The sequence below is a fragment of the Pseudomonas sp. Os17 genome (genome assembly GCF_001547895.1).
Classification (GTDB): domain Bacteria; phylum Pseudomonadota; class Gammaproteobacteria; order Pseudomonadales; family Pseudomonadaceae; genus Aquipseudomonas.
In genome coordinates this window covers 1-54,888 of the sequence record NZ_AP014627.1, presented here as the reverse complement: position 1 = coordinate 54,888, position 54,888 = coordinate 1, and the positions used below count along the sequence as shown (strand labels likewise).

At 63.9% G+C, this 54,888-nt stretch carries 59 protein-coding genes (1 of these 59 only partly in view); 25 read left to right on the top strand and 34 right to left on the bottom strand.

Going from position 1 to position 54,888, the window contains the following annotated elements; all coding sequences use genetic code 11:
- The 3 genes in view from POS17_RS00295 to POS17_RS00285 are tightly spaced (at most 12 nt apart) and all read right to left on the bottom strand, a layout consistent with a single transcriptional unit that may run on beyond the window.
- Positions 1-283: the 5' portion of a c-type cytochrome gene (locus tag POS17_RS00295; RefSeq protein WP_060836859.1), read on the bottom strand. 1,022 nt of this gene lie to the left of the window's left edge; 283 of the gene's 1,305 nt are visible here — the first part of the coding sequence; it begins with the start codon at positions 281-283; the stop codon falls past the left edge of the window.
- Positions 284-295: 12 nt separating this feature from the next.
- Positions 296-2,080: a GMC family oxidoreductase gene (locus POS17_RS00290; protein ID WP_060836858.1), complete on the bottom strand. Its 1,785-nt coding sequence runs from the start codon at positions 2,078-2,080 to the stop codon at positions 296-298.
- Positions 2,081-2,082: 2 nt separating this feature from the next.
- Positions 2,083-2,835: a gluconate 2-dehydrogenase subunit 3 family protein gene (locus tag POS17_RS00285; protein WP_060836857.1), complete on the bottom strand. Its 753-nt coding sequence runs from the start codon at positions 2,833-2,835 to the stop codon at positions 2,083-2,085.
- 290 nt (positions 2,836-3,125) lie between these two features.
- Here POS17_RS00285 and POS17_RS00280 point away from each other — a divergent pair, with 290 nt between their 5' ends.
- Positions 3,126-3,785, top strand: a complete 660-nt coding sequence (locus POS17_RS00280; RefSeq protein WP_060836856.1) for a phosphatase domain-containing protein — start codon at positions 3,126-3,128, stop codon at positions 3,783-3,785.
- A 121-nt stretch (positions 3,786-3,906) separates the two neighbouring features.
- Here POS17_RS00280 and POS17_RS00275 read toward each other — a convergent pair whose 3' ends face one another.
- Entirely contained in the window at positions 3,907-4,185 is a 279-nt protein-coding gene (locus POS17_RS00275; RefSeq protein ID WP_060836855.1) for a YheV family putative zinc ribbon protein, read from the bottom strand.
- A complete protein-coding gene (prlC, locus tag POS17_RS00270) occupies positions 4,182-6,260 on the bottom strand; it encodes an oligopeptidase A (RefSeq protein ID WP_173655878.1) in 2,079 nt (692 codons plus the stop codon). The genes POS17_RS00275 and prlC overlap by 4 nt, the downstream gene beginning before the upstream one ends.
- An 87-nt stretch (positions 6,261-6,347) precedes the next feature.
- Here prlC and POS17_RS00265 point away from each other — a divergent pair, with 87 nt between their 5' ends.
- Together POS17_RS00265 and POS17_RS00260 are read left to right on the top strand one after the other, a co-directional pair.
- The gene (locus tag POS17_RS00265) at positions 6,348-6,893 is read left to right on the top strand and encodes a gamma carbonic anhydrase family protein (protein WP_060836854.1); all 546 of its coding nucleotides are present in this window, start codon (positions 6,348-6,350) and stop codon (positions 6,891-6,893) included.
- Between the two features lie 27 nt (positions 6,894-6,920).
- Positions 6,921-7,577 (top strand): HAD family hydrolase, encoded by a 657-nt coding sequence (locus tag POS17_RS00260; RefSeq protein ID WP_060836853.1) that lies wholly within the window; start codon positions 6,921-6,923, stop codon positions 7,575-7,577.
- Positions 7,578-7,705: 128 nt separating this feature from the next.
- Here POS17_RS00260 and POS17_RS00255 read toward each other — a convergent pair whose 3' ends face one another.
- The gene (locus POS17_RS00255) at positions 7,706-8,794 is read right to left on the bottom strand and encodes an aminopeptidase (RefSeq protein WP_060836852.1); all 1,089 of its coding nucleotides are present in this window, start codon (positions 8,792-8,794) and stop codon (positions 7,706-7,708) included.
- A gap of 164 nt (positions 8,795-8,958) precedes the next feature.
- On the opposite strand from POS17_RS00255, the gene POS17_RS00250 reads away from it, so the two are divergent.
- The gene (locus POS17_RS00250) at positions 8,959-9,378 is read left to right on the top strand and encodes a PA0061/PA0062 family lipoprotein (protein ID WP_060836851.1); all 420 of its coding nucleotides are present in this window, start codon (positions 8,959-8,961) and stop codon (positions 9,376-9,378) included.
- Positions 9,379-9,384: 6 nt separating this feature from the next.
- Here the strand turns inward: POS17_RS00250 and POS17_RS00245 are convergent, their stop codons facing one another.
- Positions 9,385-9,618 (bottom strand): DUF1161 domain-containing protein, encoded by a 234-nt coding sequence (locus POS17_RS00245; protein ID WP_060836850.1) that lies wholly within the window; start codon positions 9,616-9,618, stop codon positions 9,385-9,387.
- Between the two features lie 151 nt (positions 9,619-9,769).
- Positions 9,770-10,201, bottom strand: a complete 432-nt coding sequence (locus POS17_RS00240) for an OsmC family protein (protein ID WP_060836849.1) — start codon at positions 10,199-10,201, stop codon at positions 9,770-9,772.
- Positions 10,202-10,442: 241 nt separating this feature from the next.
- Between POS17_RS00240 and POS17_RS00235 the strand changes: the two genes are divergently transcribed.
- Positions 10,443-11,444: an LLM class flavin-dependent oxidoreductase gene (locus POS17_RS00235; RefSeq protein WP_060836848.1), complete on the top strand. Its 1,002-nt coding sequence runs from the start codon at positions 10,443-10,445 to the stop codon at positions 11,442-11,444.
- A gap of 62 nt (positions 11,445-11,506) precedes the next feature.
- Here the strand turns inward: POS17_RS00235 and POS17_RS00230 are convergent, their stop codons facing one another.
- Entirely contained in the window at positions 11,507-11,731 is a 225-nt protein-coding gene (locus tag POS17_RS00230) for a DUF1161 domain-containing protein (protein WP_060836847.1), read from the bottom strand.
- Between the two features lie 134 nt (positions 11,732-11,865).
- Positions 11,866-12,081: a dodecin gene (locus POS17_RS00225; RefSeq protein WP_016965134.1), complete on the bottom strand. Its 216-nt coding sequence runs from the start codon at positions 12,079-12,081 to the stop codon at positions 11,866-11,868.
- A 157-nt stretch (positions 12,082-12,238) separates the two neighbouring features.
- On the opposite strand from POS17_RS00225, the gene POS17_RS00220 reads away from it, so the two are divergent.
- Complete coding sequence (locus POS17_RS00220) at positions 12,239-12,565, top strand: DUF883 family protein (protein WP_016965135.1); 327 nt, start codon at positions 12,239-12,241, stop codon at positions 12,563-12,565.
- Here the strand turns inward: POS17_RS00220 and POS17_RS00215 are convergent.
- Entirely contained in the window at positions 12,562-13,455 is an 894-nt protein-coding gene (locus POS17_RS00215; RefSeq protein WP_060836846.1) for a LysR family transcriptional regulator, read from the bottom strand. The genes POS17_RS00220 and POS17_RS00215 overlap by 4 nt on opposite strands.
- Before the next feature lie 130 nt (positions 13,456-13,585).
- On the opposite strand from POS17_RS00215, the gene trpB reads away from it, so the two are divergent.
- The 3 genes from trpB to POS17_RS00200 all read left to right on the top strand — a co-directional run bounded on the left by trpB (position 13,586) and on the right by POS17_RS00200 (position 16,196).
- Complete coding sequence (gene trpB, locus POS17_RS00210) at positions 13,586-14,806, top strand: tryptophan synthase subunit beta (RefSeq protein WP_060836845.1); 1,221 nt, start codon at positions 13,586-13,588, stop codon at positions 14,804-14,806.
- On the top strand, positions 14,806-15,618 hold the full coding sequence (trpA, locus tag POS17_RS00205; RefSeq protein WP_060836844.1) for a tryptophan synthase subunit alpha: 813 nt from the start codon (positions 14,806-14,808) through the stop codon (positions 15,616-15,618). The genes trpB and trpA overlap by 1 nt, the downstream gene beginning before the upstream one ends.
- Before the next feature lie 122 nt (positions 15,619-15,740).
- Positions 15,741-16,196 (top strand): anti-virulence regulator CigR family protein, encoded by a 456-nt coding sequence (locus tag POS17_RS00200; protein ID WP_060836843.1) that lies wholly within the window; start codon positions 15,741-15,743, stop codon positions 16,194-16,196.
- A gap of 57 nt (positions 16,197-16,253) precedes the next feature.
- Here POS17_RS00200 and POS17_RS00195 read toward each other — a convergent pair whose 3' ends face one another.
- Positions 16,254-16,580, bottom strand: a complete 327-nt coding sequence (locus POS17_RS00195; protein ID WP_060836842.1) for a DOPA 4,5-dioxygenase family protein — start codon at positions 16,578-16,580, stop codon at positions 16,254-16,256.
- A 104-nt stretch (positions 16,581-16,684) separates the two neighbouring features.
- Positions 16,685-17,683, bottom strand: coding sequence for a LysR family transcriptional regulator (locus POS17_RS00190; protein ID WP_060836841.1), 999 nt, complete (start codon positions 17,681-17,683; stop codon positions 16,685-16,687).
- Between the two features lie 228 nt (positions 17,684-17,911).
- On the opposite strand from POS17_RS00190, the gene ubiA reads away from it, so the two are divergent.
- Entirely contained in the window at positions 17,912-18,820 is a 909-nt protein-coding gene (ubiA, locus tag POS17_RS00185; protein WP_060836840.1) for a 4-hydroxybenzoate octaprenyltransferase, read from the top strand.
- A 53-nt stretch (positions 18,821-18,873) separates the two neighbouring features.
- Positions 18,874-19,335 carry a DoxX family protein gene (locus tag POS17_RS00180; RefSeq protein WP_060836839.1) on the top strand — a complete coding sequence of 154 codons (462 nt, stop codon included), beginning with the start codon at positions 18,874-18,876 and terminating at the stop codon, positions 19,333-19,335.
- Here POS17_RS00180 and POS17_RS00175 read toward each other — a convergent pair.
- Positions 19,301-20,251, bottom strand: a complete 951-nt coding sequence (locus tag POS17_RS00175; RefSeq protein WP_060836838.1) for a choline sulfate utilization transcriptional regulator — start codon at positions 20,249-20,251, stop codon at positions 19,301-19,303. The two genes, POS17_RS00180 and POS17_RS00175, sit on opposite strands and share 35 nt — an antisense overlap.
- A gap of 114 nt (positions 20,252-20,365) precedes the next feature.
- Here POS17_RS00175 and betC point away from each other — a divergent pair, with 114 nt between their 5' ends.
- From betC to POS17_RS00160, 3 genes are all read left to right on the top strand, one after another.
- Positions 20,366-21,880: a choline-sulfatase gene (gene betC, locus POS17_RS00170; protein WP_060836837.1), complete on the top strand. Its 1,515-nt coding sequence runs from the start codon at positions 20,366-20,368 to the stop codon at positions 21,878-21,880.
- 15 nt (positions 21,881-21,895) lie between these two features.
- Entirely contained in the window at positions 21,896-22,813 is a 918-nt protein-coding gene (gene choX, locus POS17_RS00165) for a choline ABC transporter substrate-binding protein (protein WP_060836836.1), read from the top strand.
- Positions 22,814-22,921: 108 nt separating this feature from the next.
- Entirely contained in the window at positions 22,922-24,490 is a 1,569-nt protein-coding gene (locus tag POS17_RS00160) for a SulP family inorganic anion transporter (protein WP_060836835.1), read from the top strand.
- Between the two features lie 123 nt (positions 24,491-24,613).
- Here POS17_RS00160 and aroE read toward each other — a convergent pair whose 3' ends face one another.
- The gene (gene aroE / locus POS17_RS00155; protein WP_060836834.1) at positions 24,614-25,435 is read right to left on the bottom strand and encodes a shikimate dehydrogenase; all 822 of its coding nucleotides are present in this window, start codon (positions 25,433-25,435) and stop codon (positions 24,614-24,616) included.
- 95 nt (positions 25,436-25,530) lie between these two features.
- Entirely contained in the window at positions 25,531-26,448 is a 918-nt protein-coding gene (hemF, locus tag POS17_RS00150) for an oxygen-dependent coproporphyrinogen oxidase (protein ID WP_060836833.1), read from the bottom strand.
- A gap of 167 nt (positions 26,449-26,615) precedes the next feature.
- On the opposite strand from hemF, the gene POS17_RS00145 reads away from it, so the two are divergent.
- Complete coding sequence (locus tag POS17_RS00145; protein WP_060836832.1) at positions 26,616-27,593, top strand: NADPH:quinone reductase; 978 nt, start codon at positions 26,616-26,618, stop codon at positions 27,591-27,593.
- 67 nt (positions 27,594-27,660) lie between these two features.
- Here the strand turns inward: POS17_RS00145 and POS17_RS00140 are convergent, their stop codons facing one another.
- Together POS17_RS00140 and dprA are read right to left on the bottom strand one after the other, a co-directional pair.
- The gene (locus POS17_RS00140) at positions 27,661-28,218 is read right to left on the bottom strand and encodes an L-threonylcarbamoyladenylate synthase (protein ID WP_060836831.1); all 558 of its coding nucleotides are present in this window, start codon (positions 28,216-28,218) and stop codon (positions 27,661-27,663) included.
- A gap of 94 nt (positions 28,219-28,312) precedes the next feature.
- Positions 28,313-29,425 carry a DNA-processing protein DprA gene (dprA, locus tag POS17_RS00135; RefSeq protein ID WP_060836830.1) on the bottom strand — a complete coding sequence of 371 codons (1,113 nt, stop codon included), beginning with the start codon at positions 29,423-29,425 and terminating at the stop codon, positions 28,313-28,315.
- 400 nt (positions 29,426-29,825) lie between these two features.
- Between dprA and def the strand changes: the two genes are divergently transcribed.
- The 5 genes from def (at position 29,826) to POS17_RS00110 (ending at position 34,469) form a co-directional block, all read left to right on the top strand.
- Positions 29,826-30,332: a peptide deformylase gene (gene def / locus POS17_RS00130; protein ID WP_011058411.1), complete on the top strand. Its 507-nt coding sequence runs from the start codon at positions 29,826-29,828 to the stop codon at positions 30,330-30,332.
- Between the two features lie 69 nt (positions 30,333-30,401).
- Entirely contained in the window at positions 30,402-31,361 is a 960-nt protein-coding gene (gene fmt / locus POS17_RS00125) for a methionyl-tRNA formyltransferase (protein ID WP_060836829.1), read from the top strand.
- Positions 31,358-32,683 (top strand): 16S rRNA (cytosine(967)-C(5))-methyltransferase RsmB, encoded by a 1,326-nt coding sequence (gene rsmB, locus POS17_RS00120; RefSeq protein ID WP_060836828.1) that lies wholly within the window; start codon positions 31,358-31,360, stop codon positions 32,681-32,683. The genes fmt and rsmB overlap by 4 nt, the downstream gene beginning before the upstream one ends.
- A gap of 22 nt (positions 32,684-32,705) precedes the next feature.
- Complete coding sequence (gene trkA, locus POS17_RS00115; RefSeq protein ID WP_060836827.1) at positions 32,706-34,079, top strand: Trk system potassium transporter TrkA; 1,374 nt, start codon at positions 32,706-32,708, stop codon at positions 34,077-34,079.
- A gap of 72 nt (positions 34,080-34,151) precedes the next feature.
- The gene (locus tag POS17_RS00110; protein ID WP_060836826.1) at positions 34,152-34,469 is read left to right on the top strand and encodes a tetratricopeptide repeat protein; all 318 of its coding nucleotides are present in this window, start codon (positions 34,152-34,154) and stop codon (positions 34,467-34,469) included.
- Positions 34,470-34,621: 152 nt separating this feature from the next.
- Here POS17_RS00110 and POS17_RS00105 read toward each other — a convergent pair whose 3' ends face one another.
- From POS17_RS00105 to tag, 3 genes are all read right to left on the bottom strand, one after another.
- The gene (locus POS17_RS00105; protein ID WP_060836825.1) at positions 34,622-34,861 is read right to left on the bottom strand and encodes a PilZ domain-containing protein; all 240 of its coding nucleotides are present in this window, start codon (positions 34,859-34,861) and stop codon (positions 34,622-34,624) included.
- Between the two features lie 72 nt (positions 34,862-34,933).
- Positions 34,934-35,821, bottom strand: a complete 888-nt coding sequence (locus tag POS17_RS00100; RefSeq protein ID WP_060836824.1) for a lysophospholipid acyltransferase — start codon at positions 35,819-35,821, stop codon at positions 34,934-34,936.
- Positions 35,822-35,865: 44 nt separating this feature from the next.
- Positions 35,866-36,429: a DNA-3-methyladenine glycosylase I gene (tag, locus tag POS17_RS00095; RefSeq protein ID WP_060836823.1), complete on the bottom strand. Its 564-nt coding sequence runs from the start codon at positions 36,427-36,429 to the stop codon at positions 35,866-35,868.
- Positions 36,430-36,510: 81 nt separating this feature from the next.
- Between tag and glyQ the strand changes: the two genes are divergently transcribed.
- The 4 genes from glyQ to POS17_RS00075 all read left to right on the top strand — a co-directional run bounded on the left by glyQ (position 36,511) and on the right by POS17_RS00075 (position 40,919).
- Positions 36,511-37,464, top strand: coding sequence for a glycine--tRNA ligase subunit alpha (gene glyQ / locus POS17_RS00090; RefSeq protein ID WP_003177094.1), 954 nt, complete (start codon positions 36,511-36,513; stop codon positions 37,462-37,464).
- Positions 37,461-39,515 (top strand): glycine--tRNA ligase subunit beta, encoded by a 2,055-nt coding sequence (gene glyS, locus POS17_RS00085; RefSeq protein ID WP_060836822.1) that lies wholly within the window; start codon positions 37,461-37,463, stop codon positions 39,513-39,515. Before glyQ ends, glyS begins: the two co-directional genes overlap by 4 nt.
- Positions 39,516-39,532: 17 nt before the next feature.
- Positions 39,533-40,066 (top strand): D-glycero-beta-D-manno-heptose 1,7-bisphosphate 7-phosphatase, encoded by a 534-nt coding sequence (gene gmhB / locus POS17_RS00080; RefSeq protein WP_060836821.1) that lies wholly within the window; start codon positions 39,533-39,535, stop codon positions 40,064-40,066.
- 82 nt (positions 40,067-40,148) lie between these two features.
- Positions 40,149-40,919 (top strand): lysophospholipid acyltransferase family protein, encoded by a 771-nt coding sequence (locus POS17_RS00075; RefSeq protein WP_060836820.1) that lies wholly within the window; start codon positions 40,149-40,151, stop codon positions 40,917-40,919.
- Positions 40,920-41,099: 180 nt separating this feature from the next.
- Here POS17_RS00075 and POS17_RS00070 read toward each other — a convergent pair whose 3' ends face one another.
- From POS17_RS00070 to POS17_RS00060, 3 genes are all read right to left on the bottom strand, one after another.
- Positions 41,100-43,418 (bottom strand): CHASE2 domain-containing protein, encoded by a 2,319-nt coding sequence (locus POS17_RS00070; RefSeq protein ID WP_060836819.1) that lies wholly within the window; start codon positions 43,416-43,418, stop codon positions 41,100-41,102.
- An 18-nt stretch (positions 43,419-43,436) separates the two neighbouring features.
- Complete coding sequence (locus POS17_RS00065) at positions 43,437-44,435, bottom strand: FecR family protein (RefSeq protein WP_060836818.1); 999 nt, start codon at positions 44,433-44,435, stop codon at positions 43,437-43,439.
- 399 nt (positions 44,436-44,834) lie between these two features.
- The gene (locus tag POS17_RS00060; protein ID WP_060836817.1) at positions 44,835-45,122 is read right to left on the bottom strand and encodes a hypothetical protein; all 288 of its coding nucleotides are present in this window, start codon (positions 45,120-45,122) and stop codon (positions 44,835-44,837) included.
- Between the two features lie 233 nt (positions 45,123-45,355).
- On the opposite strand from POS17_RS00060, the gene POS17_RS00055 reads away from it, so the two are divergent.
- Positions 45,356-46,084: a response regulator transcription factor gene (locus tag POS17_RS00055; protein ID WP_060836816.1), complete on the top strand. Its 729-nt coding sequence runs from the start codon at positions 45,356-45,358 to the stop codon at positions 46,082-46,084.
- A gap of 27 nt (positions 46,085-46,111) precedes the next feature.
- Here POS17_RS00055 and POS17_RS00050 read toward each other — a convergent pair whose 3' ends face one another.
- From POS17_RS00050 to dnaA, 10 genes are all read right to left on the bottom strand, one after another.
- A complete protein-coding gene (locus POS17_RS00050) occupies positions 46,112-46,432 on the bottom strand; it encodes an immunity protein Imm33 domain-containing protein (protein WP_173655877.1) in 321 nt (106 codons plus the stop codon).
- The gene (locus tag POS17_RS00045; protein ID WP_060836814.1) at positions 46,429-46,914 is read right to left on the bottom strand and encodes a DUF4265 domain-containing protein; all 486 of its coding nucleotides are present in this window, start codon (positions 46,912-46,914) and stop codon (positions 46,429-46,431) included. The genes POS17_RS00050 and POS17_RS00045 overlap by 4 nt, the downstream gene beginning before the upstream one ends.
- 56 nt (positions 46,915-46,970) lie before the next feature.
- Entirely contained in the window at positions 46,971-47,162 is a 192-nt protein-coding gene (locus POS17_RS00040) for a hypothetical protein (protein WP_060836813.1), read from the bottom strand.
- On the bottom strand, positions 47,159-47,671 hold the full coding sequence (locus POS17_RS00035; protein ID WP_060836812.1) for a DUF4265 domain-containing protein: 513 nt from the start codon (positions 47,669-47,671) through the stop codon (positions 47,159-47,161). The genes POS17_RS00040 and POS17_RS00035 overlap by 4 nt, the downstream gene beginning before the upstream one ends.
- A 6-nt stretch (positions 47,672-47,677) precedes the next feature.
- Complete coding sequence (locus POS17_RS00030) at positions 47,678-48,013, bottom strand: hypothetical protein (protein WP_148654937.1); 336 nt, start codon at positions 48,011-48,013, stop codon at positions 47,678-47,680.
- 22 nt (positions 48,014-48,035) lie between these two features.
- On the bottom strand, positions 48,036-48,440 hold the full coding sequence (locus POS17_RS00025) for an Imm1 family immunity protein (RefSeq protein WP_060836810.1): 405 nt from the start codon (positions 48,438-48,440) through the stop codon (positions 48,036-48,038).
- A 121-nt stretch (positions 48,441-48,561) separates the two neighbouring features.
- Positions 48,562-50,979, bottom strand: coding sequence for a DNA topoisomerase (ATP-hydrolyzing) subunit B (gene gyrB / locus POS17_RS00020; protein ID WP_060836809.1), 2,418 nt, complete (start codon positions 50,977-50,979; stop codon positions 48,562-48,564).
- A 4-nt stretch (positions 50,980-50,983) separates the two neighbouring features.
- The gene (gene recF, locus POS17_RS00015; RefSeq protein ID WP_060836808.1) at positions 50,984-52,087 is read right to left on the bottom strand and encodes a DNA replication/repair protein RecF; all 1,104 of its coding nucleotides are present in this window, start codon (positions 52,085-52,087) and stop codon (positions 50,984-50,986) included.
- 20 nt (positions 52,088-52,107) lie between these two features.
- Positions 52,108-53,211: a DNA polymerase III subunit beta gene (gene dnaN / locus POS17_RS00010; protein ID WP_009046209.1), complete on the bottom strand. Its 1,104-nt coding sequence runs from the start codon at positions 53,209-53,211 to the stop codon at positions 52,108-52,110.
- 38 nt (positions 53,212-53,249) lie between these two features.
- Positions 53,250-54,788 carry a chromosomal replication initiator protein DnaA gene (gene dnaA, locus POS17_RS00005; RefSeq protein ID WP_060836807.1) on the bottom strand — a complete coding sequence of 513 codons (1,539 nt, stop codon included), beginning with the start codon at positions 54,786-54,788 and terminating at the stop codon, positions 53,250-53,252.
- Positions 54,789-54,888 lie beyond the last annotated feature (100 nt).

Sequence of the window (54,888 nt, the reverse complement as noted above, 5' to 3'; positions counted from 1 at the left end):
TGGCCACGCCATGGCGCACGGCCTGGTCGAAGTCCTCGAAGCTGTAGTCGCCGATGCCGGTCTTGTCCGGGGTGATGTTGGTGGAATAGATCACGCCGATGGGGGTTTCCATCGGTAGCCCGCCGGCGAACGGTTTGCCGTCCTTGGCGGTGTGGCAGGCCACGCAGTCTCCGGCGCGGGCCAGGTATTCGCCCTGTTGCACCAGGGCCTGCTGATCCGCTTCGGCGGCGCCGACCGAGGCGCTGCCCAGCAGGGCCAGGGTGGCGATAACGAGTGCTTTCATGGTCATCGCTCCTTATGCCTGCACCAGCGGGCCGGGGTTCTTCAGGTACTGCTCGCGGATCGCCCGGGCCGACCAGTAGGTCAGCGCCGCCACCAGGCCGGTGGGGTTGTAGCCCAGGCCCTGGGGGAAGGCCGAAGCCCCGGGAACGAAGACGTTGTGCACGTCCCAGCTCTGCAAGTAGCGGTTCAGGGCGCTGGTCTTGGGATCGGTGCCCATGATCGCGCCACCGTTCAGGTGGGTGGTCTGGTAGGACGCGGTGTTGAAGCGCTCACCCACCTGCTTGCCCAGCCGGGCAATGGCCTTGGGGTTCATCGCCTCGGCGATCTTGCCCATCTTCTCGACCATGAAACGGTTCATCTTGATGTCGTTTTCCTGCCAGTCGAAGGTCATCCGCAGCAGCGGCAAGCCGTAGGCATCGCGGTACACCGGGTCCAGATCCAGGTAGTTGCCACGGTAGGACTGATGCGCGCCGTGGGCGTCCATCGACACCTGGTGGGTGTAGTAGTCGGCGGTGGCTTTCTTCCAGGCACTGCCCCAGGCCGGAGTGCCCGGCGGGTTCGAGGTGCCGGCAATCGGCCGGCTGCCGGCCTGGTTGACCCACATCGGCGAGCCGCCGACGAAGCCGTGCGGGCCGTGGTCGAAGTTGTCGGCGTTGAAGTCGTCCACCGCCACGCCGTTGCCGCCGGCGCCGATGAAGTTGTTGGTGTGCACGTCCTTGTCGAAGTAGGCCTTGATGGTGGCCATGTTCTGGTAGGCGAAGTTCCTGCCCACCACGCCTTCGCCGCTGATCGGGTCGTAGGGCTTGCCGATGCCCGACAGCAGCATCAGCCGCACGTTGTGCAACTGGAAGGCGCCGAGGATCACCAGGTCCGCCGGCTGCTCGATCTCCCGGCCCTGGCCGTCGACATAGGTGACGCCGGTGGCGCGGGTCTTGCTGCTGTCGAGGTTGACCTTGAGCACGTGGGAATTGGGGCGCAACTCGAAATTCGGCAGCGGCTTGAGGGCCGGCAGAATGTTCACGTTGGGCGAGGCCTTGGAATACATGTAGCAGACGTAGCCGCTGCAGAAACCGCAGAAGTTGCACGGCCCCATCTGCGCACCATAGGGGTTGGTGTAGGGTCCCGAGGTATTGGCCGACGGCAGGTTGTAGGGTTTGTAGCCCACCTCACTGGCGGCTTTCTGAAACAGCTGTGCGGAATAGGTGTTCTTCTGCGACTCCAGCGGGAAGTGGTCCGAGCGATCCGGGGCATAGGGATTGCCGCCCTTGCCTTCGCCCACCCGCTGGCCCTTCACGGTCCAGGCCTGGCCGGAGGTGCCGAAGACCTTTTCCGCGAAGTCGAAGAACGGCTCCAGCTCTTCATAGCTGACACCGAAGTCCTGGATGGTCATGTCCTTGGGGATGAAGCTCTTGCCGTAGCGCTCTTCGTAGTGACTGCGCATGCGCAGTTCGATGGGGTCGACCCGAAAGTGCACCCCGGACCAGTGCAGGCCGGCACCGCCCACGCCGTTGCCCGGCAGAAAGGCGCCCAGTTGCCGGTTGGGCAGGGCCACCTCGTTGACGCTGTGGCGAATGGTCACCGTCTCCTTGGAAATGTCCTGGAAGAGTTTCTTGCGCACGCTGTAGGTGAGCTCGTCGATCACCTGGGGATAGCTGCCGTCAGGGTAGGTGTCCTGCATCGGCCCGCGCTCCAGCGCCAGCACGTTGAGCCCGGCCTCGGTCAGCTCCTTGGCCATGATCGCGCCGGTCCAGCCGAAACCGACGATCACCGCGTCGACCTTCTTCATCACTGTGGTCATGTTCAAGCCCTCTCGCCGCGAATCGATACTGCCGGGAAGGGGTACTGTTCGTTGCGTTCCACCCAGTCCATGAAATCGGCGCGTGCGCCGGGAAAGCCGATCAGGGTCCAGCCCACCAGGCCTTTATTGCCGCCATGGATCGGGTCGCTGAAGAAGCCTTCCTTGGTGTTCTGCAACAGCAGATTGAAGAAAAGCTTGGCCGGGACCGCCTCGAACTGCGGGGTTCCGGCTTCCAGCTGCTTGAGCAAAGCGTCTCGGGTAGCGCTGTCTTGCGCGGCAAAAACTTGACCCTTGAGGTCTTTGCACCATGCATCCACGGCGGCAATGCCCAGGCGATAGATGTCCTTGGGCACCAGCTTGCTCTGCCAGCCCATCTCCGGCGCGGCGTCGGCCTTGAACGGGCCTTGCATGTACCACAGGGCACCGGCGGCGTAGGGGGTGTTCATTTGCCGGTCGATGTACTCCGGCACCCCGGCTTCCAGGGCACCCGGGCCCATGTCGTCGGCGGGAATCAGGCGTTCCACTGCGGCCTTGATGAAGGCCCACTCTTCGGCGCTGAAGTAGCTCGGTTCATAGCTCGGGCTGCCCGTGGGCAGCTTGCCCGGCGCCGCCGGCCTGGCTGGGGCCACCGCTTCGGGAGCCGCCGCCAGCATGGAACTGCCCAGGCCGGTACTGGCGACAGTGACCACGGGGATCAGGGTCAGGGATTTACGCAAGAACTCACGCCGCGGGTTGTCTCGATCTTGATCGGACATCGGTGCACCTCATCAGGCATTGATGGATTGGTCAGCCGCGTCATGGCGCGACTTTATGTTTGGGCAACGCAAAAAGCCGGGCCAGGCCCGGTGGATGAACACATCAGCAAACTTTGGTTACAAATGGTAGCAGGCTAAGCATCTGGATGAATCGTTTCAGGCGAAAAAGATCGCAGGCAGCCGGATATGGCCCATCCGCTTCACATTTCTTTGACGGCCGGCTCACAGGGCTTTGACCGAGCGTGGCGGACACTGGATGACATTCAATGCCCTCATTCAGTGACCCTCACATGTCCAGAACCCGATTCATTGCTGCACTTTGTCTGTCGCTGCTGGCACTGATCGCCGGGCCACAGGCCCGGGCCGCCGATACTTCCGCCAATCGCCCGGAGCAATGGGCGCAGCCGGTGGAGAAGCAATACAACCTGTATCAGATGTCGCCGACCCTGTACCGCAGCGCCCTGCCGGACAAGGGCGCGGTGCCCCTGCTGGAAAAACTCAAGGTCGGGACCGTGATCAACTTCCTTCCGGAGTCCGACTCCAGCTGGCTGTCGAGTCCGGGCATCAATCAGGTGCAGTTGCCCTACCGCACCAACCATGTGGATGACGCCGACGTGCTCAAGGCCCTGCGCGCCATCCAGAGCGCCGAAGCCCAGGGCCCGGTGCTGATGCACTGCAAACATGGCTCGGACCGCACCGGCCTGATGTCGGCCATGTACCGGGTGGTGGTCCAGGGTTGGAGCAAAGAGGAAGCCCTGAATGAAATGACTCAAGGCGGATTTGGCGACAGTTCCCACTTCAAGGACGGCATTCGCTACATGATGCAGGCCGATGTCGACAAGTTGCGCACCGCGCTGGCCAATGGCGACTGCAGCACCAGCGTGTTCGCCACCTGTTCGGTGAAGAGCTGGTTCGAGACGGTGGGCGCGACCAAGCCGCTGAGCCACTAAGCACCGCCCCCTCTGTAGGAACGAGCTTGCTCGCGAAAGCGCAGGTGGTGAGGGAAGGGGGTGGCGAATTGCTTCGCCGGCAAGCCGGCTCCTGCGAGGGAGCCGGCTTTTTCTTGCCTGGTCAGTCGGTTTTTTTCTTCAACTTGGGGTTGGGGAAAAACTGCACCGATTGCACCTTGGTATCGGCGGCCTTGGGGGCCGCGTGGTTGACCCGGGTTCCCAGTTCCTTGGGCACCGACAGCCCCTGGGCGTTGAGGGTGTCGGCATAGCCACAGGCCACGCACTCGCGATGGGGCACGTCGTCCTCGCTCCACATCATCAGCTTGTCCTGCTCACTGCACGCCGGGCACACCGCCCCGGCGATAAAGCGTTTCTTGGTCTTCACGGGTGCGTCACTCATGCTGCCGCGTCCTCGCTGAGGCCGCTATGGCGCAAGAGTGCGTCAATCGACGGCGCCCGTCCGCGGAAGTCGACGAACAGCACCATCGGCTCCTGGGAACCGCCACGGGCCAGGATCGCCTCGCGAAAGGCGCGCCCGGTGGCCGGGTTGAGCACACCCTCTTCCTCGAACCTGGAGAAGGCATCGGCCGACAGCACTTCCGCCCATTTGTAGCTGTAGTAACCCGCTGCGTAACCACCGGCGAAGATGTGGGCGAAGCTGTTGGGGAAGCGGTTGTAGGCCGGCGGACGCATCACCGAGACTTCGTCACGCACGGTTTCCAGCACTTGCAGCACGCTGCGGCCGTCGCCGTGGGTGGCATGCAGTTCGAAGTCGAACAGCGAGAATTCCAGCTGGCGCACCATCATCAGCCCGGACTGGAAGTTCTTCGCCGCCAGCATCTTCTGCAGCAGGTCCTGGGGCAGCGGCTCGCCGGTTTCATAGTGACCGGAGATCAGCGCCAGGCCTTCGGGCTCCCAGCACCAGTTCTCCATGAACTGGCTCGGCAGTTCCACCGCGTCCCAGGCCACGCCATTGATGCCGGAAACCCCGGCATGCTCGACCCGGGTCAGCAGGTGGTGCAGACCATGGCCGAATTCGTGGAACAGGGTGGTGACTTCGTCGTGGGTCAGGAGTGCAGGCTTGCCGCTGTCGGCCGGGGTGAAGTTGCACACCAGGTTGGCCACCGGGCTCTGCAATACGCCGCCCACGGTGCGGCGACGGTCACGGGCGCCGTCCATCCAGGCACCGCCGCGCTTGTTGGAGCGGGCGTAGAGGTCGAAGAAGAAGCGACCGACGTGCTGGCCGTTTTCCTTGATCTCGAACAGGCGCACGTCCGGGTGCCAGCTGTCGAAACCTTGCTGCTCGGCGATCTCGATGCCGTATAGGCGCTGGACGATGGCGAACAGGCCGCCAAGGACCTTGTCGATGGGGAAGTAGGCGCGCAGGGCTTCCTGGGACACGCTGTAACGCTGCTCGCGCAGCTTCTCGCCATAGAAACCGCTGTCCCAGCTTTGCAGGTCGGGGCAACCCTGTTCGGCGGCATAGGCCCGCAGCTGCTCCAGGTCCTGAGCGGCAAAGGGTTTGCTGCGCTTGGCCAGGTCCCGCAGGAAGCTCAGCACCTGATCGCTGGACTCGGCCATCTTGGTGGCCAGGCTGAGTTCGGAAAAGCTGGCAAAGCCCAGGAGCTTGGCCAATTCCTGACGCAGGTCGAGGATCTCTTCCATCACCGGGCCGTTGTCGTGCTGACCGGCGTTAGGGCCTTGGTCCGACGCCCGGGTGCAGTAGGCGGCATAGACCTCTTCACGCAGGGCCCGGTCCTGGGCGTAGGTCATCACCGCGTAGTAGCTGGGGAATTCCAGGGTGATCAGCCAGCCGTCCAGGCCCTTGGCCTGGGCCGCGGCGGCCATCTGCGCCTTGGCCGAATCGGTCAGGCCGGCCAGGGCCGCTTCGTCGGTAATGTGCTTGGTCCAGGCCTGGGTGGCGTCCAGCAACTGGTTGGAGAAACGGCTGGCCAGCTCGGACAGCTTGCTCTGCACCTGCGCGTAGCGCTGCTGCTGCTCCGGCGGCAGGTCGATGCCCGACAGGCGGAAGTCCCGCAGGGAATGCTCGAGGATGGTCTTCTGCGCCACGTCGAAACCGGCGGCTTCGGGGCTCTTGGCCAGGGCGTCGAAAGCCTGGAACAGCTCGCGGTTCTGGCCCATTTCCGTGGAGTAGGCGCTCAAGGCCGGCAGGCAGGCCTCGTAGGCTTCACGCAGTTCGGCGCTGTTGCACACCGCGTTGAGGTGGCTGACCGGGCTCCAGGCCGCGCTCAGGCGATCATTGAGCTCGTCCATGGCCAATACCAGCCCGGCCCAGGTGGGCTGGGTGGCTTGGGTCTTGAGGATTTCAGCGATGGCGGCGCGGTTGTCAGCCAGGATCTGTTCGATGGCCGGTTGCACATGCTCGGCGCGGATCGCCGAGAACGGCGGCAGGTCGTAGGGCTGCAGAAGAGGGTTGTTCACACTCACGGTGGGCACCTTGGCTGGAAGAAACATGCAGGGAAACGTAGCACCATCTTAATTACAATGAGCGGCCACCGCAGCTATAGCCCCCATTAATAAATCTCAGAGAGGCATTCGCACTTGGCCATTCGCAGCTATCAGAACCACACCCCGAGCCTGGGCGAACGGGCCTTTGTCGACCACTCGGCAGTGGTCATCGGCGATGTGGAAATCGGCGCCGACAGCTCGGTCTGGCCACTGACGGTGATCCGCGGCGACATGCACCGCATCCGCATCGGCGCGCGCACCAGCGTGCAGGACGCCAGCGTGCTGCACATCACTCACGCCGGCCCCTTCAACCCCGACGGCTTCCCGCTGCTGATCGGCGACGACGTGACCATCGCCCACAAAGTCATGCTCCACGGCTGCAGCATCGGCAGCCGGGTACTGATCGGCATGGGCAGCATCGTCATGGACGGCGCGGTGGTGGAAGACGAGGTGATCGTCGGCGCCGGCAGCCTGGTGCCACCGGGCAAGCGCCTGGAAAGCGGCTTTCTCTACGTCGGCAGCCCGGTGAAGCAGGCGCGCCCGCTGACCGACAAGGAACGGGCGTTCTTCACCTACAGCGCCGCCAACTACGTGAAACTCAAGGACCTGCACCTGTCCGAAGGCTACGACCGGCCCTGATCCGCTACTGACTGCCGAGGAACCGCCATGCATTACCAAACCGTCCTGTTCGACCTCGACGGCACCCTGACCGACCCGCGCGAAGGCATTACCCGCTCGATCCAGTTCGCCCTGGGCCAGTTGGGTATCGACGAACCGGACCTGACCCGCCTGGAGCATTTCATCGGCCCGCCGCTGTTGCAGGCCTTCATGCAGTTCTACGGTTTCGACGAGGCCCGGGCCTGGGAGGCGGTGAACTTCTATCGCGAACGCTTCAAGGTCACCGGCCTGTACGAGAACCGCGTCTTCGACGACGTCACGCCGCTGCTGGAAACCCTCGGCGGGCAAGGGCGCCAGCTGTACATCGCGACCTCCAAGCCCTGGGTCTTCGCCCGGGAAATCGCCCGCCACTTCGACTTCGCCCGCCACTTCAAGGTGATCTACGGCAGCGAACTGGACGGCACCCGCACCGACAAGGTGGAACTGATCGCCCACGTGCTGGAACAGGAACAGCTGGACCCGGCCACGACCCTGATGGTCGGCGACCGCAAGCACGACCTGATCGGTGCCAAGCGCAACGGCCTGGACGCGGCGGCGGTGGGCTATGGCTTTGGCAGCCGCGAGGAGTTGAGCGCCGAGGCGCCGGCCTATCACTTCGAGACGCTGGCCGAGCTGCATCAGGCGTTTTTGCGCTCCCAGGGTTAATGCCGATCAGTTAAGGACAGCGCTGTAAGAGCTTGCTTCCGCTGGCGCGCGCAGCGGTCCTAGAAATGGGACTGCTCCGCAGTCCAGCGGGAGCAAGCTCCCTCGCCACAGGGTATTCGCCCTGGTTCCTACGAAGCGGGTGCCGTGTCTTGCAGCCGCACTAAAGCGGCCTTGCGCTGCTCGGCCGGCAAGTGCCCCAGCGTTTCCACGGCGCGAAAGAAAGCCGGCCAATCCCCGTTCACCTGCTTGAACAGCGCGGCAAACGCCGGAACCCACTGGTCGTACAGGCCGAAAGGCAGCAAGCGGGCGTTGTTCAGCGGCTGGTCGATCCAGGCGTCATAGCGCTTGGAACCGGCCCACTGACTGTCACGCATCTGCCGGTAATCCCGGCGCAACGTCTCGAAGGCCTGCGCCTTGCGCTGGCGCATCTGCTCGGCGGGCAAGGGCAGGGCATACAGGCGCTCCAGGCGCTGGCGGGTGTCCAGCAACAGTTGGATGAACTGATCGCGCTGACGCACGTCGGTATTGTCCTGGGGCGCCAGCCCGCGATAGGCCCGCCATTGCCGGGTGCCTTCCTGCTCGACGAAGGTGGCGAAGGATTCGTTGAACTGGGTGTCGTCCTTCACATAGACGCGCTGATGCGCCAGCTCATGGAAGATCAGGGTCGCCAGGCGTTCATCGCCCCAGTGCATCATCGAGCTGATGATCGGGTCATCGAACCAGCCCAGGGTCGAATAGGCCTCCACCCCGCCAATCGCCACGTCCATGCCCTGTTGCCGCTGCAGCGCCGCCTCGCCGCGAGCCGCGCCCTGGCTGTAATAGCCGCGATAGGCCACGCAACCGGCAATGGGAAAGCAGTGAGTCTGCGGGCTCAGGGAGAACTCCGGCGTAGCGAACACATTCCACACCACATAGGGCCGGCCGATGTCGACATACAGCCGGTAGCTGCGGTTGTCCGGCAGGTGCAGGTGCCGGCTGGCAAAGTCCCGGGCCTGTTGCGACTGGGCCAGGTGGGCCCGCAGGGTCGGGTCACGGGCGGGATCTGCCAACACCTCGGCCACCGGGGTGCGCGCCCGCAACAGTTGCAACTGGCCGCTGGCCAGTTGGCCGTAGTAACCCAGGCTGCTGCAGCCGCTGAGCAGGCCAAGCACCAGGATCGGCAGCAGGAGACGCGAAACGGCATCACGTATCCGATGGCATGAAGGCGGCCTGTTCAATGTGCATCATCCACAGAAAATCTGCCGGCAAGACTATCTCGCCAGCCCGACGCTGCGCCAGGCACCCGTGACGCCAGCGCAAAGGCCCGCAACACGAGCAGAGGGCTGCCAAGGTCGCTGATCAGCGTTATGCTCGAATTCCCCACGCTCAATCGGCCACTGTCATGCGCCACTTACTGCTCGCCCTCAGCCTCGCCGCCCTCGGCGCCTGCTCCAGCCCCTTGCCCAACGTCGATCCCCAGCAGGCCTGGATCGACCTGGCCACGCCGACTCCGGGTGGCAAGCTGGTCATGGCCGAGCGCCTGGACAACCAGCGCCTGAGGGACGGTCGCTACTTCCAGGTCAGCCCCGGCAGCCACGAATTGATGGTGCGCTTCGATTTCGAAGTGTTCAGCGGCGGCATGGGCATGAACAACGACCCCCAGGAGCGCCTGTGCTACCTGAGCCTGCGCTACGACCATTTCCAGGCCGGCCAGCGCTATCGCCTGGAGGCGCGCAACCTGGCCTTCACCCCCAGCGCCCGGCTGTACAACGCCCAGGGCGAGATCGTGGCCGAGGAGCGGATGATCAACTGCGTGCCCTGACGCGGCTCAGCGATCGTTCTTCTGGTAGATGATCTTCTTGGTGCCGTTCTCACAGCTGCCGACCACCATGTTGTTGTCGTGGACTTCGTCGTTGGTGACGATTTCCAAGGTGTAGGAAGGCACGCCCTGAGCCTGGATCTTGGCTTCGATCTCGGCCTTGAGTTCATCACAAGGCTTGGGGGCGGCGAGGGCCGATGTGGCCAGCGCGCAACTTGCAACCGCCAAGGCAAAACGTTTCATGATCTAAAGCTCCCTTGCTGCGGCGCGCACGAGGGTGCACTGAAGCCGCCGTCGCGTATTCGACCACAGGTGCTTGTGCGTCGCACAGACGCCTTTGCCGGCAAGCCGGTTCCCGCAGACCGCTGCAGGAGCCGACTTGCCAGCAAAACCATCAGCCCAGCAGCGTCGCGTCCAGGCTGATCTTGGCATTGAGCACCTTGGACACCGGACACCCTTCCTTGGCCTTGTTGCTCAGTTCAGTGAACTGCTGCTGGCTGGCGCCGGGGATCTTCGCCTTGAGGATCAGGTGCACCGCTGTGATGGCGAAGCCGCCGTCGACCTGATCCAGGGTCACTTCGGCCTGGGTGTCGATGCTGTCCGCCTTGAGCCCGGCCTCGCCGAGAATCATCGAAAAGGCCATGGAGAAGCACCCCGCATGGGCGGCACCGATCAACTCCTCCGGATTGGTGCCCTTGCCGCCCTCGAAACGGGCCTTGAAGCCGTAGGGCGCCTCGCGCAATACCCCGGTTTCGGTCGAGATCGAGCCGATGCCGGTTTTCAGATCACCTTCCCAATGCGCCGAGGCTTTCTTTTTGATACTCATCTCTTTCTCCTCAAGAACCGATGCGAAAGCTCGCACCACGCTGGTTTCTGTTGCCTAAGGGTTCTGAGGATAGATCTGACGGCAAAGTTCAGCCGGTGTGCAGCGGCGCTCTTTACCCGACAAATTCACTCTGACTATTGAATCTCGGGTATATGCCCACATTGCATAGATCTGACTTACAGATTTCGGCAGGTTTTGGCTCATGACAAAGGCCTGCGCACCCTCAAGGAGAAGCAGGCTTATGAAACCGCTGTCCGCTGTTAAATTCTCGACCCTCGACCTGGTGCCCGTGCGTGAAGACGGCAGCCCGGCGCAGTCTCTGCGCAACTCCCTGGACCTGGCGCAACACGTGGAAAAGCTCGGCTACACGCGCTTCTGGGTCGCCGAGCACCACAACATGGACGGTATCGCCAGCTCCGCCACCTCGGTACTGATCGGCTATCTGGCCGGTGGCACCTCGACCATTCGCGTCGGCTCCGGCGGGGTGATGCTGCCCAACCATGCGCCGCTGGTGATCGCCGAACAGTTCGGCACCCTGGAAAGCCTGTACCCGGGACGCATCGACCTCGGCCTGGGCCGGGCGCCGGGTTCCGACCAGATGACCGCCCGGGCCCTGCGTCGGGAGCGCTCCGGCAGCGCCGACGACTTCCCCGAGGACGTGGCGGAACTGATGTCCTATCTCGGCCCACGGACCCCGGAACAACGGGTGATCGCGATGCCGGGCAGCGGGACCAACGTCCCGGTGTGGCTGCTGGGCTCCAGCCTGTTCAGTGCGCAATTGGCCGGGGAACGGGGTTTGCCCTACGCCTTCGCCTCGCATTTCGCACCGCGCTACCTGCATGAGGCGATTCGCGTCTATCGCAATCACTTCGAGCCTTCGGCAGTGCTCGACAAGCCCTATGTGATGCTGGGGGTGCCGCTGGTGGCGGCCGATAGCGATGAACAGGCCGACTACCTGGCGACCTCGGTGTACCAGCGGATCCTGGCGCTGATGCGCGGCCAGAGCCTGGTACAGCGCAAGCCGGTGACCAGCATGGACGGCCTGTGGCTGCCCCACGAGAAGGAAGCGGTGTCGAGTTTCCTCGGCCTGGCGATGATCGGCAGCCCGGCGAAAATCCGCGCCAAGCTCGAAGTCCTGATCGAACAGACCGGCGCCGATGAGCTGATCTTCACCTGCGATCTGTACGAGCACGCCGATCGGCTGCACTCCTACGAGCTGCTGTCACAGGTGATGCAAGGCTAAATTGACAGGCATAAAAAAGCCGACGCCCAGGCGTCGGCTTTTTATCGAACATCTACAGGGGTTCAACCGCGCTTGTAGACAATCTCCTTGGAACCCGCTTCGCAGGTGCCAACCACTTTGCCATCCGCCGCCGCGCCTTTGTCGACCACTTCCAGCGAATAATGCTTGGCGCCCTTGGCGTCGATCTTCGCGGCGATCTCGCTTTTCAGCTCCTCGCACGGCTTGCCGGCGGCAAGGGCTGTTCCCGCAAGACTCAACAAAGCAGCTGCTAATACTAGTTTTTTCATCGGTCGCATTCCCTGGTCGGATCAAAAGAGGCGGCGTTGACGCCAGCCTGACAGAGGCTCAAGACAGTTGTAGCGCTTTGCCATTTCCTATGGCACTCGGCCAGCGCACAAGTTCCAGAGCCTAGCTCAAGCTTTTAACTATTGGCAATCCGGAAGCCGACCTTGAGGGTGACCTGAAAATGCGCGGCCTTGCCGTCCTTGATATGGCCCCGGGTTTCGGTCACTTCGAACCACTCCAGGTGCTTGATGCTTTTATGCGCCTCGGCCAGCGCGTTATTGATTGCCTCTTCGATGCTGTTCGGCGACGAACCCACCAGTTCGACTTTCTTGTAGGTGTGATGATCAGTCATGGCGCTCTCCTTTTTTGCTGTGAAATACAGCCTAGCAGTGATTTTTCTTATTACTTGGGGCGCCATTGCTCACGGCTAGTTCAGATTTTCTGCACTTTCCGAACAGGCCGCAGTCGGAACCTACAGAGTCCGTTCACTACCCTGCAGGAGAGCCGACATGGCCAACACCTCGTTACGCAAAGCCTCACTGGAAAGTATGGAAGCCGAGATCGAAAGCCTGCTCAAATCCCTGGAAAGCCTCAAGGACGATGCGACCGACGAATCGCGCAAGACCCTCAAGGCCCTCAAGAGCAACGCCGAGAATGCCCTCAAGCATTCCCGCAGCCTGATCAGCGATGCCTATGAAGAAGTCAAAGTGAAAACCCGGGAAACCGGTATCGCCACCCGCGACTACGCCCAGGAACACCCGTGGGCGACCGCCGGTGTCGCGGTCGGGGCCATCGGCCTGCTGGCCGCCTACCTGCTGTGCAAGCGCGGCAACTAAACCGGCTGGCGCAGTTCGTTTTTCAACCACTGCGCCAACTGTCGGGCGCGCCCATCCGCGGCGCGCTTGGGTAACCACAGTGCCAGTTGCCCCGGGGTGTCGGAAAACCCCCACGGGGCAACCAGCCTGCCCGCCAGCAAGTCCTCGGCCACCAACGGCTCCGGCGCGATTGCCACGCCCAGCCCGGCCACCGCCGCTTCCAGCAAGTAATACAGATGCTCGAACCCCTGCCCGTACTTCAGCGCCTCGGCGGCGATGCCGTTATGTCGAGCCCAGCTGGGCCAGGCCTGGGGACGCGACGTGGTGTGCAGCAGCGACTCCGCGCCAAGGGCCGTGGCCGGCGCCGTGCGCAACCGCGAGTAACCGGCATAGCGCGGGCTGAGCACCGGCCCGATGCGCTCGCAGGCCAGCTCATAGACCTGCATGTCCGCCGGCCACGGCGGCTCGGCAAACACCAGCAGGGCATCCAGCCCCGGGCGCCGGGGGTCCAGGTCCCCTTCACCGGCGGAGAGGTGCAGGCGCAGGTCCGGCAGGTCGGCATTCAGGCGCCCCAGACGCGGAATCAGCCAGCGCGCCAGCAGGCTGCCGGAGCAACCCAGGACGAACGGCGCGTCGGCGCTGCCCCGGGTCAGCTCGCCGCAGACGTCCCGCAGCCGCTCGAAGGCCTCGCTGCTGGCATCGCGCAGCCGAACCCCGGCATCTGTGAGTTTAATGCCACGTCCATCCTTGACGAACAGGCTCAGGCCCAGGTGTTCCTCCAGCACTTTCAACTGCCGGCTCACCGCGCCATGGGTGACATGCAGTTGTTCGGCAGCCTGGCTGACGCTGTTAAGCCGGGCGGTGGCTTCGAAGGCCCGCAGGGCATTCAGGGGGGGCAGGTCACGGCTCATGGGATAGGTGAGTTTTCCTGACAGGTTGCGGCGATCTTATCGGTTTTCAGCCTTCGGTGTCAGGGGTAGAGTGAGCCCCATTGTCTTTCCACGAATTTGTCTTTCCCCACCCTTGCCCGGGAGCGCTGCAATGACTCAGTCCCAATTGCGTAATGGTCCAGACGACAACGGCCTGTTCGGCGCGTTCGGCGGCCGTTACGTGGCCGAAACCCTGATGCCGCTGATCCTCGACCTGGCCCGCGAATACGAAAAGGCCAAGGAAGACCCCGAGTTCCTCAAGGAGCTGGCCTACTTCCAGCGCGACTACGTCGGCCGCCCAAGCCCGCTGTACTTCGCCGAACGCCTGACCGAACACTGCGGCGGCGCCAAGATCTACCTCAAGCGCGAAGAGCTGAACCACACCGGCGCGCACAAGATCAACAACTGCATCGGCCAGATCCTCCTGGCCCGGCGCATGGGCAAGAAACGCATCATCGCCGAGACCGGCGCCGGCATGCACGGCGTGGCCACCGCCACCGTGGCCGCGCGCTTTGGCCTGGAATGCGTGATCTACATGGGCACCACCGACATCGAGCGCCAGCAGGCCAACGTGTTCCGCATGAAGCTGCTGGGCGCCGAAGTGATCCCGGTCGTGGCCGGCACCGGCACCCTGAAAGACGCCATGAACGAAGCCCTGCGCGACTGGGTGACCAACGTCGACAGCACCTTCTACCTGATCGGCACCGTGGCCGGTCCGCACCCGTACCCGGCCATGGTCCGCGACTTCCAGGCGGTGATCGGCAAGGAAACCCGCGAACAGCTGCAAGCCCAGGAAGGCCGCCTGCCGGACAGCCTGGTGGCGTGCATCGGCGGCGGCTCCAACGCCATGGGCCTGTTCCACCCGTTCCTCGACGATAAAAGCGTGCAGATCATCGGCGTAGAAGCCGCCGGCTACGGCATCGAGACCGGCAAGCATGCCGCCAGCCTCAACGGCGGCGTACCGGGCGTGCTCCACGGCAACCGCACCTTCCTGCTGCAGGACGACGATGGCCAGATCATCGACGCCCACTCGATTTCCGCCGGCCTCGACTACCCCGGCATCGGCCCGGAACACGCCTGGTTGCACGATATCGGCCGCGTCGAATACACCTCGGTGACCGACGACGAAGCCCTGGCCGCGTTCCACCAGTGCTGCCGCCTGGAAGGCATCATCCCGGCCCTGGAAAGCGCCCACGCCCTGGCCGAAGTGTTCAAGCGCGCGCCGACCCTGCCCAAGGATCACCTGATGGTGGTCAACCTCTCGGGGCGTGGCGACAAAGACATGCAGACCGTCATGCACCACATGCAACAGTCCCAGCAGGAGAAACACTGATGAGCCGCCTGCAAACCCGCTTTGCCGAGCTGAAGCAACAGAACCGCGCGGCCCTGGTGACCTTCGTCACCGCCGGCGACCCCAATTACGACACCTCCCTGGCGATCCTCAAGGGCCTGCCCGCGGCGGGCGCCGACGTGATCGAACTGGGCATGCCCTTCACCGACCCGATGGCCGACGGCCCGGCGATCCAGCTGGCCAACATCCGCGCCCTGGGCGCCAAGCAAAACCTGGCGAAAACCCTGCAGATGGTCCGCGAGTTCCGCGCAGGCAACAGCGACACCCCGCTGGTGCTGATGGGCTACTTCAACCCGATCCACCACTACGGCGTGCCGCGCTTCATTGCCGACGCCAAGGCCGCCGGGGTCGACGGCCTGATCGTGGTGGACATGCCGCCGGAACATAACAGCGAGCTGTGCGACCCGGCCCAGGCCGCCGGCATCGACTTCATCCGCCTCACCACCCCGACCACCGACGATGCACGCCTGCCCAAGGTCCTCGACGGCAGTTCCGGCTTTGTCTACTACGTCTCGGTGGCCGGCGTGACCGGTGCCGGCGCCGCCACCCTGGAACACGTGGAAGAAGCCGTGGCCCGCCTGCGCCGCCACACCGAGCTGCCGATCAGCATCGGTTTCGGCATCCGTACCCCGGAGCAAGCGGCCGCCATCGCCCGTCTGGCGGACGGCGTGGTGGTGGGCTCGGCGCTGATCGACCACATCGCCCATGCCGAGTCTTCCGAGCAAGCGGTGGACGGTGTCCTGAGCCTGTGCGCGGCCCTGGCCGAAGGCGTACGTAAGGCCCGGGTCAGCTGAGGGTAAAGTTCCTGATACAGAGGAATTAGCGCCTCTGGACGCACACTAAACAGACAAGACCGAGGGTTTCAGAACCGCTGTTCTGAAACCCTTTTTGTTGTTTGTGCTGCGAGGAATGCCTGATGAAAATGCCCAAACGTCTGATTGCCGGAGCCGTGGTGCTGCTGCTCGGCGCCAGCCCGTTGCTGCACGTGATGGCCGACGAACGCGGCGACCATGGCCATGGCGATGATCGTGGAGGACCACCGCCGGGCCATTGGGACAATCGAGGCAACGAACACCGCGGTCTGGACAACGACCGGCGCGGTGGCCCACCGCGGGACTTCGGCCCGGTACGCCAGACCATCCACGACAATCGCGGCTACTTCGTGCGGGGCGCCCCTCCACCTCCCGGCATCCGCCTGGTGCGCGGCCAACCCTTGCCCCGCGGTTACTACGGCGAACGCCTGGATGGGCGCGCCCTGTCACGCCTGCCGGTCTACCCGGGCTATGAATGGCGACGCATGGGCGGCGATATCTTCCTGATGGCCGTGGGCACCGGCATCGTCTACGAGATCCTCGACGGCGTGCTCTACTGATCGTTTTTCAACCAGCCGACTCCCCCGCGGGAGCCGGCTGCCAGGCCAGGCGCCCCCTCAGAACCCTGTCAGATCCAGCGGCCGCATGGCCCCCATCCAGATCGCATGATCGGTGTGATCCCGCAGATCGTCCCCGGTGTCCGGGTGCAGGAACACCACCAGCCCCTGACGGTTGAGGGCCAGCCACGGCACCACCTGGGCAAACACCTCTGGCGCGAACGCCAGCTGGCAGCTCCAGTCCGGGTGCGGTCCAACCGGCCGCTGGTGCACCCGGCCCATTTTCAGCTCGAACAACTGCGCCGCCTGTTCGCACAAGGCCCGGGCGCGCTCCAGGGTGCTGGCGTCAAAGTAGACATGGGCGTGATAGCCCTTGATCCGTTGCATGCAAAGCCTCGCGATAAAGACGAGCCCTCAAGGCTCGCCACAGATGCAGAACACCCGCTGTGAAGAAAACACCGGCCCCATGAAAACACCGAAAGCCGACCGGCTCAAAGCGCTTGCGCCAGCGTCGCCGCCACCTCCAGCAGTTGCTGGCGCAGCCAGAGATGGGCCGGGTCGGCACTGTTGCGCCCGTGCCAGATCGCCAGCAGCGATGAGGGCTCGACCGCCAGCGGCAGCGCCCGCCGGCACAGCCCAAAACGCTGCTCGAAGGCCCGGGCCAAGGGTTCCGGCACAATCGCCACCAGGCGCGACTGCTCCAGCAACTGCGGCAGCACCAGGGCATGGGGCAGGGTGACCTTGTACTGGGGACGCCGGCCAATCGCCGCCAGTGCCTGCTCCAGGCGCTGGCGATCGAACATCTCCGACTGCCGGGCAATGCCGCGCTCGAGAATGTAGCCGTTGACCGCGCCTTCCTCCTGCCCGCCCACCGACAGCGTGATCAACGGCTGGTCCGCCAGGGCCTCAAGCGTCAGTACAGGCAGGTCGAGCAAGGGATGCTCGGGGCACATCAGCAACTCATCCTGCTGCCGCCAGAGACAGGCGCTGTGCACCCGCTGCGGCAACTCGGCAAACACCCCGACGGCCAGATCGATACGTCCGACATCGATCTGCTCGGCCAGGTCCAGGCGGGTCGCCGGACGCACCACCAGATCCACCCCCGGCGCCACCTGGGCCAGGCGCCGCAGCAAGGGCGCCAACAGCACCGAACTCAGGTAGTCGTTGGCCGCCAGGGTGAAGGTACGCGTCGCGCGGGCGGGGTCGAATGGCTCCACGCCGACCGTGTGTTGAATGGTCAGCAGCGCCTCGCGCAACGGGCCGGCAATCGCCTCGGCCCGGGCCGACGGCTGCATGCCCTTGGCCGTGCGAATGAACAGCTCGTCCTGCAAGGACTCGCGCAGCCGGGTCAGGGCATGGCTGACCGCCGACTGGCTCAGATGCAGGCGCTTGCTGGCCAGCAGGATGCTGCGGTCCTCATAGACCGCATCGAAAACCCGCAGCAGGTTGAGGTCGATACGTGGAACGCGGGGCACTTCATCACGGAGCATATTGCAGATCCTGCAGGAGGCTATTGCGGATTGTTCCCTTGCCGCAACGGGCGGGGGCGGGCAACTTTAGCGCATCCGACCAGCAAGCAGATGGCACTGAAAATCAACCCGTGCGATCACGGCAGCGGCTTGCCCGACGTTCGGTGACCGCCACCGGCCTGAGTGTTTTTTGAACACTTGAAAGCGCTGGGTCGTGATCAACACCGTGCTCACATTCAGGGACCGAAGATGCCCGCCAGCCCCGACCTCAATGACATCCGCGCCCATGACTGGGTCGCGACCCGCCTGCCGCGATCCTGGCAGGCCTACGCCCGCCTGATGCGCCTGGACCGGCCCATCGGCACCTGGCTGACCCTGCTGCCGGCCCTGGCCGCGCTGATCCTCTGCGCCGGGCGCATTCCCCCGGTCGGCACCGTGCTGGTGTTCGCCCTCGGCGCCCTGCTGATGCGCAGTGCCGGCTGCTGCATCAACGACATCCTCGATCGCGGCTTCGACGCCCGGGTCAACCGCACCCGCCAGCGGCCCCTGGCCCAGGGTTCGCTGAGCCTCGCCCAAGCCCTGGCCTGCCTGACCGTGACGTTGCTGCTGGCCGCCGGGTTGCTGCCGCTTCTGCAACCGGCGACGGTGCTGCTGGCCCTGTGCTGCGTGCCCCTGACCCTGGTCTACCCGCTGTTCAAGCGCTTCACCCACTGGCCCCAGGCGTTTCTCGGCGCGGTGTTCAACTGGGGCGTGCTCATGGCCAGCGTGGAAACCACCGGCAGCCTGCAACCCAGTGCACTGGCGCTGTGGCTGGGCTGCCTGTTCTGGCAGTTGGGCTACGACACCCTCTATGCCTACAGCGACCGTGAGGACGACCTGAACATGGGCCTGCGCTCCACCGCCACGCTGTTCGCCGAACGGGGCAGGACCTGGATCGCCGGGTTCTACGCCATGACCCTGCTGTGCTGGTGCGGCGCGGGCCTGCTGGCCGGTGCCAACCCGGGCTTTTTCATCCTGCTGCTGCCAATCGCCCTGGCCCTGGCCTACCAGCTCAGCCTGTTCAGTCCGGACCACCCGGAGCCCTGCAACCACCTGTTTCGCAGCAACGTCCACATCGGCGTGCTGTTACTGGTCGGCGCCTCGGTGGCCATCGTTTGACCGCCGGACACTCAGCAATCCGCAACCTTCCCAACCACACAAGGACTTGTCATATGCCTGCACTCCCAATCAGATCGCCGCTCCAGGCACCGGAACAATGGGCCGCCCTGTTCCTGCGCCTGGCCCTGGGCGCCATGTACGTCGCCCACGCCCTGTTCAAGATCCTGGTCCTGGGCTGGCCGGGCACCCTCAAGCTGTTCGGCGCCACCGGCATGCCCGAGTGGCTGACCTACCCGGCGGTGTGCGCCGAGCTGGTGGGGGGCTTGCTGCTGATCCTCGGGGTAGGCGTGCGCTGGATCGCCCTGGGGCTGATGCCGATGCTGCTGGGGGCGATCGTCTTCGTCCACGGCGCCCACGGCTGGATCTACACCAGCCCGGGGGGCGGCTGGGAATACCTGGCCTTCCTCGCGGTGGTGTCGCTGGCGCTGGTGTGCCTGGGCAACGGCGCACTGTCCCTGTGGAGCCTGTTCAAGGTGCCGTCTACAGGGCAATGGACGGCAACGCCAGCCCCCTGAGGGACTGGGCACTGCCGGCCTGCTCGGCCATCAGCCAGTCGACGAAGCGCTGGATCAACGGTCCGCGACGCTTGCGCGGCGGCAGCACCACGTAATAGCCGTAGGCGGACAGCGCACTCTGGGCGATCGGCCGGCACAACAGCCCCTGTGCCAGCAGATCGTCCACCAGATGACGCCAGCCGATGGCCACGCCCTGGCCGCCGATGGCCGCCTGGATCAGCAGGGTGTAATTGTCGAAACGCAATTGCCCCGGGGGCGGGGCGCCGGCCAGGCCCAGTTCGCGGAACACCCCGCTCCAGTCGAACCAGTGACTGGCGTTTTCCCCCCGCAGGTGCAGCAGCGGCATCTCCAGCAGGGCCTGGGCGGGCAGGGGCGCCAGGCGCTCCTTGAGCAGCAGCGGGCTGCACACCGGAAACACTTCCTCGCTGAACAGCCAGTGGCTTTCGCCATGCTTGAAACGTCCGTCGCCGAACAGCACCGCCACATCGATATCGCTGCGCAACATGCTGTGGCTGCGCTCGCTGGTCACCAGGCTGACGTCCACCTGGGGGTTGGCCTGATGGAAACGATGCAGGCGCGGCATCAGCCAGTAGGCGGCGAAGGCGAAATCCGTGGCCACCTGCAACACCTCATGCTGATGCTGCTGGGCCAGGGCCGTGAGGCCGGCGTCGATGCTCTGCAGGCCGGCCTGCACCTGTTCCAGCAACAGCGCGCCGGACTCGGTCAGTTCGATGCCGCGGTAGATGCGGTCGAACAGGCGCACCTGCAACTGCTCTTCCAGGCGCTTGATCTGCTGGCTGATGGCCGGCTGGGTAGTGCCCAGTTCCACCGCCGCCGCGGTGAAGCTGCGCAGACGCGCGGCCGCTTCAAACACCCGGAGCAGGTCCAGGGACAGGTCACCAAGGGCTTCATACATAAGCGGTGCTTATCCTAGTCATTGCCGCACATGGGCTTTACCGCCAAAGACATGGAATCCATGCTCGATCGCAGCACTTTCGCATAACCGTCGACTATGGAATGCCGCGAATCCATGAAGCGCAAGAACATTCTTTTCATCATGGCCGACCAGATGGCCGCGCCCTTGCTGCCGTTCTACGGTCCATCGCCCATCCAGCTGCCGCACCTCAGCCGCCTGGCCGCCCGGGGCGTGGTGTTCGACGCTGCCTACTGCAACAGCCCGCTGTGCGCGCCGTCGCGCTTCACCCTGGTCAGCGGCCAGTTGCCGAGCAAGATCGGCGCCTACGACAACGCCGCGGACTTTCCCGCCGACGTGCCCACCTATGCCCACTACCTGCGGCGCCTGGGCTATCGCACCGCGCTGTCGGGCAAGATGCACTTCTGCGGCCCGGACCAGTTGCACGGCTACGAAGAACGCCTGACCACTGACATCTACCCCGCCGACTACGGCTGGGCGGTGAACTGGGATGAGCCCCAGGTGCGCCCCAGCTGGTACCACAACATGTCCTCGGTGCTGCAGGCCGGCCCTTGCGTGCGCACCAACCAACTGGATTTCGACGAAGAGGTGGTGTTCAAGGCCCGGCAATACCTGTTCGACCACGTTCGCGCGGGCGGCGACCAGCCGTTCTGCCTCACCGTGTCCATGACCCATCCCCACGATCCCTACACCATTCCCAAGGCGTTCTGGGATCTGTACCGCGACGACGACATTCCACTGCCCCAGACCCCGCCCCAGAGCGAGCTAGACCCGCACTCCCAGCGCCTGCTCAAGGTCTACGACCTGTGGGACAAGCCGCTGCCTGTGGATAAGATCCGCGACGCGCGGCGGGCCTACTTCGGCGCCTGCAGCTACATCGACAGCAACGTCGGCAAGCTGCTGCAGACCCTGGAAGACACCGGGCTGGCGGACGACACGTTGATCGTGTTTTCCGGCGACCACGGCGACATGCTCGGCGAGCGTGGCCTCTGGTACAAAATGCACTGGTTCGAAATGGCCGCCCGGGTGCCGCTGCTGATCTGCGCGCCGGGGCAGTTCGCCGCCGGGCGGGTCGGCGCCGCGGTGTCCACTGCCGACCTGCTGCCGACCCTGGTGGAACTGGCCGGCGGCCATGTGGAGCCCAACCTGCCCCTGGACGGCCGCTCCCTGGTCCCCCATCTGCTGGGGCAGGGCGGCCACGATGAGGTGTTCGGCGAATACATGGCCGAGGGCACTATCAGCCCGCTGATGATGATTCGCCGGGGCGCCTACAAATTCATCTACAGCGAAGACGACCCGTGCCTGCTCTTCGATGTCGCCCACGACCCGCAAGAGCGCATCGACCTCAGCCAGTCGGCCGAGCATCGAGCGCTGTTCGACGCCTTCCTCGCCGAGGCCCGGGCCAAGTGGGACATCCCGACCATTCACCAACAGGTCCTGGCCAGCCAGCGCCGTCGCCGCCTGGTGGCCGACGCCCTGAACCGGGGCACGCGCAAGAGCTGGGATCACCAGCCCCTGGTCGACGCCAGTGCGCAATACATGCGCAACCACATCGACCTCGACGATCTGGAGCGCAAGGCGCGTTATCCACAACCCTGCCAACACCAATAATCCAAGGGGAAGAGCATGCAAACGTTATCCACAGCGCTGGCCGTCGGGTTCCTGGCTCTGGGCAGCGCAACCGCCTGGGCCGACTCGTGCGCAACCGTGAAGATGGCCGATCCGGGCTGGAGCGACATCGCCGCCACCAACGCCATCGCCAGCTTTCTGCTGGAGGGCATGGGCTACAAGGCCAAGATCGACACCCTGGCGGTGCCCATCACCTACGGCGGCCTCAAGGACGGCCAGGTGGATGTGTTCCTGGGCAACTGGATGCCGGCGCAGCAGGGCTTCTACGACAAGTTCGTGGCCAATGGCGAGGTGATCCAGCTGGCGAAGAACCTGGAAGGCACCGAGTTCACCCTGGCGGTTCCGAACTACGTATGGGACGCCGGGGTGCATGATTTCGCCGACCTGAACACATTCGCCGACAAGTTCGACAGGAAGATCTACGGCATCGGCTCCGGTGCTCCGGCCAACCTGTCGCTGCAGGCGATCATCAAGAACAACGAGTTCAATCTAGGCCAGTGGAAGCTGATCGAGTCCAGCGAGCAGGCGATGCTCGCCGAGGTGTCCCGGGCCACGAAAAAACAGCGCTTCGTGACCTTCCTCGGCTGGACCCCGCACCCGATGAACGTGCAGCTGAACATGCGTTACCTGACCGGGGGCGAGCAGTACTTCGGCGCCAGCGGCAGCGTCTACACCCTGACGCGCAAGGGTTATGCACAGGCCTGCCCGAACGTCGGCAAGCTCCTGAGCAACCTGCGGTTCACCCAGGACATGGAGAACGCCATCATGGCCGAGGTGGTGAACAACAAGCTCAGCAACGCCGATGCCGCCAAGGCCTGGATCAAGGCCAACCCGGCGGTGCTGGAGCAGTGGCTGCAAGGGGTCCGGACCATCGATGACAAAGAGGCCCTGGCGGCGGTGAAGGCCAAGTTGTAGCCCAAGGTGCGCCGGCTCCTGCGGGATCAGGGGCCAGCCTCGCCACATGCCCGAAGCCTGACAATGCATTACCCTGGCCCCCTCGAATTCCCCCATCCGTGAGCAACCATGGCCTGGCCCAACCGCCATTCACTCCTGCCTTTTCTCGGCTGGCTGCCCCAGCAGACCCGCGCCAGCGTCGGTCGTGATCTGCTGGTGGGGCTCAGTGGCGCGATCCTCGCCCTGCCGCAATCGATCGCCTATGCGCTGATTGCCGGCCTGCCGCCGGAGTACGGGCTGTACGCGGCCATAGTCCCGGTGCTGGTGGCCTGCCTCTGGGGCTCGTCCTGGCACCTGATCTGCGGGCCCACGGCAGCGATTTCCATCGTGCTGTATGCCAGCGTCAGCCCCCTGGCGGTGCCGGCGTCCGAGGACTACATCACCCTGATCCTGCTGCTGACCCTGCTGGCGGGGATCTTCCAGTGGCTGCTGGGGCTGCTGCGTTTCGGCGCCCTGGTGAACTTCGTCTCGCATTCGGTGGTGCTGGGCTTCACCCTCGGTGCCGCGGTGGTGATTGCCCTGGGGCAATTGCCCAACCTCCTGGGCCTGGAGCTGCCGAATCAGGCCACCGCCCTCAATAGCCTGAGCTTGCTGCTGGAACACCTGGACGCTGTGGACAAGCCTTCGCTGTTGCTGGGGCTGGGCAGCCTGATCGTCGGCCTCGGCCTGAAGCTACTGGCGCCACGCTGGCCCAGCCTGTTGCTCAGCCTGGTGCTCAGTGCGCTGGTGGTCTGGTTGCTGCCGGGGGTGTTCGGCCACGTCAAATTGGTCAGCGCCTTCGTGGGCCGGCTACCGCCCTTGAGCCCGTTGCCACTGGACCTGGAGCTGGTCCTGCGGCTGCTGCCCAGTGCCGTGGCGGTGGGGATGCTGGGGCTGGTCACCAGCCTGTCGATTGCCCGCTCGCTGTCGGCACGTTCGGAACAACTGCTCGACGCCAACCAGGAAGTCCGCGCCCAGGGCCTGTCGAACATGGTCGGGGCGTTTTTCTCCGGCTACCTGTCCTCCGGCTCTTTCACCCGCTCGGGCTTGAGTTATGAAGCCGGTGCCCGCTCGCCCCTGGCCGGGGTGTTCTCGGCGCTGTGGGTGGCGCTGTTCGCGGTGGCCGGCGCCGGGCTGATCGCCCACATCCCGATTCCGGCCATGGCCGGCAGCATCCTGCTGATCTGCTGGGGGCTGGTGGACCATCGGGGCATACGCGCGCTATTCCGGGTCAGCCGCGCCGAATTTGTGGTGATGAGCCTGACCTGCATCGCCACCTTGCTCCTGGAGTTGCAGACGGCGATCTATGCCGGGGTCCTGGCGTCGCTGTTCTTCTACCTCAAGCGCACGTCGCAGCCACGGGTGCAGCAGTCCAGCGAGGGCGATGCCGACGTCCTGCGGGTCGGCGGCTCGATCTTCTTTGGCGCCAGTCATTACCTGCAAGTGCGCATGCAACGCTGCCACGCACCGAAACTGGTGATCGACGCCCGGCAGATCAACTTCATCGACTATTCAGGGGTGGCGATGCTGCATCAGGAGGCGCGCCGACTGAAACGCCAGGACCGCAGCCTGACCCTGCGCCGAGCCCGGCAGGCGGTGAAAGAGGAATTGATCAAGCTCGAAGGACCGGAGCACTGCCCGATCCACTTCGAAGACTGAACCCGCAGGCGTCTTGCCCACACTCGACGTAGGAGCCGGCTTGCCGGCGAAGAGGCCCTTGGACCTGGCGCCGGTCTTGAGGCCGCCTTCGCTGGCAAGCCAGCTCCTACGAGGGAGGAGGGGTTACTGCGCCAACTGGCGGCGCAGTTCGGCCAGCACCGGGGCGCTGTCCGGGCGCACACCACGCCACAGGTAGAAGGCTTCCGCCGCCTGTTCGGCCAGCATGCCCAGGCCATCGAGCACCAGTGCCGCTCCGTGATCGCTGGCCCAGCGGCAGAACGGCGTCGGTTCCTTGGCGTACATCATGTCGTAGCACACCGTCTTGCCCGGTTCGATCAGGCTGCTGGCAATCGGCGGCAAGTCCCCAGACAGGCTGGCGGAAGTGGCATTGATGATCAGGTCCACCGACTCCTCCAGCCAGTCGAAGCCGCTGGCCGACACCGGCCCCAAATCGGCGAACAGCTCGGCCAGCAACTCGGCTTTTTCCACGGTGCGATTGGCAATCACCACCGACGCCGGCTGTTGCGCCAGCAAAGGCTCCAGGGCACCGCGCACGGCGCCCCCGGCTCCCAGGAGGAGGATGCGCTTGCCCTTGAGGCTGACCCCGGCGTTCACCGTCAGGTCGCGCACCAGTCCGGCGCCGTCGGTGTTGTCCCCCAACAGGCGGCCGTCGGCCTGCTTGCTCAGGGTGTTCACCGCGCCGGCCCGCTGCGCACGCTCGGTCAGGCTGTCGCACAGGCGATAGGCGTCTTCCTTGAACGGCACTGTGACGTTGGCCCCGCGGCCCTGGGCGAAGAAATCGCGGGCAGCGCCGGCGAAGTCGTCCAGGGGCGCCAGCAGGGTGTTGTATTCCAGTTGCTGGCCGGTCTGCTGGGCGAACAGCCGGTGGATCAAGGGTGATTTGCTATGGCCGATCGGATTACCAAAGACAACGTACTGGTCCATCTCTCATCCCATTTGCTCAACACACACGGGTAGGAGCCGCGTCCGCCTTGAAGGCCTCTTCGCCGGCAAGCCGGCTCCTACACGGTGGGTGCGGGTTAGTGGCTGGCCGCCAGCCAGTCGCGGTCCTGCAGGAAGTACTCGGTCAGGCGCGCCTCTTCGGTGCCCGGCTCGGCCTTCCAGTCGTAGCCCCAGCGCACTTGCGGCGGCAACGACATGAGGATCGATTCGGTACGCCCGCCCGATTGCAGGCCGAACAGGGTGCCACGGTCGTAGACCAGGTTGAACTCCACGTAGCGGCCACGGCGGAATTCCTGGAACTCGCGCTGCTGCTCGGTGTAGGCCGCGGCCTTGCGGCGCTGGACGATGGGCAGGTAAGCCTCGATATAGGCATCGCCGATGGCGCGCATGAAAGCGAAGCAGGTGTCGAAGTCCCACTCGTTCAAGTCGTCGAAGAACAGGCCGCCGATGCCCCGGGGCTCGTTGCGGTGCTTGATGTGGAAGTAGCTGTCGCACCAGGCCTTGTAGCGCGGGTAGACGTCCGGGCCAAAAGGCGCGCAGGCGCGTTCGGCGACCTGGTGCCAGTGCACGCAGTCTTCTTCATTGCCGTAGTAGGGGGTCAGGTCGAAACCGCCGCCGAACCACCAGACCGGTTCTTCACCTTCCTTCTCGGCAATGAAGAAACGCACGTTGGCGTGGGAGGTCGGCACATGGGGGTTGTGCGGGTGGATCACCAGGGACACGCCCAGGGCCTCGAAACCCCGACCGGCCAGTTCCGGACGATGGGCGCTGGCCGAAGGCGGCAGGCCGCTGCCGAACACGTGGGAGAAGTTGACCCCGCCCTTTTCGATCACTGCACCGCCACCGATCACCCGGGTGCGTCCGCCACCGCCGGCAGGCCGGGTCCAGGCATCCTCGATGAAGCGCGCGCCGCCGTCTTCGTTTTCCAGGGCAGTGCAAATACGGTCTTGCAGGTCGAGCAGGTAGGCTTTTACGGCCTCGGTGCGGGTAGTCATGGCATCACCTTGAATCGGGCAAAGCTAGGCGGCGCCAGGGATGAAACCGGGGCCGGCGCAAATGGGCGCGTAGCATAACACCGCACTGTGTCCACTCGCAGTTGACGAAGGTCAAGCAGAGGAGTCCGATAGAACCCTTTCACGCGACGACCAAGGAGTGAGTACAGATGGCCAAACGTATCCAGTTCCGCGCCCATGGCGGCCCCGAAGTACTCGAGTATGTGGATTACCAGCCCGCCGAACCGGGCCCGCAGCAGGTTCGCGTCAGCAACCAGGCCATCGGCCTGAACTTCATCGATACCTATTTCCGCAGCGGCCTGTACGCACCGCCGGCGCTTCCGTCGGGCCTGGGCGCCGAAGGGGCCGGGGTCGTGGAAGCCGTGGGCAGCGCGGTGACCCGCTTCAAGGTCGGCGATCGGGTGGCCTATGGCAGCGGCCCGCTGGGTGCCTACAGCGATGTGCACGTGCTGCCCGAAGCCAACCTGGTGCACCTGCCGGACACCATCAGCTTCGAACAGGCCGCCGGGGTGATGCTCAAGGGCCTGACCGTGCAGTACCTGCTGCGCCAGACCTATGAACTCAAGGGCGGCGAGACCGTGCTGTTTCACGCGGCCGCCGGCGGCGTCGGTTCCCTGGCCTGCCAGTGGGCCAAGGCCCTGGGGGTAAAACTGATCGGCACCGTCAGCTCGCCGGAGAAAGCCGCCATCGCCAAGGCCCTGGGTGCCTGGGAAACCATCGATTACAGCCATGAAGACGTGGCCCAGCGAGTGCTGGAACTGACCGACGGCAAGAAGTGCCCGGTGGTCTACGACGGCGTGGGCAAGGACACCTGGCTGACTTCCCTGGATTGCCTGGCACCCCGCGGGCTGATGGTCAGCTTCGGCAATGCCTCGGGCGCGGTGGAAGGGGTGAACCTGGGGATTCTCTCGGCCAAGGGCTCGCTGTATGTCACCCGGCCGACCCTGGCCAGCTACGCCAACAACGCCGAGAACCTGCAACGCATGGCCGACGATCTGTTCGCCATGATCGCCAGCGGCCAGTTGAAGATCGAGATTGGCCAGCGCTTCGCCCTGGCGGATGCCGCCAAGGCCCATGTCGAGCTGTCGGCACGGCGCACCACCGGTTCGACGGTGCTCTTGCCCTAAGCGCCTTCGCCGGCCAGCCGGCTCCTGCAACACGCGTCGCGATGACCCGTGGGAGCCGGCGCAGCAATCAGGAGGGCCGCACCACCCTGCCGGTGGCCAGATCGCGGATCAGGCTCGGGTTCTTGCGCCCGCCCAGGCTGCCGGTGAGCACCAGGTCCAGTTGCCCACGGAAGTACTGCTCGACGCGCAGCCGCGTGCGCGCCGCCGGCCGCCCCTGGGGATTGGCCGAGGTGGAAATCAGCGGTCCCACCAGCGCGCACAGTTCACGCACCAGCGGATGATCGCTGACCCGCAACGCCACCGTGTCATGCACCCCGGTGACCCACTCCGGCAGCAGGTTCTGATGGGGCACCAGCCAGGTGTTGGGACCCGGCCAGGTGCTGGACATGCGCTCGATCCAGGTGTCGGGGAAGTCCTCGAAGAGAAAGTCGAACTGATGGATGTTGTCGGCGATCAGAATCAGGCCCTTGTCCACCGAGCGTGACTTGATCGCCAGCAGGCGATCCACCGCCTCTTCGTTCCACGGATCGCACCCCAGGCCCCAGACCGCTTCGGTTGGGTAGGCAATCACCGCCCCTGCGCGAATCTCTCGTGCGGCTTGTTGCACACGCCAACTGCTGACCATTGCCGAATCTCCAGATAAAAGCTGTGCGCAGTTTACCGATCCTGCCTATAAAACCTAGGGCCTGTTGCGGTTTGGCGACAGCGCGCAACCGCCCTCAACTCGACCCCGGGCGTGCCAGCCAGCGGCCGTTTTCATTGACCGCAAGGCCGTCGATCTCCAACTCGCTCAAGGCCGCCAGCACCCGCGGCAGGGGCCAGCCGCTGGCCCGCGCCAGGGCCTCGCTGCTGTGGGGCGCGGCCAGGAGCAGGGCCAGCAGCGGATGCCTGGCGGTTTCGGCCGGCATGGCGGCCGGCGGTGCCACGTGTTGCCAGCCCCTGAGGGTTTCGAGAATGTCCTGCACGCTTTCCACCAATACCGCGCCATCACGGATCAGCTGGTGACAGCCCCGCGCACCGGGGTGATGGATGGAACCGGGAATCGCGTACACCTCGCGGCCCTGTTCCGCCGCCAGGCGGGCGGTGATCAGGGAACCGCTGGCCACGCTGGCTTCCACCACCAGCACGCCGAGGGACAGGCCGCTGATGATCCGATTGCGCCGGGGGAAGTGCTCCGCCCGCGGACCGGTGTCCAGCGCGAACTCGGAAACCACCGCGCTGCCCTGGTCGATCATCGCCTGGGCCAAGGCTCGATGGCGCTGTGGATAAAAATTTTCCAGGCCGGTGCCCAGCACCCCCACCGTGTGCCCGCCAACGGCCAGTGCCGCCTGATGGGCTGCGCCATCGATGCCCAGGGCCAGACCACTGGTGATCACGAATCCGGCTCCGGCCAGGCTCCTGGCGAACGCCGCCGCGGTGTCCAGTCCCGGGGACGAAGCGCGGCGGCTGCCCACCATCGCCAGCTGCGGCCGTTCCAGAATCGAAGGGTCGCCGGCCACGAACAACAGCGGCGGCGCATCCTCCAACTGGGCCAGCAAGGCCGGGTAGCCGGGCTGGTCCCACATCAGTAAATGCTGGGCCTGGTTGTCTATCCAGGCCAAGGCACGCCGAGCGCCCTCGCGCACTTCGGCGCTGCGCCGGGCATCGCTGCAGGCGGCCGGCAGGCCCAGGGCATGCCAGGCACCGGCCGGTGCACTGAGGGCTTTGGCGGCTGAACCGAAGGCCTGGAGCAGGCGCTGAAAGCGCCTGGGTCCCAGACCGGGCACGCCATGCAAACGTAAACGGGCTTCCAGTTCCGCGGGGGAAATGGCGGCACTAATCGAGTGCGACATGGATCATCCTTGATCGTCATCAGTCCGGTCAGCGCCGGAACAAGCTGTGGATAAGTCTGTTGGTAACTTGTTGAGGACAAGTTTCCCAACGCCCTCGGGAAACGGTCCGCCAACTTCGCCGACGCTGCGCCCAAACGCTGGTCGCGCTCGCTGAGCAGACCTCGGTCACGCCCCCAGGAGCAGGCCTGCAGCGGCGACCGATGGCGGTCCAGCCCAACGGAGGCAAGGCGAACAGTCATTTCCTCGGGGGCTGAATCCCTTTATTATGTGCGCTCGCGTAAAACGCCAGAGCCTGCGCGGCTCGCTCCTTTGCAGAGCACGTTTTGCATCGGCGGCCCAGGTCCAGGACCTGTCAGGGCGCCGACTCCGCCCTTACTTCACACGTGTAGCAATTACGCTTATGGCCATTTTAAACATCCTCGAATTCCCTGATCCGCGCCTGCGCACTATCGCCAAACCCGTGGCCGTAGTGGACGACGAAGTGCGTCAGTTGGTCGACGACATGTTTGAAACAATGTATGAGGCCCCAGGCATCGGTCTAGCGGCGACCCAGGTCAACGTGCACAAACGCGTCGTGGTCATGGACCTGTCCGAAGATCGCAGCGAGCCCCGGGTGTTCATCAACCCCGAATTCGAAGCCCTGACCGACGAGATGGACCAGTACCAGGAAGGCTGCCTGTCGGTGCCGGGTTTCTATGAAAACGTCGACCGCCCGCAACGGGTCAAGATCAAGGCCCTGGACCGCGACGGCCAGCCCTATGAACTGATCGCCGAAGGACTACTGGCGGTGTGCATCCAGCACGAATGCGACCACCTCAACGGCAAGCTGTTCGTCGATTACCTGTCCACGCTCAAGCGTGACCGGATCAAGAAGAAGCTGGAAAAGCAGCATCGCCAGCAGGCTTGATGACCGTCTTGCAAAGGCTTGCCACGGCAAGCCTTTTTCTTTTCCGCATGTTTAACATCGAGAATTCTCATGACTGAGCCACTGCGCATCGTCTTTGCCGGCACCCCCGAATTCGCCGCCGAACACCTCAAGGCCCTGCTCGACAGCCCTCACCAGATTGTCGCGGTCTACACCCAGCCGGACCGTCCGGCGGGGCGCGGGCAGAAGCTGATGCCCAGCCCGGTCAAGCAACTGGCCCTGGAGCACCAGATCCCGGTGCTGCAACCACCCACCCTGCGCAATGCCGAGGCCCAGGCCGAACTGGCGGCGCTCAAGCCGGACCTGATGGTGGTGGTGGCCTACGGCCTGATCCTGCCTCAGGTGGTACTGGATATTCCGCGTCTTGGCTGCATCAACAGCCACGCCTCGCTGCTGCCGCGCTGGCGCGGTGCCGCGCCGATCCAGCGCGCCGTAGAAGCCGGTGATGCAACCAGTGGCGTGACCGTGATGCGCATGGAAGCCGGCCTGGACACCGGGCCGATGCTGCTCAAGGTCAGCACCCCGATCAGCGCCCAGGACACCGGTGGCAGCCTGCACGACCGCCTGGCCGAGCTGGGCCCGCCGGCCGTGCTGCAAGCCATCGAAGGCCTGGCCGCCGGCACCCTGCAAGGCGAAGTCCAGGACGACAGCCTGGCCACCTACGCCCACAAGCTGAACAAGGACGAGGCGCGCATCGACTGGAGCCGCCCGGCCGTGGAGCTGGAACGCCTGATCCGGGCCTTCAACCCCTGGCCGATCTGCCACAGCACCTTGAACGGCGAGGCCCTGAAAGTCCTGGCCGCCACCCTGGCCACAGGCCGGGGCACCCCGGGCGAGATCCTCGGCGCCAGCAAGGACGGCCTGCTCGTCGCCTGCGGTGAGCAGGCGCTGTGCCTGACCCGCCTGCAACTGCCCGGCGGCAAGGCGCTGAACTTCAGCGACCTGTTCAACAGCCGCCGCGAGAAGTTCGCCCTCGGCACCGTCCTCGGCCAAGCGGCGGACGCCCAATGAACCCGCGCCTGGCCGCCGCCAAGGCCCTGACCGCGGTACTCAACGGCAAGGCCTCGCTCAACAGCTCGCTGCCGATCCAGCTGGACAAGGTCGAAGCCCGGGATCGCGGCTTCACCCAGGACCTGGCCTTCGGCACCGCGCGCTGGCAGCCACGGCTGTCGGCGCTGGCGGCCAAACTGCTGCAGAAGCCATTCAAGGCCGCCGACGCCGATGTCGAGGCGCTGCTGCTGGTGGGCCTCTATCAACTGCTCTACACCCGGGTGCCGGCCCACGCCGCCATCGGCGAAACCGTGGGTTGCGCCGACAAGCTGAAAAAGCCCTGGGCCAAGGCCCTGCTCAACGCCGTGCTGCGCCGCGCCCAGCGTGAAAGCGAGGCGCTGCTGGCCGAGCTGGAACACGACCCGGTAGTGCGCACCGCGCACCCGCGCTGGCTGCAAAAGTCCCTCAAGGCCTTCTGGCCCGAGCACTGGGAAGCCATCTGCGCCGCCAACAACGCCCACCCGCCGATGATCCTGCGGGTCAATCGCCGGCATCATTCGCGGGACGCCTACCTGCAGCTGCTGAGCGAAGCGGGTGTGGCGGCCAGGGCCTGCGTCTACAGCCAGGACGGTATCGTCCTCGACGAAGCCGGCGATGTTCGCGGCCTGCCGGGCTTTGCCGAAGGCTGGATCAGCGTCCAGGACGAAGCCGCGCAACTGGCCGCCGAGCTGCTGGAGTTGGCGCCGGGGCAGCGGGTGCTGGACGCCTGCTGCGCGCCGGGGGGCAAGACCTGCCACATCCTCGAAGTGCAACCGGCCCTGGCCGGCGTGGTGGCGGTGGACCTGGAGGCCAAGCGCCTGGTGCGAGTGCGGGAAAACCTCGACCGCCTGAAGCTCGATGCCCAGCTGATCGCCGCCGACGGCCGCGACACCCAGGCCTGGTGGGACGGCCAGCCGTTCCAGCGCATCCTGCTGGACGCGCCGTGCTCGGCCACCGGGGTGATCCGTCGCCACCCGGACATCAAGCTGACCCGCCAGCCGGAAGACATCGCCGCCCTGGCGCAGCTGCAAGGCGAACTGCTGGACGCCCTGTGGCAGACCCTGGAAGTGGGCGGCATCCTGCTCTACGCCACCTGCTCGACCCTGCCCACCGAGAACACCGAAGTCATCGAGGCTTTCCTCGGGCGCACCCCGGGCGCCCGTGAATTGGACATCGGCGGCCAACTGGGGCAGCCTGCGGCCGGCCTCAAGCAGCCCCACGGGCGCCAGTTGCTGGCGCAAGAGGGCGGCCATGACGGTTTCTACTACGCCAAGCTGATCAAGATCGCCGCCGCACGCGGCTAAACGGTTTTAAGGGAGTGACTGGATGAAAATCATCATCCTCGGCGCCGGGCAAGTGGGCGGCACACTGGCGGAGCACCTGGCCAGCGAAGCCAACGACATCACCGTGGTGGACACCGACGGCGAACGCCTGCGCGGCCTCGGCGATCGCCTGGATATCCGCACCGTGCAAGGCCGCGGCTCCTTTCCCACGGTGCTGCGCCAGGCCGGAGCCGACGACGCCGACATGCTGGTGGCGGTGACCAACAGCGACGAAACCAACATGATCGCCTGCCAGGTCGCCCACACCCTGTTCAACACGCCGACCAAGATCGCCCGGGTGCGCGAATCCGCCTACCTGACCCGCGCCGGGCTGTTCGACAACGACGCGATCCCGGTCGACGTGCTGATCAGCCCCGAGCAGGTGGTAACCCTCTACATCAAGCGCCTGATCGAACACCCCGGCGCCCTGCAAGTGATCGACTTCGCCGAAGGCAAGGCGCAACTGGTGGCGGTCAAGGCCTACTACGGCGGCCCGCTGGTGGGCCAGCAACTGCGTCAGCTGCGCGAGCACATGCCCAACGTCGACACCCGGGTGGCGGCGATCTTCCGGCGCGACCGGCCGATCATGCCCAAGGGCGATACGGTGATCGAGGCCGACGACGAGGTGTTCTTCATCGCCGCCAAGGCCCACATCCGCGCGGTGATGAGCGAAATGCGCCGCCTGGAGGAATCCTACAAGCGCATCGTCATCGCCGGTGGCGGGCAGATCGGCGAGCGCCTGGCCGAGGCCATCGAAAGCCGCTACCAGGTGAAGATCATCGAGATGAACCCGGCCCGCTGCCGCTACCTGTCCGACACCCTGGACAGCACCGTGGTGCTGCAGGGCAGCGCCTCGGACCGCGACCTGCTGCTGGAAGAGAACATCGCCGACGCCGATATCTTCCTGGCCCTGACCAACGACGACGAGGCCAACATCATGTCCTCGCTGCTGGCCAAGCGCCTGGGGGCGAAGAAGGTCATGACCATCATCAACAACCCGGCCTACGTCGACCTGATCCAGGGTGGCGACATCGACATCGCCATCAGCCCGCAGCTGGCCACCATCGGCACCCTGCTGGCCCACGTGCGCCGCGGCGACATCGTCAGCGTGCACTCCCTGCGCCGCGGCGCGGCGGAAGCCATCGAGGCCATCGCCCACGGCGACGCCAAGTCGAGCAAGGTGATAGGTCGCGCCATCGAGAACATCGGCCTGCCGCCGGGCACCACCATCGGCGCCATCATTCGTGACGAAGAAGTGCTGATCGCCCACGACGATACGGTGATCGAAGCCGGCGACCACGTGATCCTGTTCCTTGTGGATAAAAAGCACATTCGCGACGTGGAGAAGCTGTTCCACGTGGGCCTGAGCTTTTTCTGATCAACCACTGTGTAGGCGCTGCCCTTGCGCAGCCTGCGGCAGCGGCTACATGAGCCCACAGGAGTGACAACGATGCTTGAATCGCTGGAAAAAATGCTCGCCAAGGGTGTGGATAACGCTCTGCTGCGCTTCGGCCTGGGCAAGGGTTACCTGGATCAGGGTGAATTCGCCAGGGCGGCCGAGCACCTGCAACGCTGCGTAGGCTTCGATCCCAAGTATTCAGCGGCCTGGAAGCTGCTGGGCAAGGCCTGTCAGGGGCAGGGCGATCTTCAAGGGGCACGCCAGGCCTGGGAACAGGGCCTGGAAGCGGCCCGGGGCCACGGCGACAAACAGGCAGAAAAGGAAATGACCGTGTTCCTGAAAAAACTCGACCGCCAGTCTCAAGGCTGACCTCTATCCCCTGTAGCCGCTGCCGAAGGCTGCGAACGGCCCGCAGGGACGCAAAGATCTTGAGACGACACAGGTTCGGCTGGAGATCGCCAAACAAGGCCCTTCGGTCCTTTTCCCAGCCTCGCGGGCTCGGCAGCGGCTACAGGACGATTTCACAGGTAGCGCAGGGCGATCCCTTCCGCGTCCGCCTGGACCACTTCCATGCGCACCCGGGGCGCCGCCGCCGGCAGGCCCTGCACCTGGCCATAGACCACCGCGCCCTTGGGCAATTGCGCCAGGGCCGGGTTTTGCACATAGACGCCACTGGCAGACAGGTTGCGGGTCTGCCCCAGGCATTCGCCAATGCTCTCGTGGGAAATCTTGATGCGAAACGATTTGCGGTGCTCGGACATCTTCTGCGCCCTTGTTCTGTGTGCTGTGGATAACGCCTGCGCGAAGGTTATCCACAGATCGTGCCAGCGCTGTCAGTACCAGCGCGCCTCGCCCGGAGGGCGCTTCTTGAAGCGTTTCATGCTCCACATGTACTGGCTCGGATACGCCCCGACATAGCGCTCGACCACCTTGCTCATGGCCGCACAGGAGGTTTCGGTATCGGTGCTGTACATCTCTTGCGGCGCCGCTTCGAGGATCACCTTGTAGCCCGAGCCATCGGGCAGGCGCAGGGCATGGAGGAACACGCCCACTGCCTTGCCGCCGGCCAGCATGTTCGGCACGAACTTGCTGGTCAGGGCCTGGGTGGCGAAGAAAGGCACGAAGATCCCGGCGGATTCGGCCGGTTCCGGGTCGGCGGGAATGCCCACGGCACCGCCTTTGCGCACTTCCTTGATGACGCTGAGGATGCCTTCCTTGGTGGAGGCCGCCACGCGGTTGCCCAGTTGCACCCGCTGCTTGCGCAGCAGTTCGTCCACCGCCTTGAGCTTGGGCGGACGGTAGAAAATGATCGGTTTGCACTGGCTGCAGTAGAAGTGGTTGAGCACTTCCCAGTTGCCCAGGTGACTGGTGATGCCGACCACGCCCTTGCCCGAGGCCAGGGCGTCCTTGAGTACGTCCAGGCCCTCGACTTCGCGCACCAGGGCGAGGGAACGCTCCGCCGGCCAGATCCAGGCGCAGGCGCTTTCGGTCAGGGATTTGCCGATGTCTTTCAGGCTCTGGCCTACCAGGCGCTCGCGCTCGGCGGGGTCCATCTGTGGAAAACATTTGGCCAGGTTGATGCGCACCACGTCGCGGGAACGATTGGGGGTCTTCCACATGATCCAGCCGATGGCCGCGCCGACCGCCTGCACCGCGCGCCAGGGCAGCAGGGCAAACAACCGCAGAGCGCCCACCAGCAGGGCGCCTTTGAACTTATCCACAAATGACTCCTGATCTGTCGGTCATGAAGCGTGTCGCGAGCCGGCTATTCTAACCGCGCGTGGGCCAGGATGGCGTAGCGATCACAGTCGCGGGTGTGATCCATGACCATGCCCGACGCCTGCATCAGCGCGTAACAGATGGTCGGTCCGACGAAGGTGAAGCCGGCTTTTTGCAGGCCGCGGCTCATGGCTTCGGCCTCCGGGGTCACCGCCGGCACTTCGCTGCGGTCGTTGAAATGATTGATCTTCGGCTCGCCACCGACGAAGGACCAGAGAAAGGCCACCGGGTCTTCCAGCTCCAGCCAGGCCTGGGCATTGCGCCGGGCGGCGTTGAGCTTGAGGCGGTTGCGGATGATGCCGGGGTCCTGCATCAGGTCTTCGATCTCGGCGTCGCTCATCTGCGCCACGCGCTGCACATCGAAGCCGAACAGCACCTGGCGATAGCGCTCGCGCTTCTTCAGCACGGTGATCCAGGACAGCCCGGCCTGGAACCCTTCGAGCAATAACAACTCGAACAGACGCTGCGCATCGCGCAGCGGCACGCCCCACTCCTGATCGTGATAAGCCATGTACAGCGGATCGTCGGAACACCAAAAGCAGCGTGGCATAAGGCTCCAGGGGGCGTGCGCAGGACTGAATCGGGTATACTCCCGCTCCTTAAATCGCAGCCCAAGTAACAGGTGAATTTCGTGAGCCAGCCTACGCCAGCCGTGCGTACCTTCCAAGACTTGATCCTCGCCCTCCAGCAGTACTGGGCCGAGCAAGGTTGTGTGGTACTTCAGCCCTACGATATGGAAGTAGGCGCCGGCACTTTCCACACCGCTACATTCCTGCGGGCCATCGGCCCGGAAACCTGGAACGCCGCTTATGTGCAGCCCAGTCGTCGCCCGACTGACGGCCGCTACGGCGAAAACCCCAACCGCCTGCAGCACTACTATCAGTTCCAGGTGGTGTTGAAGCCCAATCCGGAGAACTTCCAGGAGCTGTACCTGGGTTCCCTGAAGCACGTGGGCCTGGACCCGCTGGTGCACGACATCCGCTTCGTCGAGGACAACTGGGAGTCGCCGACCCTGGGCGCCTGGGGCCTGGGCTGGGAAGTCTGGCTCAACGGCATGGAAGTGACTCAGTTCACCTACTTCCAGCAGGCCGGTGGCATCGAGTGCTACCCGGTGACCGGCGAGATCACCTACGGCCTGGAACGCCTGGCCATGTACCTGCAGGGCGTGGACTCGGTGTACGACCTGGTGTGGGCCGACGGCCCGTTCGGCAAGGTCACCTATGGCGATGTGTTCCACCAGAACGAAGTGGAGCAGTCGACCTACAACTTCGAACACGCCAACGTCGAGAAGCTGTTCGAACTGTTCGATTTCTACGAAAGCGAAGCCAAGCGCCTGATCGAGCTGGATCAGCCGCTGCCGCTGCCGAGCTATGAAATGGTCCTCAAGGCCTCGCACACCTTCAACCTGCTGGATGCACGCCGGGCGATCTCGGTGACTGCGCGCCAGCAGTACATCCTGCGTGTGCGCACCCTGGCGCGTTCCGTGGCGCAAGCCTACCTGCTGGCCCGGGCCAAGCTGGGCTTCCCCATGGCAACCCCGGACCTGCGTGATGAAGTGTTGGCTAAGTTGGAGGCGGCACAATGAGTGCGCAAGATTTTCTGGTTGAACTGGGCACTGAAGAACTGCCACCCAAAGCCCTGAACACCCTGGCCGAAGCCTTCCTGGCCGGCATCGAGAAAGGCCTGCAGAGCGCCGGCCTGAGCTTTCAGGCCAAGCACGTGTACGCCGCGCCACGGCGCCTGGCGGTACTGATCACCCAGCTGGCCACCCAGCAGCCGGATCGCAGCATCAACCTCGACGGCCCGCCACGCCAGGCGGCGTTCGACGCTGAAGGCAACCCGACCCAGGCAGCCCTGGGCTTTGCCAAGAAGTGCGGCGTCGAACTCAGCGAGATCGATCAGAGCGGTCCGAAACTGCGCTACAGCCAGAGCATCAAGGGCAAGCCGACCGCCAGCCTGCTGCCGACCATCGTCGAAGACTCGCTGAACGACCTGCCGATTCCCAAGCGCATGCGCTGGGCCGCGCGCAAGGAAGAGTTCGTGCGTCCGACCCAATGGCTGGTGATGCTGCTGGGCGACGACGTCATCGACTGCACCATCCTGGCCCAGAAGGCCGGCCGCGATTCCCGTGGCCACCGCTTCCATCACCCGCAAAGCGTGCGCATCACCTCGCCGGCCAACTACCTGGCCGACCTGCGTGCCGCCTACGTGCTGGCCGATGCCAACGAGCGTCGCGAGCTGATCAGCAAGCGCACCGCCGAGCTGGCCACCCTGCAGGAAGGCACGGCGATCGTCCCGGCGGACCTGCTGGACGAAGTGAACGCCCTGGTGGAATGGCCGGTGCCGCTGGTGTGCTCGTTCGAGGAGCGTTTCCTTGAAGTGCCCCAGGAAGCCCTGATCACCACCATGCAGGACAACCAGAAGTACTTCTGCCTGCTGGACGTCGACGGCAAGTTGCTGCCGCGCTTCATTACCGTGGCCAACATCGAGAGCAAGGACCCGCGCCAGATCATCGAGGGCAACGAGAAAGTCGTGCGCCCACGCCTGACCGACGCCGAGTTCTTCTTCAAGCAGGACAAGAAGCAGAAGCTCGAAGACTTCAACCTGCGCCTGCAGAACGTGGTCTTCCAGGAAAAACTCGGCAGCGTCTACGACAAGGCCGAGCGGGTGTCCAAGCTGGCGGCCTTCATTGCCCCGCGCATCGGCGGCGACGCCCAGCGCGCGGCCCGTGCCGGCCTGCTGTCCAAGTGCGACCTGGCCACCGAAATGGTCGGCGAGTTCCCGGAGATGCAAGGCATCGCCGGCTACTACTACGCCCTCAATGACGGTGAGCCGGAAGACGTGGCCCTGGCCCTGAACGAGCAGTACATGCCTCGTGGCGCCGGCGCCGAGCTGCCAAGCACCGTGACCGGTGCCGCCGTGGCCATCGCCGACAAGCTGGACACCCTGGTGGGGATCTTCGGCATCGGCATGCTGCCCACCGGCAGCAAGGACCCCTACGCCCTGCGTCGCGCGGCCCTGGGCGTGCTGCGGATCCTGATCGAGAAGAAGTTCGATCTCGACCTGAACGACGCCGTGGCCTTCGCCGTCAGCGCCTTCGGCAGCAAGGTCAAGGCCGCCGGCCTGGCCGACCAGGTGCTGGAGTTCATCTTCGACCGTCTGCGTGCCCGCTACGAAGACGAAGGCGTGGATGTGGCCACCTACCTGTCGGTACGTGCCCTGAAGCCAGGCTCGGCCCTGGACTTCGACCAGCGCGTGCAAGCCGTGCAGGCCTTCCGCAAGTTGCCGGAAGCCGCCGCCCTGGCCGCGGTGAACAAGCGCGTGTCGAACCTGCTGAGCAAGGTCGAAGGCAATGTGCCAACCACCGTCGAAGCCAAGTACTTCGACAACGCCAACGAGTTCTCCCTGTACTCGGCGATCCAGCAGGCGGACCAGGCCGTACAGCCGATGGCCGCAGCACGTCAGTACAGCGAGACCCTGGCCCGCCTGGCCGCCCTGCGCGAGCCGGTGGACGCCTTCTTCGAGGCGGTGATGGTCAATGCCGAGGACGCCAAGGTGCGGGCCAACCGCTATGCGCTGCTGGCGCGTCTGCGGGGCCTGTTCCTGGGTGTGGCGGATATTTCGGTGCTGAGCTGATCAGGTAAGGAAAGGCTGTGAAACTGCTGATACTCGACCGGGACGGCGTGATCAATCACGACTCCGACGCCTACATCAAATCGGTGCAGGAGTGGATTCCAATCCCCGGCTCGATCGAAGCCATTGCGCAGTTGAGCAAGGCCGGCTGGACGGTGGCAGTCGCCACCAACCAGTCCGGCATCGCTCGCGGCTACTACGATCTGGCCACCCTCGATGCCATGCACGCGCGCCTGCGCGAGCTGGTGGCGGAGCAGGGCGGCGAGGTCGGGCTGATCGTCTATTGTCCCCATGGCCCCGACGAAGGGTGCGCCTGCCGCAAACCGAAACCGGGCATGCTGCAAACCATTGCCGAGCATTACCAGGCAGAACTGACAGGTCTATGGTTTGTCGGTGACAGTCTCGGTGACCTGGAGGCCGCAAAAGCCGTCGACTCTCAGCCAGTATTGGTAAAGACCGGGAAAGGCGAAAAGACTCTGGGGAAAACCCTGCCGGTTGGCACCTTGATTTTTGACGACCTGGCGGCCGTTGCCGCTGAACTTATCCACAATTAGGCCCCTTCTGGCATCCTGACCAAGGACTGTTCGGGAGAGCGCTTTTTAACAGGCGGGCATGCCCGCAATGGTAAATGCCGCTATGTCGATCCTGCAGGCCATCAGAACCTTCTTCTTTTACCTGCTGTTGGGCACCAGTTCCTTGCTGTGGTGCTCCCTGAGCTTTTTTATCGCGCCGTTCCTGCCATTCAAGGCGCGCTATCGCTTTATAAACGTCTACTGGTGTCGCTGCGCGCTGTGGCTGACCAAGGTATTTCTGAACATTCGCGTAGAAGTGCAGGGCGCTGAAAACGTCCCGGAGCGGCCCTGCGTGATCGTCTCCAATCACCAGAGCACCTGGGAGACCTTCTTCCTCTCGGCCTATTTCGAGCCTTTGAGCCAGGTCCTCAAGCGTGAGTTGCTGTATGTGCCGTTCTTCGGCTGGGCCATGGCCATGCTGCGCCCCATCGCCATCGACCGCGACAACCCCAAGGCCGCGCTCAAGCAGGTGGCGAGCAAGGGCGACGAACTGCTCAAGGACAATGTCTGGGTGCTGATCTTTCCGGAAGGCACCCGCGTCCCCTACGGCACCATTGGCAAGTTCTCCCGCAGTGGCAGCGCCCTGGCGGTGAACGCCGACCTGCCGGTGCTGCCGGTGGCCCACAACGCCGGCAAGTTCTGGCCGAAGACCGGCTGGGCCAAGCGCGCGGGCACCATCACCGTGACCATTGGCGCACCGATGTACGCCGAAGGCAGCGGGCCGCGCGCCATCGCCGAGCTCAATGACCGGGTGGCGGCCTGGAATGAACAGGCCCAGCGGGATATGGGCTCATTGCCACCATTGGCCACTTCCACGGATAAGGTTGCTGTATGAGCTTCTGTGGATAACCTGTGTACGACTTTTCTCACAGCGGCGGAAATCCACCTATAAATCACTGATTTATATGTATATTTCCCAAGCTAATAAAATGTGGAAAAACGTGCATAAGTTTTTCAGACACAAAAAAACCGGCCTCGCTGCCGGTTTTTTTTCGCCCGTTCAATCCCAATGGCTTCAGTCCTGCAACAAAGGCAGCTCAAGGATGAAACAGGAGCCCTGGCCGACCTCGCTGCGACAGCTGATCCGCCCCTGGTGCCGGTCCACCACCGCCTTGACCATGGCCAGCCCCAGGCCCAGGCCATCGATGCCCTGGGCCGAGGCAAAGCGCTGGTACTGGCCGAACAGCTGGGGCAGGTCCGCCGCGGCAATCCCCTGGCCCTGATCGGCGATCTCGCAGCGCAGCCATCCCTCGGCACAGCTCACCGCAACATGAACCGTGGAGCCCTGCGGGCTGTACTTGATGGCGTTCTCCAGCAGATTGAACAGGGCCCGGGTCAGCAGCGACTGGTCCGCGAGGATCATGCCTTCATTGTCTTCATCCAGGTCATGCAGCAGGCGGATCTGCTTCAGCTGGGCCAGGGTGGTGGCCTGGTCGAAGGCATCCAGCACCAACATGGCGAACATGCTCGGTGCGAACTGATAGGCCTCCGACTCGGCCTTGGCCAATTGCACGAAAGCCTCGGTCAGCTCCAGGGCCCGGCGCACCTGCTGCTCGATCTGGTTGTAGACCTGCCCGGGCGGCGAGGGCTGGCGGCTTTGCACATCCAGCAGCGCGAGGATCGCCGAGTGAGGCGCGCGCAGATCGTGGGACAGAAAGCGCAGCAGCACGCCACGCTGCTGCTCGGCGTCCCGCTCGACGCTGAGGTCGGTAAGGCTCAATAACCAACCGATGGCGTTGTCACTGTCCACCGGCAGCAGGGGCGCCAGTTCCATGCGCAGGCTGCGCCGCCGGACGTCGCGAAACTCCAGGGCCGGCAACTGTCCCAGGCTCGGGACAGGGGCCCCGTCCGTCAGGCCCGGGTAACCCAGGGCGGCCAACTGCGCAATCAAGGGCTGCCCCACCAGGGAGTGGGCGAACACGTCCCGGGCATTGCGGTTGGCCAGCAGAATCTTGCCGTCCGGATCACTGATCAGGGTCGCCACCGGCAGGTACTCCAGGCCATCGGCGATAAAGCGCCGGGTATCCCGGGTCCGGCTCAGGGCCTGTTCCAGGGCAACGATCTGCCCTTGCAGCACATCACCGGCGGGGGTCTGGCTACGACGGCGCTCCGGCAATACCTTGGGCTCGCTGTCCAGGCGCTCCAGCTCCCAGCCGAAGTAGGCCAGGATCACGCTCAGCCGCCGCCAGTTCCAGATCAGGTACGCCAGCAGCATGCCCAGCAGGCTGGCCACCGGCGACCACCAGTAGCCCAGGCGCAGCATCAGCACCGATCCCAAGAGCGCCAGGCCCATGCAACCCAGGGTTATCCACAAGGCGTGACGCGGCCGCCAGAGCAACAACCCGAGCAAGGCGGCGGTCAGGGCCATGGACAACAGCATCCCCGACCACTGGCCCAGGTCGACGATGCTGCGGTGCTGCAAAAGCCCATTGAGCAGGTTGGCCTGGATCTCCACCCCCGGCGTGGTGCCCTGGCTGCCGGATTGCGGGGTGACATAACGGTCGCCCAGCCCCGGGGCGGTGGAACCGACCAGGATCAGCCGATCACGCAGCAACTCGGCGGGCACCTCGCCACGCAGCACGCTGACATAGGGCACGCTGGGAAAGCCCGCCGCCTTGTCGATAAAGGCAATACGTACCGGGTTGGCTCGCAGCCAGCCCCGGGCCACCTGCGGAGTCTCCGGGCCCGGCATCAGCGGCGACAGCGGATCGGCTTCGGTGAGCTGGTAGAGCAACCAGGTAAGCTGCGCCCGCGGCGCCTGCTGCGGACCTTCGCGCAGGTAGACGCTGCGCACGGTACCGTCGGCATCCGCTTGCGCGTTGATATGCCCCAGGCCCCGGGCGCAGTGACGCAGCACCGGCACCGGAGGGATTTCCTCCAGGTCCTGGCCATAGCGAGCGACCCCCTCGCGCAGCACCGGCAGGAACACCGTGCCGGCGCGGCACAGGGCGGCGGCCAACCGGGTGTCGTTTTCCACAGAGCTGCCGGGCTCGCTGAGGATCACATCGAACAGCACGCCTTTGACCTTGGCGTCCGTCAGCCGGTCCAGCAACTGTCCATGCATCGTCCGGGGCCAGGGCCAGCGTCCCAGTTGCTGCAGGCTGTAGTCGTCGATGGTCACCAACAGAATGCGCGGATCGACCGGCAGCGGGGTAAAGCGTCGCAGGTTGTCATAGAACAGGTTGTTCAACGCCAGGCCCTGGCTCAGGGACAGCAAGGCCGTCAGGGGCAGCAGTATCAGGCCAACCCACAGCCATTCACGTACCAGGCGGCGAAACAGACGCTGGGCCTGGGTCGGTTCACGGCCGTTGGCCCTCTGCTTCCAGAAACTCATCGACGGCCCGCCGACGGCTTATTGAACACGAGTGGTCCTGGGGTAGTAGAAGATGTCATAGACCCCGGTTTCTCCTTCCAGGCCATGCTCGTCGAACGCCGAGAGCCGTACATGATAGAAAAACGCCTTCAGGCCAGTGAAGTTCACTTCCGGGGTGCTGGAGAACTGTTCCTGCTTGATGTTGAGGAAATCCTTGTCGGTGGCCACCTGAGCCCGATAGCGACGGGCCCCTGGCAACGGTTGCAGGATCAGTTGCCAGACGGGCAGGGCGCCGGTTTGCCCGGCCTGTCCCAGCAGCCGAGGCGCAGCCAGCAGCTCCACCGGCTTGAGCTCGCCCTGCTTCTGAATGCGCAATCCCTGGCGCGCCATGACCTGGACCTCCCCCGGCAGCGGGCCGGCAGGTTTATCCACAACATGCTTGCCGGAGCGCCGAGCAGTCTTGCTCGGCGGCTGCTCGTCGCGGCTCACCGCCACCTGGCCGTTGAGCACTTCCACCAGGGATTGCTGATCGTCATTGCGCACTCGGAAGTGAGTCCCCCGCACCCCCAACACGCCTACGGGGGTCACGATCTGGAAACGGTCGTGGTCGCTGTTGCGCTTGATCACATAGGATTCGATCTGGCCCTGTTCCAGGACCACCTGAGGAATGCTGTATTGCGTGTTCAGTTGCAGGGTGACCTGGGAACTGGAGGGCAGTACCACGCGCGAACCGTCCCCGAGGGACAGGCTGACGAAAGCCGATGGCGAGGTTTTCACCCCTTCTTTCTCATCGATGCTCATGCCTTCCTCCAGGGCCACCTCGCGGCCCTTGGCGTCCAGTTTCCAGGCATCGCCCGTCAGGTGCTCGACGGTAGCCGGCAAGGGCTGGCCTCGGCATTGCTGGTTGTCATCCAGGTAGGGAAGGCGTTGCGGGGCAGCCTGCAAGGCGCAGGATGGCAGGATCAGCCCCGCTAGCAGCACTGCGGCGCACGCCACCTGCAACCGGCCAACGGACGGAGAAGGGCAGAGGTCATTCATGAATATGCTTTGAGCCTTTGGGAAAACCACGGCGAAATCCTACGCACCATACCTGAGGCAGCGCATGGGCAGAAAGCCGGGTGCTGCAGGGCATCGCCCAGGCAGAGGGGGCGAATCGGCACCGGGAGGGAAGAGCACAGCAAGCAAAGAAAGTGACACGTCCCTGTGTCGGAACCGGGGCGACAGGTCGCCCGGCCCAAAGTCCTGAGGAGGCACTCCCTGTATTCCCCTTCAACGACGCACGCAAGCGCGCGTTGTGCCGCCAGCCTGGCGGTTGACACTCCCTGTGTCGGAGCACTTCCAGGTGCCCCCGTGTGCCACTCAGCGAGAGCCAATGTAGCGCCGCGGGAGCGGTCGGGGCGGTTTTGCAATATTTGTTCAGAATCATCGCCTCGCCCTCTAAAAGACCCAGCGGGGTGCCGGTGACTGCCAATCCGCGGGCAGGGCTGTCCGGTCCAGTAGCGGTTCGGCATCCAGGGTCTGGCTGGTTTCATGGCGGGCGGGCGAGGCCGCCGTCGAGTAAGCCTCGACCTTGGCGGCCTCACAGCAGGAGGCGGACGACGACGGCAACCCGCTGGCACTGATCCCCAGATAAGCCGCCAGCATCAAGCTGACCAGGCGCAGCGGATCATCGCCGTTGAACATTCTGACCAGCGCGACCTGGCCTTTGCTGAACATGTTCCCCATGGTTCTTTTCCTTGCTTGAGCGAGCCGGTATCGTGCTGCTGCGATAGCCCCCCAGGCACCCGTGCTCCAGGTGCCTTACCGGCTATTTGATATCAGCGTACCGAGGGAGCAGGGGCTCAAGAGCAAATCGCCATAATTGTTCAGAATCAGGCAAGACACCTAAACTTCCCCCAGCCTGAAGCCGCTTGGATCTCTGCCTCAGGGGCTCTTCGAACCATAAGGAACTGCCTGGCATGCGTGTCGCGATACTGGATGACGAACCCGCAGAACTGGCACGGGTGGAACAGACACTGCGAGAAATTCGCGGCCCCGGTGAAGCCGCCTGGACCCTGCATCGCTTCGAACGGGGCGAAGACCTGCTACGTCAGCTCCGGCGGGAAACCTTCGACCTGCTGATACTCGACTGGCAACTGCCGGACCTCAGCGGTCTGTCGTTGCTGCGCTGGACTCGGGAACACATGGATGCCCCTCCGGCCGCCATCATGCTCACCAGCCGCGACGCCGAGAGCGATATTGTCCAGGCCCTGAACACCGGCGCCGATGACTACTTGAGCAAACCGTTTCGTCCCAACGAACTCAAGGCCCGGGTCAATGCGGTGCTGCGCCGCCACGGTTTGCAGCGCAACGGCAGCGAAGAGCGCCAGAGCTTCAACGACCTGACCTTCGACGATGCCGAACTGACCGTGACCCGCGCCGGGGCCCCCATCAGCCTGACCGAGCGCGAATACCGCCTGGCCCGCTGCCTGTTCGCCAACCTGGGCCGGCCGCTGTCTCGGGAGTACCTGTACGAAAGGTTCTGGACCCATGAGGAAATCGCTTCCTCACGGCCCCTGGACACCCACATCTACCGCTTGCGCAACAAGCTGGGGCTGACCGCGGATCGCGGTTGGCAGCTGCTGACCATCTACGGCTATGGCTACCGGCTGGAAAGCGTCGCGTCGCCCGACCAGCAGGGCCACTGACCGCTGGCCGTCAAAAGCGGCTGGATATCACTCCGGGTCCTGCCAGACATCTTCATAGCCGGCGCGGTCGATGATGAAACGCATCCCGCTCGGCAGATACAGGTAATCGATCACCTCCGGCAACAGCTCCAGCAGATGCTCGGTGCACAGAGGCTGGTAGAAATCCACGGCGGTGGAATGTTCGCCGCAGTGGATAAACCAACTGATCGTGCCATTCTCCGGCAACTCGACCCGGGTGCCATAGATGGGCGACTGCGCCAGGGAACCGGTGGCCAGTGCAATCATCGGCTCCGGCGCCTGGGGAGCGAGGTCGTAGCGCTCACAGACAAGCTGCTGTCTTTCGTTCATTGGTCCAGCCACCAATCGAGCAAGGGCTCGTCATCGGTGTCATCGAGGTTCTTGTAGATGTTGGCGTAGTACCACTCGATGCCCGTGGTCTCGCGGAAACGGTTGAAGAACGGGGCGATGTTGTCCATGCCGTTTCGCGCCGGCACCGACAAGGTCAGATTGCCCTTGTAGCGCCCGTCGAGCATGCCGCCCAGTTCGGACGCCACATCCGCCGCCAGGGCAGTAATGTCGTCCTCGGGGATGTAATCCGCATAAATATGAATGCAGAAGTTGCCGCCGCGCTTGAGCACCACGGCGGGGGCCTGTGGGTCCTTGATCGAGATAATGTCGCCCTTGGCCAGGTTCAGCGTCAGCCCCGGTGAGTAGAGAATCTCGTAGCTGTCGTCATCGATCCGCCGCACATGCAGCGGCTCATAGACCGGGCCACGGTCGTTTTGCCCCGCGACAACGCGAATCGATATTTCCTGGTTTTCATCATCCATAACGCATTCCCGAGCGATTGCTGTTTTTACCAAGGGTGAAGGGAACCGAGCCGGGCTCAGCCGCGTAGCGGGGTCAACTGCTCGATGAACACGTCTCGAAGCGCTTGTTCGATGGCCGGGTCGTCCTGCAGTTCAGGTGCCAGCAACAGCACCAGCCGATCCAGGCCCGCACACCAGGTGACGGGGCTGGCCATGCTGAAAATGATGCGGTCCTGGCTGAAACAATTGGCAGGCCATTCGACCGTCATGCTTGAACCTCAAGTGAAGCCAGCGATAAGCACTCGCTCATGCGCGCGGGTTCAATGGCCCCATGCTGTAAACAGGCATCTTCATAAGCGATATGTTGGTCGTCGGTGATGGAAGACAGGTAGTGGTCGATGGCGCAAAAACTGACCTCGGGCGCGATGTCCACGGTGAACAGCGACAGGCCCCGGGTAAGTATGCACCGGGCGCCAAGGCTGCGCAGGTGCTGCACAATGCTCGAGCGCTCCGACTCGCGCTCGGCAAAAACCCGCAGCGTCGAGTGCCCGGATTGCCGCACCACGCCAGTCGCGATCAACTCGTGGGCATCGGCGCGAGTCAGCACCCAGTCCCCCTTGCTCACGCCGTAGAGATAGCAGGGCGTGTTATCCAACTCATAGACACCTGCACCCCGTTGAATGCCCCACAGCGATTCATACTCCACCGGTGGGTAACCGTCGGCGTCGACGGTGAGCTTGAAAATGATCTTGTGAAACTGTGCTGTCGAGTTATCCATTGCATCTCACAGAGTCGCCACCATGGGCCTCACACACTGTCCGTAAAAGAGGTTTTCCTCGAAGGAAATTATGACCTCTGCGCGGCCCGGCATGACCAGGACCGTATTCTCATCGGACGGATAGAAAAAGTCGTCCCAGCCTTTTATAAAAATATCCCTGGGCAGCCCAGCGATAAGACTGGGCACGGGGATAAACCGCTCCCATAGCATCTGCGACGCCGCCTGCTCAAACAGCACAACTCGCTGTTTGTCGTCAGTACTCAGACCACAATCTGCGGCATTGAAACGCCAGGCGATGGGGAAGCGTGCTTCATCGAACAGGTGGCTGCTTGTACCTGCCAAGGTCAACGTCCCTATTGTCCAGTTAGCCTTCCACTTCCCAGGCCAGATCAGGATCAGCCGAGCCATAGGCCGAGAAATAATCCAGGGCCTTTCTCGCTCGCTCTTTAGCCACACACTGATAGCGAGGGTAACTGCCGGACTGGCCGCCCGCGACCAATTCAACCCACTGATCATCAGGAGTGTCTGCGCTGAGCAGGGTCTGCAACGACTGGTCGACGTCCTGGGCGATAAAGACCACATACTGATCGGCCGCACCGCCCCCGATATGCATCAGGGTCTGGTCACTGAAGAAAAAAACCGTCGAGCTGAAAGCCTTTCCGTCCAGGCGGTTGAACGCGGACAACACCTGCATCGAGTCGGGGTTCAACCACTCATGGGTGTGACAACGATTACCGGCATATTCATCTTCAATGATTTTCTTGAGCATTTGCCATGACTGCCTTGTCCGGATAAAAACGCAAATCGTTATGGATGAGGGATTGAACAATCTGCCAATAAAAAAGGCCAACGCAAGCGTTGGCCTTTTTATTGTCAGCTGTGTCGCTGGATCAGAAGTCCAGGTTGGACACCGCCAGGGCGTTGCTTTCGATGAAGTCGCGACGAGGCTCGACCGCATCACCCATCAGGGTGTTGAAGATCTGGTCGGCGCCGATGGCGTCTTCGATGGTCACCTTGAGCATGCGGCGCATGCTTGGGTCCATGGTGGTTTCCCACAGCTGGTCAGGGTTCATCTCGCCCAGACCTTTGTATCGCTGGATGGTGTGGCGCTTGGTGCTTTCCGCCATCAGCCAGTCCAGGGCTTCCTTGAACTCGGTGACGGCTTTCTTGCGTTCGCCGCGCTGAACATACGCGCCTTCGTCCAGCAGGGTGCTCAGTTGAGCGCCGAGGGAGACGACGGTCTTGTAGTCGTTGCTGCCAAAGAAGTCGCGGTTGAAGGTGACATAGTTGGACAGGCCATGGGAGATCAGCTCGACCTCTGGCAGCCAGACATTACGTTCACGGTCTTCCCTCAGGCTGGCCTTGTAGACCAGGCCGGACTTCTCGGACGTGCGCAGACGGGCGTCGTACTTGGCCAGCCAATCCTGCATGGCGGCGTGGTCGGACAGTTGCTCCATGGTCACGGCCGGCAGGTAGATGAAGTGCTCGGTCAGCTCCTGCGGGTACAGGCGCGACAGGCGCTTGAGGGTCTTCATCACCATGCGGAAGTCGTTGACCAGGCGCTCCAGCGCCTCGCCGGAGATCCCCGGAGCTTCGTCGTTCAGGTGCAGGCTGGCATCTTCCAGAGCCGACTGGGTCATGTAGTCTTCCATGGCGTCGTCGTCTTTGATGTATTGCTCTTGCTTGCCTTTCTTGACCTTGTACAGCGGCGGCTGGGCGATATAGATGTAGCCGCGCTCGATCAGCTCCGGCAACTGACGGAAGAAGAAGGTCAGCAGCAGGGTACGGATGTGCGAACCGTCGACGTCAGCATCGGTCATGATGATGATGTTGTGATAACGCAGCTTGTCGATGTTGTACTCTTCGCGGCCGATGCCGCAGCCCAGCGCGGTGATCAGGGTGCCCACCTCTTGCGAGGAGATCATCTTGTCGAAGCGTGCCTTCTCGACGTTGAGGATCTTGCCCTTGAGCGGCAGGATCGCCTGGGTCTTGCGGTTGCGTCCCTGCTTGGCGGAACCGCCAGCAGAGTCACCTTCCACCAGGTAGAGTTCGGACAGGGCCGGGTCTTTTTCCTGGCAGTCCGCCAATTTGCCCGGCAGGCCGGCGATATCCAGCGCGCCTTTGCGGCGGGTCATTTCACGGGCTTTACGCGCCGCTTCACGAGCACGGGCAGCGTCGATCATCTTGCCCACCACCAACTTGGCTTCGTTGGGGTTTTCCAGCAGGAAGTCGGAGAAGTACTTGCCCATTTCCTGTTCGACCGCGGTCTTCACTTCGGAAGACACCAGCTTGTCCTTGGTCTGGGAGCTGAACTTCGGATCCGGCACCTTCACCGAGATGATTGCGGTCAGGCCTTCACGTGCGTCGTCACCGGTGGTGGCGACCTTGTGTTTCTTGGCCAGGCCTTCCTGCTCGATGTAGTTGTTCAGGTTACGGGTCAGGGCCGAACGGAAGCCCACCAGGTGGGTGCCGCCGTCGCGCTGAGGAATGTTGTTGGTGAAGCACAACAGGTTCTCGTTGAAGCTGTCGTTCCACTGCAGGGCGATTTCCACGCCGATGCCGTCTTCACGCTGGATGTTGAAGTGGAACACCTGGTTGACCGCAGTCTTGTTGGTGTTCAGGTATTCAACGAAGGCACGCAGGCCGCCTTCGTACTTGAACAGTTCTTCCTTGCCGCTGCGCTCGTCCTTGAGGACGATGCCGACACCGGAGTTGAGGAAGGACAGTTCACGAATCCGCTTGGCCAGGACGTCCCAGCTGAAGTGGATGTTCTTGAAGGTTTCAGCCGAAGGCTTGAAGTGGATCTGGGTACCGGTGGTTTCGCTGTCGCCAACGATCTTCATCCGCTCTTGCGGAACACCGTGGACGTAAGTCTGTTCCCAGATCTTGCCGCTGCGGCGCACGGTGAGGATCAGCTCTTCGGACAGAGCGTTCACTACCGATACACCCACGCCGTGCAGGCCGCCGGAAACCTTGTAGGAGTTGTCGTCGAACTTACCGCCGGCGTGAAGCACGGTCATGATGACCTCGGCCGCCGAGACGCCTTCTTCTTTGTGCACATCCACCGGGATGCCGCGACCGTTGTCGCGAACGGTTATGGATTCGTCCGGGTGGATGATGATGCTGATGTCGTCGCAATGACCGGCCAGCGCTTCGTCGATGGAGTTATCGACCACCTCGAACACCATGTGGTGCAGACCGCTGCCGTCATCGGTGTCGCCAATGTACATACCGGGACGTTTGCGTACGGCATCCAAACCTTTCAGCACCTTGATGCTGGTCGAGTCGTACGTATTTTCTTCGCTCATGCCTTCACTCCCGATGGTCGTGGGTCTGGGTGATACGGCCTTGTTCCACGTGGAACAAAGCGACTGGCGTTTCCGTCTGCCAGCCTTCCCTCAATAATTCGTGGTCTACACAGGTGATGAACACCTGGCAGCGTAAGTCTTCCAACAAGCGACAAAGTGCGCGGCGGTGCTGCTCGTCCAGCTCGGACGGCAAGTCATCCACCAGATAAATACACTGACCGCGACGGGCCTGGCTCACCAGGTGCCCCTGGGCAATGCGCAAGGCACAGACCACCAACTTCTGCTGGCCACGGGACAAGATGTCCGCGGCGTTGTGTCCGCCTAAGCGCAGACGCAAATCAGCACGTTGTGGACCGGCCTGGGTATGACCCATTTGCTGATCACGGTGCAGGGCGGTCGCGAGCACTTCACTGAGCTCTCGGTCCTTGTCCCAACCACGGTAATAGCTAAGCGTCAGGCCCTCGAGCTGCAGCAGCTCGCCCAAGGTCCGCTCAAAGACTGGTTTCAAGGCTTTGATGTAAGCGCGGCGGTATTCATCGATTTCAGCGCTGGCCTGACACAGTTCCCGGTCCCAGGCCGCTTGCGAAGCGGCGTCAAGTGTACCATGCCGCAGCCATGAGTTCCGCTGCCGCAGGGCCTTCTGCAGGCGCTGCCAGGTGGACATGAAGCGCGGTTCCACATGGAACACTCCCCAGTCCAGGAACTGCCGGCGGATCTTGGGGGCGCCTTCCAGCAGGCGAAAGCTGTCCGGGTTGATCAACTGCAGCGGCAGGATTTCCGCCAGCTGAGCGGCGCTGCGGGCATTCTGCCCGTCGATGCGGATCTGGAACTCCCCCTGGCGATCCCGGGATATTCCCAGGTTGCTGTGTCCGCCCTGGGCCAACTCCACCTGGCCAAACACGGTGCAGGCCAGTTGCTCGTACTGGATCACCGGTAACAGGCGGGCGCTGCGGAACGAGCGGGCAAGCCCCAGCAGGTGGATGGCTTCCAGCACGCTGGTCTTGCCACTGCCGTTGGCGCCGTAGAGAAGGTTGATGCGAGGAGAGGGGGAGAAGGTCACCGGGTGCAGATTGCGCACCGCGGTGACCGAGACGCGACTGAGGGACATCTAGCTTCTGCTGAGCATGATTACAGGCGCATCGGCATGACAACGTAAGCCGAGTCGTCGTTGTCGGATTCCTGCACCAGCGCACTGCTGTTGGAATCGGACAGGATCAGGCGAACCTGTTCGGTGGTCATCACGCCCAGTACGTCCAACAGGTAGCTGACGTTGAAGCCGATTTCCAGCGAGCCGCCGTTGTATTCCACGCCCACTTCTTCTTCCGCTTCTTCCTGCTCCGGGTTGTTGGCCTGGATCTTCAGCTGACCATTGGCCAGTTGCAGACGGATGCCGCGGTACTTCTCGTTGGACAGGATCGCGGTGCGGCTGAAGGCTTCACGCAGGGCCTGACGGTCGCCCAATACCAGCTTGTCACCGCCTTTTGGCAGCACGCGCTCGTAGTCCGGGAACTTGCCGTCCACCAGTTTGGAAGTGAAGGTGAACTCGCCGGTGGTGGCGCGGATATGGTGCTGGCCCAGGACGATGCTGACGTTGCCGTCCGGCTCGGTGAGCAGGCGTGCCAGTTCCAGGATACCTTTGCGCGGCACGATCACCTGGTGACGATCGGGCTGACCGATATCCGCCTGCATCGAGCACATGGCCAGACGGTGACCGTCGGTGGCCACGGCGCGAATGATCCCGGCAGACACTTCCAGCAACATGCCGTTGAGGTAGTAGCGCACGTCCTGCTGGGCCATGGCGAAGCTGGTGCGCTCGATCAGGCGACGCAGCTTGCTCTGTTCCAGCTGGCAGGTCAGCGAGCCCGGGCCTTCTTCCACAGTCGGGAAGTCGTTGGCCGGCAGGGTCGACAGGGTGAAGCGGCTACGCCCGGCCTTCACCACCAGCTTCTGCTCGTCGACCTTGATGTCGATCAGGGCGTCGTTGGGCAGGCTCTTGCAGATGTCCATCAGCTTGCGCGCGGGAACGGTGATTTCCCCCGGTTCGGCCGGCTCTTCAAGTTGCACACGACCGACCAGCTCGACTTCCAGGTCGGTACCGGTCAGCGACAGTTGCTGGCCTTCGACAACCAGCAGCACGTTGGAAAGCACCGGCAAGGTCTGACGACGTTCGACGACGCCGGCGACCAGTTGCAGGGGTTTCAACAGGGCTTCGCGTTGAATGGTGAAATGCATGGTCTAGTCCCTTGCCTTAATAAGCTGCGTTGGAGTCATCAAGTGGTCAGAGTACGCAGCAGGTTCTTGTAGTCCTCGCGGATGTCCGCGTCGGATTCCTTAAGTTCATTGATCTTGCGGCAGGCGTGCAGCACCGTGGTGTGGTCGCGGCCGCCGAACACATCGCCGATTTCCGGCAGGCTGTGGTTGGTCAGTTCCTTGGACAGGGCCATGGCCACCTGACGCGGGCGGGCCACCGAACGCGAACGTCGCTTGGACAGCAGATCGGAAATCTTGATCTTGTAGTACTCGGCGACGGTGCGCTGGATGTTATCCACAGACACCAGCTTGTCCTGCAGGGCCAACAGGTCCTTCAGGGATTCGCGAATCAGCTCGATGGTGATGTCGCGGCCCATGAAGTGCGAGTGGGCAATGACCCGCTTGAGCGCGCCTTCCAGTTCACGGACGTTGGAGCGGATCCGCTGGGCAATGAAGAACGCCGCATCGTGGGGCAGTTCGACCTTGGCCTGGTCGGCCTTCTTCATCAGGATCGCGACCCGGGTTTCCAGTTCCGGCGGCTCGACCGCCACCGTCAGGCCCCAGCCGAAGCGGGACTTGAGGCGCTCTTCCAGGCCCTCGATCTCCTTCGGATAACGGTCGCTGGTGAGGATCACCTGCTGGCCGCCTTCGAGGAGGGCGTTGAAGGTGTGGAAAAACTCTTCCTGGGAACGCTCCTTGCGGGCGAAGAACTGAATGTCATCGATCAGCAGCGCATCGACCGAACGGTAGAAGCGCTTGAATTCGTTGATGGCATTGAGCTGCAACGCCTTGACCATGTCCGCCACGAAGCGCTCGGAATGCAGGTACACGACCTTGGCATTCGGGTTCTTCTTCAACAGGTGGTTACCCACAGCGTGCATCAAGTGGGTCTTACCCAAACCGACGCCGCCATACAGGAACAACGGGTTGTAGCCATGCTTGGGGTTGTCTGCCACCTGCCAGGCCGCCGCGCGGGCCAGCTGGTTGGACTTGCCCTCGACGAAGTTCTCGAAGGTGAAGGTGCGGTTCAGGTAACTGGTGTGCTTGAGCGCACCTTCCACCTGGACGGTACGTTGCTCGGCGCGTACCGGTGCCTGCTGCGAGCTGGCGCCCGCCATCGGGTCGAAGCTGTCACGAGAGGGTTCTTCGCTGACCTCGGCACTCTTCTGCGCCGCGGCTTTCTTGGCCGGAGCGGAAGTGGGTGCCGGAGTGGGCGCAGGAGCCGCCGGGGTGGCATTGGCCGCTGCCGCTTGCAGCGCTTGCGAGGCAGCGGCGGCCAGTGGCGCATTAGGTGCAGCGCGAGGCGCCGAACTGCGTTTGCTGCCTATTAATAAGGAAAGAACCGGCGCACTGCCGTTGCCGTGTTCATCCAGCAGCTCGAGCACCCGCCCCAGGTACTTTTCGTTGACCCAATCGAGAACAAAACGATTCGGTGCGTAAACACGCAACTCGTCGCCTTCGGCTTCGACCTGTAGCGGACGGATCCAAGTGTTGAATTGCTGGGCAGGCAGCTCATCACGCAGAAGCTCCACGCACTGCTGCCAAAGTTCCACTGACACGGATATCCCCTAAGTTGAAAGCCGGTGAGGCAAAAACAAGCGGCCATTGTAGCGATCAGCCGCCCACTTATCCACATGTAGCGTGCCCTCAGGACACTAA

Bases quoted from the DNA above. Each gene is read 5' to 3' on its own strand.
- POS17_RS00290 (WP_060836858.1), bottom strand. From the start codon at position 2,080: ATGACCACAGTGATGAAGAAGGTCGACGCGGTGATCGTCGGTTTCGGC.
- POS17_RS00285 (WP_060836857.1), bottom strand. From the start codon at position 2,835: ATGTCCGATCAAGATCGAGACAACCCGCGGCGTGAGTTCTTGCGTAAA.
- POS17_RS00280 (WP_060836856.1), top strand. From the start codon at position 3,126: ATGTCCAGAACCCGATTCATTGCTGCACTTTGTCTGTCGCTGCTGGCA.
- POS17_RS00275 (WP_060836855.1), bottom strand. From the start codon at position 4,185: ATGAGTGACGCACCCGTGAAGACCAAGAAACGCTTTATCGCCGGGGCG.
- prlC (WP_173655878.1), bottom strand. From the start codon at position 6,260: ATGTTTCTTCCAGCCAAGGTGCCCACCGTGAGTGTGAACAACCCTCTT.
- POS17_RS00260 (WP_060836853.1), top strand. From the start codon at position 6,921: ATGCATTACCAAACCGTCCTGTTCGACCTCGACGGCACCCTGACCGAC.
- POS17_RS00250 (WP_060836851.1), top strand. From the start codon at position 8,959: ATGCGCCACTTACTGCTCGCCCTCAGCCTCGCCGCCCTCGGCGCCTGC.
- POS17_RS00245 (WP_060836850.1), bottom strand. From the start codon at position 9,618: ATGAAACGTTTTGCCTTGGCGGTTGCAAGTTGCGCGCTGGCCACATCG.
- POS17_RS00240 (WP_060836849.1), bottom strand. From the start codon at position 10,201: ATGAGTATCAAAAAGAAAGCCTCGGCGCATTGGGAAGGTGATCTGAAA.
- POS17_RS00235 (WP_060836848.1), top strand. From the start codon at position 10,443: ATGAAACCGCTGTCCGCTGTTAAATTCTCGACCCTCGACCTGGTGCCC.
- POS17_RS00230 (WP_060836847.1), bottom strand. From the start codon at position 11,731: ATGAAAAAACTAGTATTAGCAGCTGCTTTGTTGAGTCTTGCGGGAACA.
- POS17_RS00225 (WP_016965134.1), bottom strand. From the start codon at position 12,081: ATGACTGATCATCACACCTACAAGAAAGTCGAACTGGTGGGTTCGTCG.
- POS17_RS00220 (WP_016965135.1), top strand. From the start codon at position 12,239: ATGGCCAACACCTCGTTACGCAAAGCCTCACTGGAAAGTATGGAAGCC.
- POS17_RS00215 (WP_060836846.1), bottom strand. From the start codon at position 13,455: ATGAGCCGTGACCTGCCCCCCCTGAATGCCCTGCGGGCCTTCGAAGCC.
- trpB (WP_060836845.1), top strand. From the start codon at position 13,586: ATGACTCAGTCCCAATTGCGTAATGGTCCAGACGACAACGGCCTGTTC.
- trpA (WP_060836844.1), top strand. From the start codon at position 14,806: ATGAGCCGCCTGCAAACCCGCTTTGCCGAGCTGAAGCAACAGAACCGC.
- POS17_RS00200 (WP_060836843.1), top strand. From the start codon at position 15,741: ATGAAAATGCCCAAACGTCTGATTGCCGGAGCCGTGGTGCTGCTGCTC.
- POS17_RS00195 (WP_060836842.1), bottom strand. From the start codon at position 16,580: ATGCAACGGATCAAGGGCTATCACGCCCATGTCTACTTTGACGCCAGC.
- POS17_RS00190 (WP_060836841.1), bottom strand. From the start codon at position 17,683: ATGCTCCGTGATGAAGTGCCCCGCGTTCCACGTATCGACCTCAACCTG.
- ubiA (WP_060836840.1), top strand. From the start codon at position 17,912: ATGCCCGCCAGCCCCGACCTCAATGACATCCGCGCCCATGACTGGGTC.
- POS17_RS00180 (WP_060836839.1), top strand. From the start codon at position 18,874: ATGCCTGCACTCCCAATCAGATCGCCGCTCCAGGCACCGGAACAATGG.
- POS17_RS00175 (WP_060836838.1), bottom strand. From the start codon at position 20,251: ATGTATGAAGCCCTTGGTGACCTGTCCCTGGACCTGCTCCGGGTGTTT.
- betC (WP_060836837.1), top strand. From the start codon at position 20,366: ATGAAGCGCAAGAACATTCTTTTCATCATGGCCGACCAGATGGCCGCG.
- choX (WP_060836836.1), top strand. From the start codon at position 21,896: ATGCAAACGTTATCCACAGCGCTGGCCGTCGGGTTCCTGGCTCTGGGC.
- POS17_RS00160 (WP_060836835.1), top strand. From the start codon at position 22,922: ATGGCCTGGCCCAACCGCCATTCACTCCTGCCTTTTCTCGGCTGGCTG.
- aroE (WP_060836834.1), bottom strand. From the start codon at position 25,435: ATGGACCAGTACGTTGTCTTTGGTAATCCGATCGGCCATAGCAAATCA.
- hemF (WP_060836833.1), bottom strand. From the start codon at position 26,448: ATGACTACCCGCACCGAGGCCGTAAAAGCCTACCTGCTCGACCTGCAA.
- POS17_RS00145 (WP_060836832.1), top strand. From the start codon at position 26,616: ATGGCCAAACGTATCCAGTTCCGCGCCCATGGCGGCCCCGAAGTACTC.
- POS17_RS00140 (WP_060836831.1), bottom strand. From the start codon at position 28,218: ATGGTCAGCAGTTGGCGTGTGCAACAAGCCGCACGAGAGATTCGCGCA.
- dprA (WP_060836830.1), bottom strand. From the start codon at position 29,425: ATGTCGCACTCGATTAGTGCCGCCATTTCCCCCGCGGAACTGGAAGCC.
- def (WP_011058411.1), top strand. From the start codon at position 29,826: ATGGCCATTTTAAACATCCTCGAATTCCCTGATCCGCGCCTGCGCACT.
- fmt (WP_060836829.1), top strand. From the start codon at position 30,402: ATGACTGAGCCACTGCGCATCGTCTTTGCCGGCACCCCCGAATTCGCC.
- rsmB (WP_060836828.1), top strand. From the start codon at position 31,358: ATGAACCCGCGCCTGGCCGCCGCCAAGGCCCTGACCGCGGTACTCAAC.
- trkA (WP_060836827.1), top strand. From the start codon at position 32,706: ATGAAAATCATCATCCTCGGCGCCGGGCAAGTGGGCGGCACACTGGCG.
- POS17_RS00110 (WP_060836826.1), top strand. From the start codon at position 34,152: ATGCTTGAATCGCTGGAAAAAATGCTCGCCAAGGGTGTGGATAACGCT.
- POS17_RS00105 (WP_060836825.1), bottom strand. From the start codon at position 34,861: ATGTCCGAGCACCGCAAATCGTTTCGCATCAAGATTTCCCACGAGAGC.
- tag (WP_060836823.1), bottom strand. From the start codon at position 36,429: ATGCCACGCTGCTTTTGGTGTTCCGACGATCCGCTGTACATGGCTTAT.
- glyS (WP_060836822.1), top strand. From the start codon at position 37,461: ATGAGTGCGCAAGATTTTCTGGTTGAACTGGGCACTGAAGAACTGCCA.
- POS17_RS00075 (WP_060836820.1), top strand. From the start codon at position 40,149: ATGTCGATCCTGCAGGCCATCAGAACCTTCTTCTTTTACCTGCTGTTG.
- POS17_RS00070 (WP_060836819.1), bottom strand. From the start codon at position 43,418: ATGAGTTTCTGGAAGCAGAGGGCCAACGGCCGTGAACCGACCCAGGCC.
- POS17_RS00065 (WP_060836818.1), bottom strand. From the start codon at position 44,435: ATGAATGACCTCTGCCCTTCTCCGTCCGTTGGCCGGTTGCAGGTGGCG.
- POS17_RS00060 (WP_060836817.1), bottom strand. From the start codon at position 45,122: ATGGGGAACATGTTCAGCAAAGGCCAGGTCGCGCTGGTCAGAATGTTC.
- POS17_RS00055 (WP_060836816.1), top strand. From the start codon at position 45,356: ATGCGTGTCGCGATACTGGATGACGAACCCGCAGAACTGGCACGGGTG.
- POS17_RS00050 (WP_173655877.1), bottom strand. From the start codon at position 46,432: ATGAACGAAAGACAGCAGCTTGTCTGTGAGCGCTACGACCTCGCTCCC.
- POS17_RS00045 (WP_060836814.1), bottom strand. From the start codon at position 46,914: ATGGATGATGAAAACCAGGAAATATCGATTCGCGTTGTCGCGGGGCAA.
- POS17_RS00040 (WP_060836813.1), bottom strand. From the start codon at position 47,162: ATGACGGTCGAATGGCCTGCCAATTGTTTCAGCCAGGACCGCATCATT.
- POS17_RS00035 (WP_060836812.1), bottom strand. From the start codon at position 47,671: ATGGATAACTCGACAGCACAGTTTCACAAGATCATTTTCAAGCTCACC.
- POS17_RS00025 (WP_060836810.1), bottom strand. From the start codon at position 48,440: ATGCTCAAGAAAATCATTGAAGATGAATATGCCGGTAATCGTTGTCAC.
- gyrB (WP_060836809.1), bottom strand. From the start codon at position 50,979: ATGAGCGAAGAAAATACGTACGACTCGACCAGCATCAAGGTGCTGAAA.
- recF (WP_060836808.1), bottom strand. From the start codon at position 52,087: ATGTCCCTCAGTCGCGTCTCGGTCACCGCGGTGCGCAATCTGCACCCG.
- dnaN (WP_009046209.1), bottom strand. From the start codon at position 53,211: ATGCATTTCACCATTCAACGCGAAGCCCTGTTGAAACCCCTGCAACTG.